Raw genomic sequence first — 56,893 nt, 5'->3', positions numbered from 1 at the left:
GATCAGGTCCGTCCCGCGCGCCTGATTGGTGCGTTCCACTTTTGTCGTGCCGCTAGAACGTGAGGAGGGCATTCAGCGCCCGCGACTCCGGCAATCTGCCGCCGGTCGGGATCCGAGGGCACTGCTCGCTCGAGGCACCGGGAGTGCGGCCGGGGCGGGCTATGCGGGGTCCGGCTCGAACGAACGCGTGAGAGCGTTCGTGGACGACGACGCTGACGCCGGGATCCGACGCTGCGAGAGTGTCGTCGCAACGGTGGGTTCCGTGTCACTCAGCGTGGGTGACTGAGCCGACTCCTGCTCCATGGTTCGGTCAGAACGCGGTCCAGGTCCACGGCTTCGGGACTTCGCCGCGGAGGCAGGCGATGCGGTGGGTAGCCTCGGTCGCTGCGCGCGGATCCGTGGCGGCTTTCTGGGCGACGAAGGCCGTCCAGCGCAGTTCCTGGATGTCGGCCATAGTGCGGAACCAGGGCGTGCGGGTGACGTCGTGGCCGCCATAGGCGCTGACGAACGCGTCGTAGTCCGCGTCGCTGAGCCTTGCGAAGTCGGTGTGGTCGACGGCGATCGGGACCAGGTCCCAGTCGGGGTGTCCGAGCGCGACGTGCTCGAAGTCGAGCAGGACGGGTTCGCCGTCGTCGGGCACGACGACGTTGCCCTGCCAGGCGTCGCCGTGGACGACGGCGGCGCGGGCGGGTATCGCCCCTGCCACCTCTCGTCGGAGCGCGGCGGCGTGGTCGAGGAGCCAGGAACGGTCTGCCGGTGCGATCCCGGTCGTGTCGGCGATGCGGTCGGCGATCTGCGCGAGCGGGTCGAGAGCGGGCAGGCCGAGCGAGTCCGGGACCGGTAGTTCGTGCAGTCGGTGCAGGACCGTTGCGAGCTCGGCCGTGGTGGCATGGCGATGTGGTAACAGGGGCAGCCACCATGTGACGGGCTGGTCGGCGATGATCACCGGTTGCTCGATTCCGGGCGCGGGTGTGTTGACCCGCAGGCCCTGGTCGGCGAGCCATGCGGCGATCTGAACTTCCCGCCGGGCGGTCGTCATGGATCCGGGTCGGCCAACCCGCGCGACGAGGTTCGCGTGCGGCAGGAGGAAGAGTGCGTTGGAGCCATGACGCAGAGGGCGCGCGCCGTTGTCGTTGATCCCGGCCCGGACGGCGGCCCTGTGGCCGATTGCGGCAACATCCTCGGCAGCGTCTGGTACCGGCCGTTCGGCGCGCTGAGTGGGCTCTGGTTGCGTCATTTCTTGGCCAGGATGGTCGAGATGGCTCGGCGCAGCTCGGATGCCTGCGGGCGGGGAAGACCGGCGGTGGCTGAGGCGAGCGTGGCCAGTTCCTCGCGCATGCGCGCCGAGCGCATCGTGGCGGCGTCGGTCATGGCGGCCTGAGCGATCTCGGTGGCAGTGGTGATGTCACCGATCGAACAGTGGAGGGTAGCCAGGCGGACGCGGGAGAAGGTCCGTGATCGGACGTACTGCGGGTCGTGCCGGGCGACTGCGGCGCGGAGCCGGTCGATCGTGTCGTCCACCTCGATGCCGGCGCGCGCGAGGGGGAGGCGCGTCTTGCCGATGGAGCCTTGGTGCTCGGCGTCGTCGTAGTAGCACAGCCACGGCGGGTCGGTGGCGGGGTCGCGTCGGGCGAACCATTCGTCGGCGCGGGAGATCTCCTCACGTGCCTCGTGCGGGCGATCGGTGCGGGCGAGGAGGCGGGCGCGGGAGGCCGCGAGCATCGCGCGGCCGGTCGCGGTCAGGTCTCCGCGGAGCTCCTGGGCGGCCTCGATCATCCTCAGTGCCTCGCCGTGGCGGTCGAGATGCGCGGCCTTGCGCGCCATGTCGGCCAGGACGGTCGCGCGTAGCGCCTGCGAGTGGCCTTCGTCGGCACACCAGAGCGCCAGGTCGTAGCAGCGGTCGGTCAGGCTGTAGTCGGCCATGTCGTAGGCGGCAAATCCGACGACACCCGCGAGGTTGCCGACGGCCTGAGCTGCCGCCCGGCGAACCTCGATGGTTCCCGTGGCATCGAGGACTCCGGTCGCGAGACGCAACTGGGCGATGGCCATCTGGAGCGCGAGACCGCCACCGAACGTATTCTCCGAGGTCGCGATGACCCGGGTGGTCTCCCGGACGAGCTCGACCTCGGTCCACGAGACTCGGCGCGGCGGCGCGGTGTCGGGCAGAGCCTGCAGGAAGGTCTCGGGATCGGCCCCGGCCCACCGTGTTGGCTCGGTGTCGCCAAGCTCGGGCGTGCCTCAAGTGGCCGCAGCGCCGCGGCGGGTGGGCCGGAACCCGAGCTCGGCATCGCTCGCGGCTCCGAGTACGGCCCGTAGCCCGGTGCGGTACGTCTCGCCGGGCCAGCCGACCATGCCGCGCTCGTAGCGGGCGAGTGTCGCCGCATCAAGCGTGCAGTGCTGGCCCGTCGTGGACCAGACGTATTGGTTGACGGCTTCGGCCAGTTCGGCGCGGGTCATGGGGCTCCCCGAGCCTGACGGGGACGGTGCGCTCAGGCGCCAGCGCCGCAGTGCGTCGTTCACCATCCAAACCCCCTGAACCGGTCAGCGCCGAGTCTGGTCGGGATCGGCACCGGTGCGCTGGGCGATGATGTATGCCGAGGGCCCGCGCGGCGGGTTCCGTGTGGTTGCGAGCGTATCGAAGGCGGTCCGCACCTGGAAGCCGTGGCCGGTCAGGGCCGCGGTCAGAGCGTTCAGGTCGTGCACGCGGCGGTGCACGAGGTCGGTCTCGGTGCGCCCGCCAGAGAAGGTCCAGCGGCGCGTCATGGTGGCCACCTGTGCGTCGTCGTCCCAGTGGTTCTGGACAGTGACCTGGACCGGCCCCCGAGCCGTCGCCACACAGCTGGTGCTGGCCGGGCCTGCTGGGGGCGGCGTGATGAGGGTGTTGATGACGACGATCGTGCCGGGACGGGCGTGGCGGCTCATGGTGGCGGTCGCGGCGTCGAGCTCTTCGGGTTCGTGCAGGTAGGCGAGCACGTTGCCGAGGCAGGTGATGACGTCGAACCTACGCCCGAGGTCGAGCGTGCACAGCTCACCGACCTCGAAGTCGCAGCCGGGGTGTTCGTGGCGAGCGTGGGCGATGAGCTGGGGTTGCAGGTCGATGCCGAGGCCGGCCAGGCGGTCGCTCAGCGCGGCGACGAGGGCGCCGGTTCCGCAGCCGGCGTCGAGCAGGCTCTCGGCGTGCGACGCCCAGGTGTCGACGGCGTGGTGGACGACGTCGGTGTCGCGGGTGGCCGCGCCTTGGAGGTAGTCGTGCATTCCGGGGTCGCGGTAGAGGAGGTTCGCTGCAGCGAGGTCGTCTGCGATGGTCGGACTGGTCCTGGTGCTGTTCATTGCAGACTCCTGAGTCCGGTCTCGAGCGCGATTGCGTCGAACAGCCGGGTCTCGTATCTTCCGGTGCGTTCCAGGTCCTCGGTCGCGGTGCGCAGGGCTTGGCCGTCGAGGTAGCCGCCGTCGACCAGGATCGACTCCGACAGCATGCGCTGCAGGTGCGCCACGCCGTACTCGCGCATTCCTCGGTCCATCAGGGACAGGAAGTTCTCGGGCTCTGCCGGGCTCACCAGACGTTCGGGCAGCTTCGCCCGCCGCAGGCGCTCGCGCAGGAGACGCTTGCCTCGCCGATACTCCACGGGGAGTTGTTCCGCGAACCGGACGACGAGGGGGTGCGCGAGTGGCGCGACCGGCCAGATCCCGACGTCGAGGTAGGCCGGGTTGTGCAGGGCGAAGGCGTTCAGCGTGGGAATCGGGACGGCCGAGACCGGTGCAGCATCAGCCGCCAGGTCGTCGCCCGCCACGGCGCGGACCACTGGTCCCGTCCAGTCGGGCAACGTCACGGCGCCCGGCTCACTGGCCGGGTCGGGTGTGCGCTCGTGGGGGTGCAGGGCGCTGATCTCGTCGCCTCCCAGGCCGGTGTAGACGAGGGTGGCCGCGCAGTCGCGGGCGGCGGTGCGCATGGCGTCGAATGCCTCCCGGTAGAACGCGGCCTCCGGATCGTGGGGCTGGAGCCGGCCACGAATGCCGTCGAGCGCGAACGGCGGGTGCCAGGCGGCGGGGATGGCAACGTCCTGGGCACCGAGGTGACGAACCAAGGTCTCGCGGCGCCTGGCCTGGGCGCGGCCGATATCGCCATCGACCACGAGCCCCACGGTCCGGATCGTTCCGTGCCGCGAGGCCGCGGACAGGGCGACGTTGGCCGAGTCCGCGCCGCCGGACAGCTCCGCCACGACTTGGTCAGGGCGTGGCAGGCGACCGATCACGTAGGACAGGACCTCGTCGAACGCCGCAACCACGTCGGCGCCGCGAGTCTCCCGCGCGGCGAGGACATGCTCGGCCGGATCCGGGTAGGAAACCTCGACGCCGCGCGTGTCGAGGTGTGCCATGGCGCGCTCGGTCAACCGCCGTACGCCGTTGAACAGGGTCGTGCTGGAGTACACCGGCGTACGCAGCAGGGCTCGGGTCACGGCGGCCTCGACGAGCTTGCCGGGCTCGAACCGACCGAGCAGATCGGTCACGTTCCAGGAACCAGCCGCCGTCGCGTCGCTGACCGTCAGGTACAGCGGCGCGGTACCGAACACCCCGGCATGGGCGGTGATGCCCTGCGGAGTCAGCTCCAGGGTGACGTGGTCGCCGGGCCACGCCAGTGCGTCCGTGAGCGTGCGAGGCGTAGGGTGCCGGCGGCCGTGAAGGTCGCGCTCCCGGACGATGACGAGGCACGACCGCTCGCCCGTGGCGACCAGGAACGATTCCACCGACGGGTTGGCCAGCGGTTCGATCCGGCTGCCGCCTGAGTTCCATGCGCGCCCGTCCCAGCTCCACGCGGGGTCGGACAGGTCGGACAGGCGGATGGTGAATTTCAGCATCGCAAGAGCCTCCACGCAGGGTGGGAGCTCGCGGGGACCGGGGCTCCGGGCAACTCCCGATCCCCGCGAGCGGTCAGGGGTGGCGGATCAGCTGCACAGGTCGCCCTGCTTGTCCGAGTCGGCGGCTCCCGGCATCTTGCGGCCGGCCTGGTCGCGCAACTGGGGCACGCCCGCCTTGATCGGGCCGGTGAAGAACTCGTCCACGTTCATGTCGGTCCTGCCTTCCTGTCGGTGACGCCGCCGACGTGTTCGACGGCGTGACCACCCTCGCCGCGCGCGGATCGGAGCAGGAGGGCATTCTGCGATCCGGCGCCCGGCAGTCTGGAGACATCGGTCGGCCAGCGGGCAGCTGGCTCGTCCGTGATCGGTAGTCGACCGAATCGCGTCGTCGGGCCGTGCCAGACTGGCGGCCATGTCTTCCCCGAGCGTGATCCGCGACGCCCAGGTTCTGTGGGAGTTCCACCAGTTGCCCGACGAGCACCGTTCCACCGACATTGCGATCGGTCTGGGTGGTCATGACATCGGCGTGGCCGAGCACGTGGCCGACTTGTATCGCCAGGGCTGGTTCCCGTTGGTCGTCTTCACCGGGGCGAACGCCCCCACGACGGTCGACCGCTTCCCGCGGGGAGAAGCGGTGCACTTCGCCGAGCGGGCCGAGGCGCTTGGCGTACCGGCGGACGCGATCCTGGTGGAGACGAAGGCGACCAACACCAGCGAGAACTTCACGTTCACCCGTGAGCTGCTGCTGGGCCGCGGGCTCGATCCGCGGTCGGCGACGATCGTCAGCCGGCCCTATCAGCAGCGCCGTGCGTGGGCCACGGTCCGTAAGCTGTGGCCCCAGCTCGACGTCGTGTGTTCTGCCCGGTGGCTGGCGCTGGAGGACTACATCGCCTCGATCGGAGATGAGCAGCGGGTGCTGAACATGCTGGTGGGGGACACCCAGCGGCTGTGGGTCTACGCGGACGCGGGCTTCGCCGTCCCGGTCAAGGTTCCCGACGACGTGCGTGGCGCGTACGAGCGGCTCGTCAAAGCCGGGTACACCAAGCGGTTGTTGGTCGAGGAGTAGCCGGGGTTCCGACTTCCGTCAGGTAGTGGGGACACCGACAAGGCCGGCCAGGCGCGTCAGTTCCGGACCGGGCTGCCGCGCGACTGCGACGAGCGAGCCCACGACATCCCGGGTGATGCGGTGGTGCCGTACCTGAGAGGGCGCTGCCGCCTCGGCCCGCACGAGCGTGGCGAGCGCGTCCCCGTGATCTCCTGCGGCGAGGCTTGCGCGTGCGACATCGAGATGTAGCCGCACCCGCCGTTCGGCTGGCAGGTGGTCGACCCGGAGTGGTCCGCCGAGGGCCAGGACGGTGTCCATGTCACCGGCCGCGGCGGCGACGTTGGCGCGGTGGATCGTGACGTTGGTGGGGCCGAACGCGGTCCACAGGTCGTTGCGATCGGCATCGGTGACCATGGCCGCGCGCTGGGCTTCGTCGAGGTACGTCGCGGCGGCCGCCTGGTCGCCGGCCCCGGCCAGCAGGACCGCTCCCGTCAGCAGGATCGTGCCGTAGGCCGCAGCCGACGCCGTCGTCCTGGACATGCGGCTCTGGAACTCCCCGACGGCCGTCTCGATCGTAGCCAGCGCGTCGCCTCGATGACCAGCGACCGCCATCGAGAAGGCCGCTGTGCGCAGCAGCGACAGACGCAGGCACGCGTCATTGCTCGCCTCGGCCGCTGCGACACCGCGGTCCGCGGCGATCCACGCGATGTGGGTCCGGCCTGCCTTCGACAGGACGATCGCGGCGACCTGGTACGCCAGCGCGCAGAGCCTGGCATCGGCGCTCTCGCGGCCAGGCTCCGCCGATCGCAGAGCGGCAAGGGCCTTGGACGCCAACAGTGCCGCCGCTTCGAAGTTGCCCGCCTGGTAAGACGCGAAGGCACCGGCGACGTCCGGCCGCGCTCGATTCGCCCGATCGGGTCCGCCAGCAGCAGGAGGGTAGGACAACACGGTGCGGCACAAGAGATCGATCGCCGTGGCTGGGACCTCGGAGTCGGTGCCGGCCAATGCACCCTTACCGGCCCAGGTGGCAACCCACACCCCCACATCCTGCGTCGGTGCCGCGGTCCGACCTCGCCGGGTCGGGTGAAACCCGAGGTCGGCGTCGGACCCCACGCCGAGCACTGCGCGCAGCCCGTTCCGGTAGTCCGCCCCTGGCCAGCGGGGCTGTCCGTTCTCGTAGCGGCGGAGGGTGTCGACGTCGAGGTGGACCTCCCTGCCGGTGGTGCGCCAGATGTACTGGTTCACAGCCTCGGCCAGCTCTCTCCGCGACATCGGCAGGCCACTGCCCGACGGCGACGGTGTCGATTCCCGTCGCAGCCGCAAGTGGTCGTTGGCCATGACGTCCTCCGTCCACCGACGTTCTTGGTCCATCTGAAACAGGCGTGCCGTTCGTCCAGGGTAGTGAGCCCGGTCCCGGTGTGGTGCGACTTCACTCCAGATTGCCGGTCTCTGCCGGACAGAATGCCCTCCCGCACCGGGTGGTGGGCGACCGATGGTGGGCGTGCGCCGCCGGCCCGGTCGGCGCGGATGTCCACGTCCCTGGGGAGGCGCCCGTGCCCGTCACCGTTCCGTTGCTCACCCGCGAGCAGATCGCACGCCTGCCCGAGCGGGCCCGTGAGGTGGTCGAGTACCGCAAGTCCGGCCTGTCGCTGAACCACATCCAGGGCTGCCCGCTGGACTGCGCCTACTGCATCCGGCACACCTACGGCGTGTGGGACATGAACCAGCCGCGCGCGCTGATGGCCGACGACGACGCCGTACGTGAACTCATCTCGCACCCCTACTTCCAGCCCGACAAGACCCCGATCCAGATCTTCAACCGCGCCACCGACCCGTTCCTGCCGCGGGTCAAGGAGCACCTGTTCGCGGTGCTGGAGGCACTGGACGCGCTCGGCCTGACCAATCACGTCCTGGTCATCACCCGCTACCGGATCGATCCCGAAGACTGCGCCCGGCTCAACCGCCTGCGCAGCCTGAAGCTGACTCTCCTGATCACCTACTCGGGGATCACCGACGAGCGGATCGAACCGGTCAAGTCCTCCATCGCGGAGGCATCGCTGAGGACGGCGTTCGAGCACGCGGACCGCTACCGGGTCATCCTGTACTGGCGCCCGCTGGTACCCGGCCTCAACGACTCCCCAGAGCACCTGGCCAAGGCCGTCGAACTCTCCCACCATGCGCACGCGACGGTGTTCACCGGCCTGTTCTACCGCGGCGAGATCGCCGACTACTACAAGGCCAACAAGCTGCCCGAGCCCTACAGCGACACGGCCCGGCGCAAGATCGTGCCCGAGACCCTCGAACGCCGCGTCCTGGAGGCGTTCGCCGACGGCGGCGGGCCGTTGTTCCGCAAGACGTCCTGCTCGGTCTCCTTCGCCCACCAGGTCGCGGACTACAACGGGCACTACGGCATCCGGGAACTGTGCGACATCTGCCCGGCCAAGCAGCTCGCGATCTGCTCGGGCGCCCACCAAGTGCCGGGGATCGAGGACATCCGCGCGCTCGCGCAGCGCCTGCCGGACCGGAAGGATGTCGAGGTCGTGGAGATCACCGAGCGAGCCGCGATCGTGGCCGGCCTGGACGAGCAGCCCCGCTACTTCCTGCAGCACGGCCTCGGCTTCCAGATCCACGATCAGCGCCACCCGCACAAGCGCCGCCTGCACGGCCGCGCCGACCTCGGTTGGGACCCTGTCACGCCGTCGGACACGGAGGACCCGTCATGAGCACCGGCCGCTGGAACGACCTCGATTACGTCGTCGTCGACGTCGAAGGAAACGGCCACCGGCCACCCGACCTCGTCGAACTCGCCATCGTCCCGATCATCGGCGGGCAGATCGGCGAACCACGCTCGTGGCTGGTGCGCCCGCCCCACCCGATCCAGTGGCACGCCCGCAACATCCACGGGATCAGCAACGACGACGTCGCCCACGCGCCCACGATCGCCGAGGTGGCCGACGACGTCCTGGCGGCTCTCGCCGCCGGCGCCCCGGTCGGGCACAACGTCCACGTCGACCTCGGCGTTCTGACCCGCTCCCTGGCCGGCTGGCAGCCTGCCGAGGCGTTCGACACTCTCAAGCTCGCGCGCCACGCTTGGAACCTGACTAGCTACCGGCTCGGTGCCCTCGTGCGGCACCGGCGACTCGACGCCGACATCCCCGACGGCCTGCGACCCCACCGCGCGGGATACGACGCCCTGGTCACGGCCAGGCTGTTCGTGGACCTCGTCGCCGACAGCGCCGCGGGCGAGGGCCTCGGGCTCGACGAACTGCGCCAGTACGGCCTTGTCGCAGGGCTGGGTACAGCTTCCACGGCCGCCGGCCGCCGCCCCGCAGCGTCCGACCCGACCCTGTTCGACCTGCCATGACCATCACGTCTCCTGTCGGCGGCGGGATGTTCATCGCGGTCGACGGGCCCTCCGGCGTCGGGAAGTCAACCCTGACCCGCGCGCTCACCATCCTCCTGGGCCAGGACGGGCACACGGTCCACCGGACCGCAGAACCCTCGGACGGGCCGATCGGAACGCTGGCGCGCGGGATGACGAACACCGCCGACGGCCTCACGCTCGCGTGCCTGTACGCCGCCGACCGGTACCACCACCTCGCGCACGAGATAGAACCACGCCTCGCCGCGGGTGCGATCGTGATCACGGACCGATACATCGCCTCCGGCCTGGTCATGCAGCGTCTCGACGGCGTCGACCCCGAACTGCTGTGGGCGCTGAACAAGCAGGCCCGCACGCCCGACCTGCTCCTAAGCCTGACCGCGGACGACGACGTCATCCGCCGCCGCCTGACCCGCCGCGGAACGCACAACCGCTACCAGGATCAGCACACCTCCAGCCGCGACGAAGCCACCTGGCACAAGGAAGCGGCCGAGCACCTGGCGGCCACCGGCGCCGTCGTCCACGCCATCGACACCACCCACCTCAGCGCCAACGCCGTCACCGCGCTGGCGCACCGGCACGTTCATGACGCCCTCGGCGCGCAGGAAGAAGGTACGGCGGCATGACCGCTACCACGCTCGACGCCGCCAGCCCCGCAGCGGCCTCCGGCATCTTCCTCCTCGGCGGGGACCTGCCCGTGCACCGGATCGGGTACGGCACCATGCAACTCACCGGGCCCGGGCACTGGTACCACCCCGCCGACATGCACGCAGCGAAGGCAGTGCTGCGCCGCGCCGTCGACCTGGGCGTCAACCATCTCGACACCGCCGATGCGTACGGACCCGAGACCGTCGAACACCTCATCCGCAAGGCCCTGCACCCCTACCCCGACCACCTGGTCATCGCCACCAAAGGCGGCATGACACGACAAGGACCCAACAGGTGGGCGCCCGTGGGCCGGCCGGAGTACCTGCGCCAGTGCGTGGAGATGAGCCTGCGACGCCTCGCAGTCGACCGGATCGACCTGCACTACCTCCACCGGGTCGATCCCAAGGTGCCGCTCGAGGACCAGGTCGGCGAACTCGCCGTGCTCCGCGCCGAGGGCAAGATCCGGCACATCGGCCTGTCCAAGGTCACTACCACTCAGATCGAGGCAGCACGCCGAATCGCACCGATCGCAGCGGTTCAGAACAAGTTCAACCGCCACGAACAGGACTGGGCCGTACTCAACCACTGCACTGAGAACGAGACCGCCTTCGTCCCCTACGCGCCGCTCGCCGCCGGAGCACTGGCCGATGGACCAGGCGCAGCCCAGCGGGAACTCTCCTGGCTTCTCGGACTGTCCCCGGTCGTCCTGCCGATACCCGGCTCAACATCGATCCAGCACCTCCAACAGAACGTCCACCCGATCCCATAGGCATCGCGTTTGCGCGATGTCGATGCGACCCATCCCGTCACCTTGCGAAGGAGTTCCCGCCTTGACCGTAACCGCCACGAGCATCCCCGAGCGCGCCGCCCGCTTGCGCGCCGATCTGGTCGACGGCCTGCGTGCAGGGGCCAGGCACCGCGCCATCGACCTGTCCCCGGCCGTCGAGGACGCGTTGCGGACCGTGCCACGACACCTGTTCTGCCCACCGGGCACCGACCTGGAGGCCGCCTACGCGGACGACATCGTGCGCACCCAGATCGACGAGACCACCGGGAGGACGACGTCATCGATCTCCGCGCCGTGGCTACAGGCACGGATGCTGGAACAGGCGCGCATCGAACCTGGCATGCGGGTCCTGGAGATCGGGTCATCCGGCTACAACGCCGCCCTGGCCGCAGAGCTCGTCGGCGCCTGCGGTCAGGTCGTCACCGTTGACATCGACCCGGCGGTCATCGCCGCGGCGCAGGCCGCGCTCGAGGCCACCGGATATGCGGACAGGGTCACGGCGGTCTGCGCCGACGCGGCACAGCACCTGGGCCAGGGCGTGTTCGACCGGATCATCGTCACCATGGGCGTGTGGGACTTTCCCGGACCATGGCTGGAGCAGTTGGCCGAGGACGGGATCCTCGTCGCTCCACTCCGGGTGCGCCATCCGAACGAGTGCTGGTCAACCGCCTACCGGCGCCGCGGAGACCTGCTGGTCGGGTCGGACGATCTGGTGTGCGGGTTCGTCGACGTCCAGGGCATCGCGGCCGTGCACCCCGCCACCACGACCGTCACGGTCGGCGACGACGCCGTCACCCTCACCGCCTGGGACCCTGCCACGAGCCTGGCCCGGGTACCCGATGCGTTCGGCCCGGACTCCTCGGTATGGGCCAGCTCCGGTGCCGTGCTGACGGGGCAGGGAATGTTCGTCGGGATGCGCACCCACCTGGCCTGCACGCTTCCCGGCCTGGCCGAAGCCACCGCGCCCCATCGCCGCCTCGCGCACAAGGCCAGGGACGGCGAGACATGGACCACGTTCGCGCACGTCGACGGCGAGTCCGCCGCGATCGCCGCCTGGCGAACCATCGACGACGGCCACGAACTGGGGGCGCGCGGTTTCGGTCCCGACGCCCACCGGGTCGCCGAGACGCTCGCCAGCCACATCGCCGACTGGGACCGCCTCGGCCGCCCGCAACGCGCCGCTCACGTCTACCGCGTCCCGCGCGGCACCACGCCGCTGGACGGCGCCGTGATACGCCTGCCCGGTGGCGGGGACCTGGCGATCACGCTCCACCACGACGCCGACGACATCTGATCCCGGCACGTGGATGCCGAGGCTACGGCTAGGTCATCGTCGGTGTGGGGCACCCGCGAACGCATGAGCCGCGACGTAGAAATCATGGAGCAGGCAATCGTCCCGCCGAACCCACGCAGCACGTGGTCGCGGTGACGATGCGGGAGGCCGAGCCCGGCGTGCGGGACGTCGTCCAGCGGGTGCAGCAGCGGCTCGATGACGCCTCCGCACGTGAGCACGACACCGCCAGCGAGGTCAGGTAAGCCACGGCTGGATCCGGCCGGGATCAAGAGCGTGGTCGATCCGCAGGCGGTTCGTGGGGTGGATCGCCAGCTCATCGAGCTGACCGACCGGCTGCCAGACCACCTCGGACGACTCCGACGACGTGCGCGCCTGGCCGCCGGTGACGGTGGCGGTCACGCAGATCGAGAACTGGGAACGGACCTCGCCGTCGCTGTAGGCGATCACGTGACGCGGATCGGTGTAGACGCCGACCAGCCCGGTGACATCGACGTCGTACCCCGTCTCCTCCCTCGTCTCACGGACCGCAGCCTGACGGACGGACTCACCCGGTTCCATGGCGCCGCCCGGAATCGACCAGAGATCGTTGTCCGTGCGGTGGATCAGCAGAACCCGACCCGACTCGTCACGGGCAATGACGCTGACGGCCGGGACGATCGAGTTCGGCTCGGGAGCCTGGGGATCGTCGAAGTAGTCGGTGCGGGCCATGGCGCTACCCTCTCATCCCGTCTCCGACGCGACGGAAGCCGCGGCAGTCCTCAACAAGGCCGCCCTCCTACTCTCGGACGCCGGGCACGCCGACCTGGCCCACGACCTGTGCCGGCGTCAGCTCGCCGTCTTCCAGAACGCCGGCCAAGCCGGCAGCCCGCCGCCTCCCCTTCTGGTCCGACGTCGTCGACGGAGCCAGCACCGTCCAGTTCTGGTGACATCCGGTAGCCTGCTGTCGCGACGACGGATCCATCGTCCGGCCATAGCACGCTCCCACTCGAACTCGTCGGCAGCCGACGTGCAGCATTCATCCAATCTGAATACGAGCGTCCGCCAGCAACGGCGCCGTTGCATCCAACGTTCCTGTCGACGACGCACGCTTGGCTACCGCAAGCAGAGGCGGCTTGCGAGCCGTTGCCTTTAGTCGTCCGGCAACGGCTCCGCTAGGGTTTCGCGCATGGTCGGTCGGCGCACTTCGCGGGAAGTTGACGGGCAGACCATCTCCGGGGTGACTCGGATCGCGTTCATCAGGAACGGCGGGACCTACTTCGTCACCGATCTCGTGATCTATGCCGACGGGATAATCGATTGCTGGGGCCTGGTTGATCTGGAGGAGTTCGAGCGCAAGGTCGCCTCGGGCTGGGTCGCGACGACGCTTGAGGAAGGTGCTCACGCCTCGGCACACCATGTCGGCTCGTGGACGTTCGCACAGCCACGGTCCTGGGTCACACCTGAGGGGCTCATCGGTGAGGTCCGTGATCAGGTCGACTCGCTCGCCGGCCGGCCAGACTCCACCAGCCGCTGCCGGGCCGCGATCGGTGCGTTCCTCGACGATCCCACCACGGCCCGACGTCGTGCTCTGCTGGATGCGTACCTCGCGGTGCCTGAGCACCTGCGGGTCTACATGCTCGGCGACATGGACAACAAGGATTGGCCGGTCCAGGCTCTTGCCGTCGGTGTCGGGAAGAAGCGCCCTCGCGACGGCGCCCGCGTCACCAAGGAGTTGTACGAGCACGCTCTGCGCTATTTCGAGAGGCGGAGCGAGTACGCCCCTGAATGGTTGCGGCCCAAGGCCACGAGGATCAAGACCAGCGAGTTGGTGACTCCGGTGCAGGTGCCGGCTGCTGTCTACCCACAGGGTGTCGAGACCGCTCCGGCGATCCATCGGTTGCGCAACTCCTTCCCCTGTGAAATCCGCGCGGCGGGCCACGTGTTCGACAACGTGGAGACCGCCTGGCACGCGCTATCGGTCGCCGACGACGAGGCGCGTGCCCGGATCGCCGCAGCGCCAAGCCCGTACGACGCCAAGAAGCTCGCCGGCGCGCTCGACAAGCGCGATGGCTGGGATGAGGCGCGAGAGGCTGTCATGCACTCTCTCCTGAGCGCCAAGTTCATGCGGCATCCGGATCTCGCGGACATCCTGCTGAGCACCGGGACTGCTCCGATCCATTACGACGACTTCGATAGGCACTGGAGCACCGGCGGGCGGAACTGGATCGGTCGACTCCTGGAGCTGGTCCGTAGCGAGTTGCGGGCTCAAGCTGCTGGGCTGACGGACCTTGTCGACCACGCATCCTGAGTTGGCACGCCCCCGGACGCTGCTCCTGCCACCACGCCTGACCGGGTCGGTCGAGGCTGTCCGCGCCGCCACGGAGGCGCGCGGCCTGACCACGGTGCAGTTGCCGGCCTTCGACCTCCCTGAGGGGATCGCGGCCGAGCACTTGCACGCCGGCCCGACGTTCGCCGACGCCGTCGCGCCGAGTCTCGGCATCGCGTGCCTCGAAGCACCGCCGACCTGGCTTGCGGACCTGCCGCGCGAAGTCGTCGGCCGGACGATCACTGCGATGCCGATTCGCGACGCCTGGACCCTGCGATACCCGGCGTTCATCAAGGCGCCGAACGACAAGTCCCTGCGTGCCATGGTCTACACCGACGGCACCCGCCTGCCCGGCGCGGACGCCGTTGACCTGGACACACTCGTCCTGGTCGCCGAGATCGTCTCCTTCACCGCGGAGTTTCGCCTCTATGCCCTGGACGGGACGATCCACACCTCCAGCCAGTACTCCGCCCACGGTGGCAGGTGCCTGGCACCGCTGCCCGACGACGTCGCGTCCGCTGCCGCCGCGTTGATCCGCGACCTGGCCGAGACGTTGCCGTCGGCGATCGTTGTAGACGTCGGACTGCTCGACGACCGACTCGTGGTGATCGAGGCCAACGCCGCCTGGGCATCAGGCACCTACGCATGCGACGTCGACCGGGCCCTCGATGTCATCCTTCGCGCCGCCGGCCCAGTAGCGGGCCTGTTGCGTCGCGACGAGGCGTTCACCCGACCGGTTCCCGGCCAGCCCTCGTCGCAAGGAACGCGCAGGACCATCAGTGAACCCGCGCGCGCCGCTACCGTTGCGCATCGTGAACCACCACCATCCGAAGCTCGTCCCGCCCGTCGATGAGCTCGACCTGTCGGGCGTACTGATCCGGACCGACTACTCCAACGACGCCCGCTTCGCGCAGGTGCTGGAGAACGCCAGGCGACAGGTCGGCTCAAGTCCGACCGATCGCGCAAGGCTGCTCGTCGTCGACGACCCGCACCTCGCACGCATCGAACCCGGCCGGGTGGCGGACCTCGTCGAGGTCGAATCGTTCGCGTTCGTGGCCGACGCCCGCTCGATGGCCGACAGGACCCTCCTGGTCGTGGACCTGTACGAGGACTCCGACACCTACCTGGAGACCTTCCGCGTCGCGCCAGAAGCTGTCTTCACCGTCGAGGCGAACCTCGCGATCGCCAACCTGGACTTCGACGACTTCGCATCACAGGTCGACAACGACGGCGTCTACCGCGAAGCCATCGACAACGGAGACGTCAGGTAAGCCTGTTCAAGCCTGTCGGCGATGATCGGACAGATTCACGAACAGACGCGCAACCATGACGTAGATCGGATCTCGCGCTCACAACACTTGAGCACTCCGGCGTCGAACTCGGCCCGGGCCTCACATCACACAGAAGGCCGCGGGATCGAGGCCACCTACAGCTTCGGGTTATAGGCCCGCCTCGCAGCCCGCGCCGGGTGGGTCTGCTGCACGAGCCGGTGACAGTTTCGGTTACGCAGCGCGAGGATCAAGCCTCACCGGCATGATGAGCGCGACGGTGTCGGGCGCGTGCCTGGCGGCGAGACGGAGCGTGTTGCGTTCGCCGAAGGTCAGCTGGAGGTCGGTGTCGCCGAAGGAGCGGATTGCTTCGGTGAGGTACTCGCGGTCGAAGGCGACGGAGCGGGGTGCGTCGCCGATGCGGACCCCGGTCTGGTCGAGCCCGATCAGGATCAGGCGGTCGCGTGACCCGGCGTGCGCTCCGGGCCCGGCCTCGCGCCGGGTGACCTGGGTCAGCAGGTTGGGTGCTGTCGCTGTGGCGCAGTCGGTATCTGGCAAGGAGTCAGGTGTACTCATGTCCCAGGTCTTGGGCTGGTGCGCAGCGAGGAGCGCATGGTAGTCGGGGTAGAGCGCGTCGATGGGCGTGCCGTCCAGGTTGCCGAGCGTGACGCGCTGCGCGGCCAGGGATACGCCGACTTGCGCCGTGACCGCGTGGCCGAGGAATGCGTCCACGATCGCGATCGGCACGATGACTTGTGCCGGCGGGCCGACGACGCCTTCCAGCGGCACGCCGGTGGCGGCCAGCCTGTGGCGGTCGGTGGCGACGAGCCGGAGGACGGCTCGGTCAACGTCGAACAGCACGCCATGCAGCGCCGGCCAGGCGGGGTTATCGGCCACGGCGTGCCGGACGGAACGGAGTGCGGCACGCAGCGCGGTGTCGTTCACCGTGAGGGTGGTGGTCGCCGCCAGGAGGTCCCGTGCGTCGTCGAGGTGAGTGGTCGCTTCGACGAGCTCGGTCTCGAGGTGTCGCTGGTGGGCATCGACGATCCGGCGGGCAGTCACGGGATCGGCGGTGATGGCTCGGCAGATGTCGGCCACCGGCATGCCCGTCCGGCGCAGCCCGGCAACGATCCGGGCCCGGACTACCTGGTCTCGCGCGTACCAGCGGTAGCCGGTGACCGCGTCCACGTGCGCCGGCCGGAGCACGCCCGCGGCGTCGTAGTAGCGCAGGGCGCTGACGGGCAGGCCGGAAGCGCGCGAGAACGCGCCGACGGTCAACATCCGGTCCTGGTGCACCGGAACAGCATGGACCCTCGACTGGGTCGAGGGTCCAGCCGGTCACGCCGACGCAGCTGCCGGTACCGCTGTACGGAGCCGGACCGCCGCCAGGGCACACATCCCGAGCATGGCGGCGCAGCAGAGTAGGGCGGCGCTCGGGGAGAGCCACGCGGCGGTGGCACCGAGCAGGTTGTTGGACACCACGACCGGGGCGAGCTGTGCCAGCGAGGTCCAGGCCTGGACCCGGGCCAGGTGGGTACGGGGTGCGCTGCCCAGCACGAACGGCGCCAGGTGCGCGACGGCGATACCTGTCCCGGCCCCGACGACGACGGCCGCGCCGACAACCAGTGTCACCGCATCTCCACTCCCGGAGGCGACCAGTGCGACGCCTGCCGCCGCCGCGGTCAGCCCCAGGCCCACGGCCCGTCCGGTCCGCGACGTCGTACCGGTCCGGGCGACGACGAGCGCCGCGACGATCGACCCCGCCGCCTGAGCCCCGACGACGACCCCGGTTGCCCCGGCACCCCACCCCGACTCCCGTCCGAGCAGAGGCACCAGCAGTGACGACACCGGCAGCACGGCGGCGGCCATCGCGCCGGTCAGCAGGAGTGCCCTCGCCAATCCTGGGGTGCCGACGACGACCCGGGCACCGTCGGACAGAGAACGCCACAGCGGCCCGGTGGACGGGTCGGCGTGGTGCCGGGGCCGGATGACCGCCAGGACGACGAGGACTGCGGCGAAGCAGACGGCGTCGGCGATCGCGATCGCGGGCAGCCCCACGGTGGCGACCAGGACACCGCCGAGCGGTGCACCCGCAAGCAGCACGGCCTGGCTGAGTCCCTGGCGCAGGGCCAGCGCGCGGGGTAGCACGGCGTCGTCCACCAGGCGTCGAGGCATCGAGCCCATGGCCGGCAAGGAGAACGCCGAGACGACGCCGGACGCCAGGCTCGCGGCGGCCAGGAGCCACGGCTGCGGACCGGTGGCGTGCAGACCGCCGGCCAGAGCAAGACACACCACGAACATGACGGCCTCGGAACACAGCAGCAGCCGCCGGGCACCGACACGGTCGGCGACGGAGCCACCTACCAGCACGAGGAGCAGCCGGGGAAGGCCGGACGCGGTCAGGACGAGCGCCGCGACCTGGCCGCCGTGCGCAGCGGCGGCCCAGCCCAAGGCGAACCAGAGGACGGAATTACCGAGCTGACTGAGCGTGCTCGCAGCGAGGAACGCGACCCAGGCCCGGGGAAACGAGAGGAACATGCGCGCGACTCTGAGGGCTCGACCTGGTCGAGAGTCAAACTCGCGCGCCCACCGCACCGGCAGTCGGCTCCGACGCACCGAAATCGGCCTTGCGGTCATGAGCCCGACTCGCGGCAGGGTCACGCGCCCCACCGTGCCGCCACGAACCCGCGTGGGAATCGCGGCCGCTGCGGGCCCTACGATCGAGCGTGTGCGATTGTTCGAGAACCTGACTGCCACGCAGCGACCTGCCTGGCCGGAGCTGGAGCGGCTCGTCGGCGAGGCTTCGGTCACCGTCGAGATCCTCGCCCCTGACGCGGCGATCAGCCGTCGCACGCTCGAACAACTCCAGGTCACGACCGGCTCATACCTCGGCGCCGTCGTCGTCCATACCGGCGGGCTCCTGATCGACCACGGCTGGCTGCGCGTCTACGGAAGCCCGTCACCGAACGGCCCTGGCCACCTGCCGGGCTTGGCCGCGATGAACGACTTCCCGCCGGCGCCCGATGCCGCCTGGTCCCCGCCCTATGGGCTCGTCGTCGCCCACGACGTCCTCGGCGGTACCTACGTCCTCAACGGACACGACCCCGACGCCGCCGGAAGACCAGGGAACCCCGGCGAGATGATCTACCTCGCGCCCGACACTCTGCAATGGGAACGACTCGAGGCCGGCCACGCCGCCTGGCTCTCGTGGGTACTCGACGGCGGCTTGAGCGACTTCACGAGCGGACTGCGTTGGAACGGCTGGGAATCCGAGACCCGCAGCCTCAGCGGTGACCGTGGCCTGAACTTCTTCCCGCCCCTGTGGTCCAAGCAAGCCCACGAAGATCTCAGCGCCACCAGCCGCGCCATCGTACCCATGGCCGAACTCGTCGGAGTCGCTCGATCCACCGCCGCGCAGATCGACGGCGTCGACCTCGGACCACTCGGGACGTTCGACGGCCACCCATCCGATTCGGCCGGATGAGAAGCGGGGTGCAACGTCTGAGAGCCCCGACCCTGATCAGTCGCCCGGCAAGTATTGACGGTTCGGCGTCCTCACCTACCCCGCGAAGGGGTGGGGCCGGTGACGATGTCGATCCACAAGGTGTCCGCCGGGCACGGGTACGCCTACCTGTTGCGGTCGGTGGTCCAGGGCGATGGCGATCATGCCGCGCCCGACAAGGTGACGCGCTACTACCTGGAAGCCGGTACACCCCCGGGCATGTGGCTCGGCTCGGCCGTCGCGGACTTCGCCGGCAGCACCGCACGGCTCCGGCCCGGCGACGCCGTCACGCCGGTGCAGCTCAAGCGCCTGATCGGCGCGGGCCGCAACCCGCTGACCGGTGGCCCGCTGGGGCGTGACTTCGCCGAGTACAAGCCCGTGGCCGAACGGATCGCGCACCGAGTGGCTCGGCTGGACGAGGCGCTGACCGGCGCCGAGCGCGAGCAGGCGGTGGCGCGGATCGAGGCCGAGGAGCATCGTGCCGGGGACAAGCACGCCGTGGCCGGGTTCGACCTGACGTTCTCCGTGCCCAGTCGGTGTCGGTTCTGTGGGCGCTGGCCGACGCCAACACCCAAGCCCGGATCGTCGAGGCCCACCACGCAGCGGTGCGCGAGACGCTCGACCTGCTCGAACGGCAGATCGCGGCCACCCGCCGAGGTGCGCGCGGGATCGAGCAGGCAGACGTCACCGGCGTTGCCGCGGCGGCGTACGACCATTGGGACTCGCGCGCGAACGACCCACAGCTGCACACCCATGTCGTGGTGTCGAACAAGGTCAACACGTCCGACGACGGCGTGTGGCGGACCCTGGGCGCCCGCGGCCTGTACGGGGCCGCCGTGGCGCTGTCCGAGCACTACGACGCCGTGCTACGCGATCGCCTCACCGGCACCTTCGCCCTGGCCTGGGAACGGCGGCCGCGCGGCCGGGACCGGCACCCTCAATGGGAGATCGACGGCATCAGCGAGGACCTGATCGTCGAGTTCTCAAGCCGCACCTCCGCGATCAACTCCGAGACCGAACGCCTCAAGGCCGCCTACGTCGCGACGCACGGTCGCCAGCCGCCAGCCCGCGTCGTCGCGCGGATGCGCGCGCAGGCCACACTCGCCACCCGACCCGCCAAGCAGATCCACTCGCTGCACGACCTAACCGAGTGGTGGCGCCGACGCGCCGAACCTCTCGCGCCCGACGCCGACCCCGTCGGCCTGGCACGCGACCTCACCACTGCCGGCACGGGCCAGGTGTACACCGCAGCCCACGTGCCCAACGAGGTGATCGAGCAGGCTGCCGCCCAGACGCTGGCGGTGGTGTCGGACAAGCGGGCCACCTGGAGACGGTGGAACCTGTGGGCCGAAGCATCCCGGCAGACGATGGGCTGGCGCTTCTCCTCAGCAGCCGAGCGGGAGCAGGTCATCACTCGCGTCGTGGACGCGGCCGAGGCCCACTCGGTCCGGCTCACCCCGGACGAGCTCGCCCCGACCCCGGCAACACTGCAACGAGCCGATGGCTCCAGCCGACTGCGCCCCCAGCATCATGCGATCTACTCCAGCGAACAGGTCCTGGCCGACGAGGAGCGGCTGCTGATCCTGGCCGGAGAGCGAACCGGACCCTTGCTGCCGGACCGCGCCGTGACCGCCGTCGTCCACCGCAATGACGAGGGTCGCCGGCCTTCGGTGGAGCAGGCGAACGCGGTGCAGCAAGTGGCCACATCAGGGCGGGTGGTGGACGTGCTGGTCGGACCGGCCGGAGCAGGCAAGACCACCACCTTGCGCGCACTCGTCCGCGCCTGGACCGCACGCCATGGGCCCGGGTCCGTAGTCGGTCTGGCGCCGTCAGCGACGGCCGCGAAGGTCCTAGCCGATGACGTCGGGCAACCCGCCGAGACCACAGCGAAGTGGCTCACCGAGCACCGACACGGCCGCACTCGGCTGGCCAGAGGCCAGCTGGTGATCGTGGACGAAGCCACCCTCACCGGCACCCACACCCTCGCCCGCCTCGCCGCCCTCGCGGCCGACGTCGGCGCAAAGCTCCTCCTGACCGGCGACCCCGCCCAACTCCAGGCCGTCGACACCGGCGGCGCCTTCGCCATGCTCGTCGGCCGCCTAATGCCAGGATTTCAGCCGGGCCCTTATATGCCCTATCTCAACTCTCCGAACCCCGATTCGACCCCAATCGAAGCCCTCACCAACCCCACAACCGCCAATCCCTAAATTAAGATAGACCCAGGTCACCGGGCATTTCCGCCCGATTGATCCGTCCAACCCGATGCCGGCGAAGGTGTCTTCCAAACTGATTACGCGGGTTCGATTCCCGTCGCCCGCTCCGCGAGATTCCGTCGCCGGTCAAAGCCGACCGGCCGACGCCCGACTCCGCCGCCCGCGCCACCGTTCGTGGCTGCCTGCGGCTCGTCGAGCAGGGATCGGACTATCGGGTCCCAGGCGTCACGTCGACGTCGAACTTGAGGCGTACCGGCCGCCCGTTGGTCATCCCCAGGCATATCGGCCGGCCGCGTGGCACTCGGCCCTGCGCCCAGACGGCGTCGAGCACTTCCTGCTCGACGGTCGGATCGGTCTTCCCGTCGGCGAAGCGGGCCATGATCCGGCGGGCCTCGTCGCGCCCATCGACGGAGATCTCGATCCGAACCAGCGGCATGCCACGACCGTAGCTACTGATCCCTCAGTGGCCGAAGCATTTCCCGGCACCGATCTCCCGGACCGAGCCGTCGCCGCTTCGGAACTTTCAGCTCGCGACGAGCCGCGACGACCCTCGGGCCTCGAGGATCGAGCTTTCGGTTGCACGATTTGTGTGGATCGGTACTGTGTGGCGCAGCCGGGCCAGGCGGGCTGTTGGCCAGCAGGTTTGCTGCGTTCCTGGAATTCGGTGGCTACGCTCCACGTGCACTGCTGAGAGTCCCCCGTCTCCCCCGGATGATGGAACCCGCTGATGCCTGATGCCGTCCCGAGCAACGAAGCATGGACCGCACGACGCAGGATCTTCGAGGAGGCCGCCGATGGCGGCCCCGATGCTGTGGCGCGAGCGCTGAACTCTGTTCGTGAGCGCAAAGGGCTGAGCTACGGCCAGCTGAGCCGGATGGTGGGTTCTGCCGGGAAGACCACGATTCAGAACTGGTTGACGGCCGTGTCCGTACCGCAAGCGGGCAACCGCGAGTCGTTCGACAAGCTCCTGGACGGTCTCGACGTGGTCGATCCGCCTGGTGCTCTCGGGGGCATCGGTCACGACGGCTGGTGGAACGCCCTGCGTCCCGGAAGGAACGGCTGGGCCGGCGGGTCGGGCGTCGAGTCCCCCTATCCGGGCGTGCGGCCGTTCGATCTGGCCACGGCGCGGTTCTTCCCGGGCCGGGCAGAGGCGGTCGATGGGCTACGGGCTCGGATCCGGCGCCGGCTGGACGGTGAGGAACGGCCGCTGCTGCTGGTCACCGGTCGTTCCGGGATCGGGAAGTCGTCTCTGGTCGCTGCCGCGGTGGCGGGTCTGGGCGCCGGCGACCAGGCGCCTGTGATCGTGACACCCTCACCGTCAGCCGTCGCGGCGGTGGCGTCGGTGCGCGCCGCGGAACAGGCCGCGCCGACGGTGCTGGTCCTGGACCAGGCAGAGTCCTTGTGGTCGGCCGATGGCGATGACGAACGCGCCGAGATCCTCCGGGCCGTCGCGGAGATTCAGGAGCACCGTGAGCAGGTCGCGGTGGTGATGGTCTTGAGGTCGGATGCGATCGAGCCGGCGTCGGACAACGCGACGCTGCGCGCTGCCCTGGAACACGCGCACTTCGTGGTCGGGCCGATTTCTCGCGACGACGCACGCCAGATCATCGTGGGCCCCACCGGTGACGGCGGGATCACGGTTGATCCGGGCCTCGTGGACGTGATCTTGAAGGATGCGGGTGCCGACCCGGCACTGTCCGACCGGGCCGCTGTCGATGCCCTGGTGGGGGCGCTCCCGCTGTTGTCGCAGACCATGCGCAGTCTTTGGGAGCAGCGAACAGCAGCCGATCGGATCACGCTGGCCGACTACGCGCGGGTCGGGGGTGTGACGACGTCGATCCAGGCCGCCGGAGACGCGGCCTACGAGAGGCTTTCCGAGGAGGCGAAGAAGGTCTGGTGGCCTGTGCTCCGCGAGATGATCCGTGTCGAGTCGGACGGCGTCGCCCGTCGCACCGCTCCCTACGAACGGTTCACCGACCCCGCCTCGATCGAGGTGATCAGCACCCTGCGTGACGCCCATCTGCTGATGAGTGACGGTGACGGTGTCACGATCGGTCACGAGTACCTCCTGACCGCCTGGCCGCGCCTGGCCGAGCGGCTTGAATCGGTGCAGAACTGGAGCGACGCGCGTCGTCAGCTGGCTCAGTACTCCTCGTTGTGGGAGGAGACCGGACGCCCGGCAGACATGCTCGGCACGGAACCCGCTCTGAACGCCCTTGCCGCCAAGCAGAACGCGACGGACGGCGACGGTCAGGACGAGGGCGACCTGACCGGCAGCGAACGCGAGTTCCTGGCAGCGGTCAAGGAAGCGCGCGACAGGCAACTGCATGAGTCCAGGCGGGAGAACACGCGACTGCGGCGGCAGACGCGGCGGCTCCGCATCTGGACCGTCACCGCGTCCGCTCTCCTGGCGATCGCCATCGTCGCCGCCGCGACGGCGGGTTCGATCATGGCGAGCCTGAACGCGGCGCGAACCGCCGCGACCGTCGCGGACACCGCCGACCAGGCGCGTGACATCGAAGCGACTCTGCCGTCGCAGGCGGCACAGCTCGCGATTGCCGGGTACTCCATGCAGGACACGCCCCAGACGCGCTCGACCCTGCTGTCGCTGACCGCCGCGGCGCATCCGCGTCGCCTCGTCGGCGCAGCTGGGCCGGGCACCCTGGCGGCCGCTGACAACGTGATCGTCGAGGGGGGCACGAACCACACGATCAAGCTCCTCGACCCACAGACCGGCCAGGTGCTGCAGACGATCAAGGCACCGTCGTCGCACACCTATGCTCTCGACGTCGTCGATGCCGGCGGGCAACGCCTGCTCGCGGCCAGTGGCGAAGACGCCTCCGAAGGCTCCGGGCAGGGCTGTGTCTGGGACATCTCCAACATCTCCGAGGAGCCAGGCCTGCTCGGTTGTGTCGAGACGCCCTCGAAGTCCGACTCCGCGACGATCCTTCCCGACGGCAGCGGGGCCCTGTTCGGAGGCGCCGACGGCACGATCCAGCGCCTGGGAATCGACGACGGACGGGCCTCCGATCTCGGTCAGATCCCTGGGCCGCAGCGTGACGACGAGCCGCCCGCCCCGGTCGTAGGCCTGGATGCCGCGGGCAGTACCGTCATCGCCGCCGGGAACGACGGCACGTTGGCCACGCTCACCGATCCCCTCGGACAGGCACGATGGTCGCGCTCCTTGGATGTGTCGCCGGCCCTGTCGGTCAGGGTGTCCGCCGACGGCGAGCGATTCGCCGTTCCGACCACGGAAGGCAGCGTCACCCTGGGCCGCGTCCGCGGAAACGGGCGTCTGACGGTGACGGGGACCGCTACCGGATTCGAGTCCTGGGTCAACCATGTCGAATTCCTCCCGGAGGGAGGCATCGCCGCGGTCAGCTCGGACCAGACCCTGCGGTTCTTCACCTCCGACGGCGGTGCACCCACCCACACCCGCGTGCTGGCCTCCATCCCGACCGCCGTCGTGGTCACGGACACGATCGTGGCGACCTACGAGGTAGGTGGCGTCACCATGTTCTGGCCCCGCGAATCCTTCCCCGACCCCGACGAACGCGGACGCGTCTTCGCCGTCGAGACCGACGCGGCCGGCAGCAGGATCATCGCCACCGTCGGCGCCAAGGACGGACTGCTGCACGTCGATCGCATCGAAGCCGACGGGTCGCGAACCGCACTCGAGGTCCCCGACACGGGTATCGCGACACCCTACGGAGTCGATGTCTCGGCCGACGGCGAGTTCGTCGCCAGCGCGGGAAGCGGCCACCTGCAGATCTGGCGGGTCGACGACACCGCACTCAGCCGGCCCACCAGCATCGAGGTCGCTCCCGGCGACTCGAACATCATCAGCGCGACCTACTCACCCGACGGCACCCGCATCGTCATGTTCGACCTGGCGGAACCCTCCCTGATCGTCTACGACATCACCCCGGATCCCGCCGACGACGGCGCAGGCGTTCGCCTCACCCCGCACTCGAAGATCCCGGTGAACGCCGGCTACGTCGCCTTCACGGACAACGACACGCTCCTCGTCACCGATGAGGACAACGTCGTCACCGACGACGACGAGGTCACCTGGCGGCTGCTGCTGTGGGACCTGTCCGCCGATCGAGAGATCGGATCCATCCCCATGGGGGACCAGCACACCGTCGCACTCGCCGCCCGGCCCCACCATCCAGGGCAGGTGGCGTTCGCGACCGAGAGCCGCGAGGCCGGAATCCTGGACATCACCGACCCCGCCCACCCCCACGAGCTCTCCCGGGTCACCCAGCTCACCGACGCGCCGCGCGACATCGCCTTCGACTCCACCGGAACCCGCATCGTGATCGCCACCGCCAGCAGCGTCGACGTCCGCGCCGCCAGCCGCGACGGGCGCGAGATCTCCGAGACGGAACTGCGCCTCGTCGGGCCCCTTCGAACCCAGATCGCCGACGCCGCCTTCCTCGACAACGACTCCCGCATGGTCGCCTCCACCTACAGCGGCCACCTGTGGTGGTGGGACCTGCACCCCGAACGCGCCATCACCACCATCTGCTCGAGCATCGGCACCCCGCTCACCATCACCGAAGCACAAGCCCTCGCACCCGCCATCCCCGACGGCACCCGCATCTGCTAGGACGCGGCCGTTCGGGATCGTTCGGAACTCGCCAACCCCGCCGATCAGCGCCCTGACCTGGGATAGCGTCCAGATCGTCCACAGGAAGCGCCGAGCCGGCAGGCCGGCTTCCAACCAGCGGAACCCTGTGCGAGAAGGAGAGACCGAGTGCCGACTTCCACGCCCCAGAAGGTTCGCGTCGAGCGCAGCACCCTGTTCGTGGGCGACACGACCTACCCACTGCGAAACGTCGCGCGAACCCAGCTGCGCACCCTGTACGTGCACCCACCGGCCCCGCCCCTGCCCACCTGGCCCGGCATGCTCCAGCGCCTGTCCGCGATCACCGGCGGGATCTCGCTCCTCGTCGCCATTGGCGCGTTCGGCAGCGACAATGCGGGATTCGGCGTCTGGAGTCTTCTCTGGGTCCTCATCTGGGGCGCACTCTTCTACTACGGCTTCAAGGAGTCCAACAAGCCCCAGCCCAAACCCAAGGCCAGGAAGTACCACGCCCTCGACGTCACCACGACGGGCCGGCCGGAGAGCCGCCTCGTCGCTGACGACGAGTCAGATCTCCGAGAGCTTTCCGAGGCCATCACGGACGCGATCCACGACCCCAAGCGTGAGTACGTGAGTGTCATCAACTCCTACACCTTCAACAGCTCCGACACCGTCAACGTCGCCGGCGAGAATGCCGTCGGCAAGATCGACGGCCACGGCAGCGTGAACTTCCGCAGGAGCGCCTCATGACCGGCGATACCTACAACATCTCCGGCAAGAACGTCGTCGGCGTCGCCAAGGACCACGCCACCGTGCACATCGGCGACGGTACGGACTCAAAGGTCATGGCAGCGTTCGCCGAAGTCGTCACCCAGATCCGCGAAGTCCGATCACTCGTTCACGACGATGCCGATGCCGGCACCGCGCTGGACGAAGCCCTTCCGATCCTTGAGAACGCCGGTCCGACGCAGACTCCGAAGGTCACGCGAGCGCTCAACAGGATCAAGGAAATCGCGGTGGCGCTCGGTGCCGTGGGTGCCGCGCTGCTCGACGCCGTGAACAACGTGCTGCAACTGCTCGGGGTGCTGTAGCAGCAGGACCCCGAGTGATCGGGACGGCCCCCAGCGACTGCCCTCTCACAGATCACCCTCCACGAAGGAGAAGACGATGGCCTGCGCCTGCGTCGTAGCGAACAAGATCAAGTGCCAGTGGTGCCTCGAGGCAGAACGTCTCGGCTACCCACCGTCTCGCCACAGCTGCCAGTGGGGCAGCTGCTCGTAGACGACCACCCACCACGTGACAGCGGAAAGGACGTAGAAGCCATGGACGATGGATCGGCTGCCGACGGCTCGGCGGCAACCGCGCTCTTGCTCGGACTGCCGCTACTCCTCGTGCTCCTCTTCGTCGCCGGGAGATGGCAGACCATTCTGGCGAAGCGACCGCACGAGACGATCGTGGACTTCGGTCCCGAGCACGTTCACCAGATCGTCGACAAGACATTTGGCAGATTCCTGTGGGACGACGTCGACGGCCCCGGGGACATCAACAAGCGGCGGCTTTCACTGAATGATCGCCCAGTCGTCATCTCGATCGACGTCACCGAACTGGAAGACGGCCGAACGCACGTTCTCGCCCAGATGACGCGCTGGTCGGAGAACGGCTTCGGAATGATCGGAAGCCGTGGACACCACCTCGCCAAGAAGGTCATCAGAAGACTCGAAAATGCTCAAGGTAAGTGACAGCGCTTTCGTGTTGCCGTCGTCGGGAGTGAGCAGGACGGCGAAGGAGCGCACGAGCTCGGCCAGCACCGTCATCTCGGGGCACGCGGTAACGAGCTCGGCGAGGCGGCTGGCCTGGGTATCGGTGAGGTTCGCGGGCTTGGTCAGCAGCAGCCTCGTGGCGCGGCGCGGTGAGAAGTGCCGGTGGTCGTCCAGGTGCCGGTTCTGTTCAGGTACCGGTAGAGCAGGTCCTGCGAGCCGGTGTACCCCTGCTCGCGGATCTCGGTCAGGAGCTGGGTCACGGTGACGCCGGGCTCAGCCTCACGCCGGGTGTGTAGGTGGTCGCGGTAGGGGTTGACCAACGTGGCACGGTACGTCGGCGGGCGGGCGACCTGCTCGGGCTTGGTCGCGCGGTCGTACCGCTTGACGGTGTTCAACGAGATACCGAGCCGCCGGGCGCAGTCCAGAAGCCCGACACCGGCGGCGCGCAGGTCGTGGACCTGCTGCCACCGCTCGGCCGTGGTCTCGGCGAGGCGGCCCTCGCGCATCCCGGTCGCCGACGCGCCGGCCCAGCATGCCGAGTGGGCGGCGATCTCCTTGCCGACAGGCTTCGGCGAGGTTGTGCCACAGGTGCCACCGGTCGGCGACCTGCACGGCGTCGGGCAGCGCCTCGCGGATCGCCTGGGCGTAGACGGTCGACCCGTCCCGGGTGAAGACCTCGACCCCCGGGATGGTCGAGCAGCCACTGCTTGACCACGTCCGCACCGCGGCACTCGATCACGTCGACGCGGCGCCCGGTGGTCGCGTCGATCATCACCGTGGCGTAGACCTGCCCGCGGCGCAGCGCGAAGTCGTCGATCCCCAGCACCCGCGGCACCTCGACCGCCGGTAGCGGGATCCCGCGCAGGGTCCGCAGCGCCGTGTCCCGCGAGGTCTCGATGCCCAGGGCCGGCAGGACCCGCACCGAGGCGCGGGCCGCGAGCTCGGTCACCACCGTCGCAATCGTCCCGGCGAGCCGGACCATGCGCCGCTGGTAGCGCTCCAGGACCCCGGGGACCTGCTCCCGGAACGTCTTGCGCGCACACCCGGCCGCCTGGCAGACCAGGCGCCGGACCCGCACCCGCAGCTCGACCCGGACCCCAGCGACCGGCAGGTCGGCCGGCGACCGCTCGTGCAACGCGTGGACACACTCCGACAGCACCCCGCAGACCGGGCACCTGACCAGCCCTGCGGCCGTCACGGCGGACACGACCAGCCCGCCGCCACACTGAACCACGTCCTGCACCACCAACCCGTCAAGATCCCGACAAACCGCTCTGACCAGCGCTTCCACATCGCCCACGGCAGATCATGGCAGACGGCCGGGCTTCCTCGGGCCAACCACCGAAAGTGCGACAGAGCCGAAGACTGGACAGACCCGTTCTCGGTGAGGAGGCCAGCAGCCTGCGGCCGAGCTCACGCTGCTGGGTCATCGACCCGATCGACGGGACGCAGCAACTCATTTTCGGTGTTCCCGTGTCCATGGTCTCGATCGCCCTGGTCGTCGACGGCCAACCACAGGTCGCAGTCGCAGCCAATCCGGCCACTGGCGAGACCTACTGGGCCACCGCCGGCGGCGGCGCATACCGGGACGGCACCGCACTTCTGGTGTCTCCTCGCGATGGACGATCGAACGGCGCGATCGTCTGCGGCGGAGGGAGCGTGCCGACACCGGCGAGCCTCAACGCAGATGGCCTCCTCGACCTCACCGCCGACGCACTGACCTCGAGCCGGTTCCCCTGGCCGTCGGTGTTCTCGGGGTGCAAGGTCGCCGAGGGGTCCTGGGATGCCGACCTCTACAGCGGAGCGATGCCGCACGATGTCGCCGCCGTGTGCCTCCTGGTCCGCGAAGCCGGCGGCAAGGTCACTGACCGGCTCGGCCGGGCCCAGCGATACGACCAGGAGGTCAACGGCTGCGTCCTGAGCAACGGGCTCATCCACCACGACCTGGTCACCCAGTGGGCCGAGAGCTATCTACCAAGGACACCGCGACCTTCACCCGCCTGATCCCTGGGCTCGTGTATCGCGGTGCCGCACGGGTCCTTGGCGATGTTGCGCAGCGTCCAGGACGGGTGGCATCTGGATGGGGCTGTCGGCGGGTCCTGGCATGGGGCTTCTCATCGATCTGCCGGCCATTTCTTCCAACCGATTTGTCGCTTTCCTCGCCGGCTGCCAAGTCCTGCGTCTCGTCCGGTCGGGCTCCTGCGAGGTGTGATGGATCGTCTCGGCAGTGCTGGCGTCGATGATCGCTCAGCGCTGGGAGCGCCATTGCTCGACCAGGGCGGGGAGCTGGGTGCGGAGGAACGCGAAGAAGTCCGCCGTCTCGAGCAGGCGTGCCGTGGCGCGTTCGTCGTCGGCGTTGCGGGCGCCCTCGGTCAGGACGACCTCCAGCGCACGCAGGTTGTCGTCCTGGCTGATGGTCGCTTCTACCCACGCGTCCGGGCGGACCTCGTAGACGAGTTGCCGGTCGCTGCGCCGGGTCGTGTCGACCAGGCCCAGGGTGCGCAGCATCTTCGCACCGTTCGATATCGCTGACGGTCCCACACCCAGACGATCCGCGAGGTCGGTGGCAGTGAGGGTTCCGTCGGGTGCGGTCATCAGGCTGGCGAACATCCGCGCGGACATCCGTGGCCAGCCAGAGCGTGCGAGCACGCCGGCGAAGCGCTCGATGAACCTGTCAGCGTGATCGGCCACGAAGACCTCCTCCGGCATGGCCGCGCTCGTGCGCGCGGCATCGGGTTGTTGCGACGGTGCAAGCGTACCCGCAACTTCACGTACTTCACGAATTACGTGTAGTATCGATCGCATGACCTACGTCATCCACCTCGACAAGGTGTCCAAGTCCTTCGGGACGGTCAAAGCCCTCGACGATCTCGATCTGACCGTGCGCCAAGGGCAGGTGCACGGTCTGCTCGGCCCGAACGGGGCGGGCAAGTCCACCACGATCCAGGTGCTGCTGGGCATGCTGCGCGCCGACGGCGGGAGGGCCCGTGTGCTGGGTCGGGACCCCTGGTCCAACATGCCTGACGTGCGTCGCCGGCTGGCCTACGTCCCGGGGGACGTCAGCCTGTGGCCCAACCTGACCGGCGGCGAGGTGATCGACCTGCTCGCCCGCATGCACGGGCACGTGGATCGCGCACGGCGCGACGCGCTGATCGAGCGGTTCGAGCTGGACCCGACGAAAAGGGCTCGGACCTATTCCAAGGGCAATCGGCAGAAGGTGGGGCTGGTCTCGGCGTTCTGCCTCGCCGCCGACCTGCTGATCCTCGACGAGCCGACCTCCGGCCTGGACCCGCTGATGGAGGAGGTCTTCAAGCAGTGCGTCCGTGAGGCCCACGAGCGGGGGGCGACCGTGCTGCTGTCCAGCCACATCCTTTCCGAGGTCGAACAGCTCTGCGACCGGGTCAGTATCGTCCGCGCGGGCAAGGTGGTCGACACCGGTTCGCTGGCCGAGCTGCGCGCGCACGCGGCCACGATCGTGGACGCGACGCTCGCCACATACCCGTCCGATCCTTCCTTCCTGGATGACGTCGGCGGCGTGCAGGATGTGACTCTCGACGGTGCCCGGGTCACCGTGGCAACCACCCGGTACGACGACCTGATGACCCGCCTGACCGCTCACGGCATCGAGTCGCTCACCGTCAACCCACCCACCCTGGAAGACCTGTTCCTGCACTACTACGAGACGAACCAGACCGGAACCACGGCGACGGCCACGACGGAGGCCGCACGATGAGCGCTCTGGTCGGCACCGTGCCGATGCTCGCCCTGACCGCCCGGCGCGAACGCTCGCACATGCCCGCGTGGTACGGCCTGGCCGCACTCCTGCTGGTCGTTGTCGGCGCCGGCATCCTCGGGACCTATCCCACCGAGGCCGCCCGAACCGAACTCGCCCAGACCGTCAACACCGATGCCGGCGAGCTGTTCCTCATCGGCCCGATGCACGGAACCAGCATCGGCAGCCTGATCCTGTGGCGCACCCAGGGCATCGCCACGATCTTCATCGGCCTCGCCTCCATCCTCGTCGTGACGCGCAACACGCGCTCCGCCGAGGAGAACGGCACGAGCGAACTGCTGGGAGCGTCCGCCATCGGCCGCGCCGCACCGCTCGGCGCGGCTCTCGTCGTCGCCGCCACCGGATCGCTCGTGGCCGGCGTGATCATCGCAGGCGGGTTCCTGACCCTGGGCGCCGACGTCGGCGGAAGCCTGCTCGTCGGCGCTCAGGTATTCACCGTCGGACTGCTCTTCGCGGGAGTTGCCGGCATCGTCGGCCAGATCGTGCGCACCGGTCGCGCAGCCACCGGCCTCAGCGTGACGGTCCTGGCCGCACTCTTCCTCACCCGTGGCGCCGTCGATGCCTCCGGAGGATCGCCGTGGCTGTCACCGCTGGGCTGGACAGCAGCCGCGCGGCCCTTCACGGACAACAACGTGCTCACCCTGCTACCCGCCTTGGCGCTGGCCGCTGTGACGATCATCGCGAGCATCCGCATCGCCGCCGGCCGCGACCTCGGCGCCGGGCTCCTGCCCGACCGAGCAGGCCGCGCCCAGGCATCCACCCTGTTGCGCGGCCCGTTCTCCCTCGCGCTGCGGGTCAGCAGGGGTGCCATCATCGGCTGGACCCTTGGCGCGGTCGTGGTTGGTCTCCTCATCGGCTCCGTCGCCTCCACCGTCGACCAGCAGGCAGACCTCGACATCGGCGGGTCGGGTCCCGGACTGGCCAACACCGCGGTCTACCTGGCTCCCGAGGTGATCACGGTGCTCGCACTGGTCACCGTCCTGCGACTGCGCAGCGAAGCGGCCAGCGGGCGGGCAGAGATCCTGCTGGCACGGCCCGTCCGCCGCGGCCACTGGCTGCTGGCGCACGCTGCGACAGCAGCCGTCGCAGCTCTCGTTGCCCTCGCGGGTTTCGGCCTGGGAATCGGCCTCGGCACCGGTGCCGACGTCCTGGCCTGGGTATGGGCCGCGGTCGTCCGTGCACCGGCCGTGTGGATCCTCCTCGCCCTCGTGGCAGCCTTGCTGGCGACCGCCCCAGGTCTCGCCGCGGGGACGGGCTTCACCGTCCTCGCGCTCCTGCTCGCACTCGAGTTCGTCGTCGAACTCCAGATCCTGCCGCCCCAGGCGTACTACGCCTCACCGTTCGCCCTCGTCCCCCAGCTCCCTGACGGCCCAGGACACCCCGGCTACACGGCACTCCTGCTGCTGGTCACCGCAGCGCTGCTCGCTCTCGCTCTACGCAGGATCCGATACCTCGACATCCGCTAACCGCCCCCCCAGCCAAGTCACCGCGACCTCTCCCGATCTGTCTTCGAAAGGAAACCCGTGTCCGAACACCGAGACTTCCGGTTCGGGGCCAACCTCTATGTACCCGGCGACAGGACCAGTTGGGTCACCAAGTGCCGGGAGGCCGAACGGAGCGGCTATGACGTCATCAGCGTCGCTGACCACGTGGGCCTACCGCCGTGCTTTCCGACACTCGTACTCGCCGCAGAGAACACCGAGCGAGTCCGGCTCAACACTCTGGTCCTCAACACCGCGTTCTACTACCCCGGGCTGCTCGCCCGTGAGGCAGCGGGTACCGACCAGCTCATCGGTGGACGCCTCGAGCTAGGGCTCGGCGCCGGGTACGCGAAGTTCGAGTTCGACGACGCCGGGGTGCCCTGGCAGCCGTCCCGTGCACGCGTCGACCATCTTGAGCACAGCGTCACCGAGCTGAAGAGGCACTTCACCGACCACGAGTTCAGCCCTCGCCCCGCACAGCGACCGGGCCCGCCGCTTCTGATCGGTGGGCGCGGCGACCGGGTCCTGACCCTGGCCGCGAAGCATGCCGACATCATCGGGTTCAACGGCGCCGGACCGGTCGCCGACGGCAACATTCCCGCGGTAGAGGACGCAGAGAGCATTGCCAGGCGGGCCGACTTCGTGCGACAGAAACTCGGCGCACGCACGCGGGACGTCGAACTCAACCTCCTCCTGCACTGGGTGGAGATCACCCGCGACCGCGACGCAGCGCTGAACACGGTGCAGCAGGCGATGCCCAACCTGACCCGCAGGCAGATTGCCAACCACCCCACCGTGCTCGTCGGCACCCCCTCCGACCTCGCCGAACAGCTGCGCCAAACCCGCGAACGCTACGGGTTCTCCTACTTCACCGCCCTCGAACGACACTCGGAGGCCTTGTCGAAGGTTATCGAAGCCCTCAGATAATAGGCGCATCCACATCGGCGCATCGGGCCGGCCAGGTGAGTGTCGGCTCAGTGCCCACGTTCGTGCGAGAGCGGCGCCTGAGGTGGTGCTGGTCGGCCGAGCCGGGACTCGAAGCCGTCGAGGATGGCGGCGAGGCCGTATTCGAAGGTGTTGTCGGGAACCGCTGAGTAGCTGGCCCCGTCGAAGGCGGGGAGGCGTTGGCGCAGCCGGGGGAACTGCGCGGCGATCTCGGTTGCCTGTGCCGCGACGTCGGCAAGGTGCTGCTCGGGTTTGCCCTTGTCACGGCTGAGCCGCCTCGTGAGGGAGAACTCAGCGGCTGGACCGAGTGCGCAACCGAGGACAAAGACGAAGACCGTCGCGCTGGCCTGGTCCGCGGCAGCCTCGACGAAGCCGGCCTTTTCAAAAACCGCCAGAGCGTGGTCGTCATATCGAGCCTTGCCACGGCCGTAGACCGGATGGTTGCTCAGGGCCTGCATGAGCCACGGGTGGTGACCAAGCATCGCGTGCATGCCAGCGGCCATCGAGGTGGCGGCGGTTCGCCAGTCGACCTGGTCAAGGTCGGGCAGGTCGACCTCGCCCCACAATTCGTCGGCAGCGAGCCCGACGAGGTTGTCCTTGTCCTCGACGTGCCAGTACACAGCCGTCGCCGCGGACCCGAGTCGATGGCCCAGCCGCCGCATACTCAGCCCGTCGATCCCGTCGGCGTCGAGCAGTTCGATCGCCGCGGAGACGATTTGGTCCCGCGTCAGGGTGTCCCGTGCCACGCGGGCCATCCTAACGCCGTTCTTGCACACTGTTCAATTCAGGCGTACCCTCGCCTCTTGAACGGTGTGCAAGTCTGATTCCGGGAGGTCTCGTGCCCATCGCGGTTGCATTGGTGCAGTACACAACGGCGGTGACGTTCCTCGTCATCGGACTCGCGGCATATCGGCACGGGACGATGGCCCAGCGTGCGGCGGAGGCCGAGGTGACCAGACAGGGCTTGCCGCCCGAGGTCCTGATGCGACACGGGGTGCGGGTGGAGGAGAGCCGAACAGAGCTGATGCTCCCGCTCGGCATCGCCGCGCTTCTCGCCGTGCTCGCGACGGTCAACCTGACGGCTCCCGACGTGGGCCGGACGTCGACCTGGATCGTGCAGCCGACCCTGCTCCTGGCCGGCGGGTTCATCACGGCCAGTCAGGTCTTCACGGCCCGGTTCGTGGCGGCCGCGTTCCGGCGGTCCGAGGATCCGAAGGCGCGGGCTATCGATGCCAAGGCGGTCATCGGCGCGGCGTCGCGCGCGTTCCCGTGGTGGATGCGTCCGCTGATCGTGATTCGCTTCGCGCTCGTGACGATCGGCTCAGCAGCGGTGCTCCTGCTGCTGGCGATCAGTTAGCGCCCGAGCGATGGACCTCACGCCGTACGTCGAAAGCCTTCAGCGTCGGCTCGGCACCGTGGCCGAGGCAGGCGGGGAGGAAGCGCGGCTGTTCGTCGAGCGACTCACTGCCCCGCTGGACGATGCCGTCCGGCTGATCCTGCTCCACTCCCTCTCCACGGCCGCCGCTGAGATCAGCAACGAGCTCGAGCCAGGCTCGGTCGAGGTCCGCCTCCACGCCGGAGAACCCGAGTTCGTGGTCTCGCTGCCCCATCGCGCCCCGGCAGGGGCGGCCCGGGCGGCGTTGACTGCCGAGGGCGGGCCGACGACCCGGGTCACGCTCCGCCTCCCGGGCGGCCTCAAGTCCCGGGTCGAGAGCGCTGCTGCCCGCGACGGCGTCTCGATCAACACCTGGCTCCTGCACGCGGCCGCAGCCGCGCTCGAGCCCGGTCGCATGACGTGAGCTGCAGCGACACCATTCGATCGGAGGCTGCCGACACGCCACGCCGATCCTCAGACAGACCCAGGTCGCCGGGCATTGCCGCCGATTGATCCGTCCAACCAGATATCGGCGAAGATGTCCTTCAAACTGATTATCCAGGTTCGGCTCCCGGCGCCCGCGCGCGCTGCGACGGGCAGGTCAGAGGCTCTTTCTGACCTGCCCGTCGGGTGCCTCGCAAGTTTGCGCAGGGAGTCCGCACTCGGCTGCCGCTCCTGATTATCGGCTCGCGCTTCCGCTACGGAGCCGGCCGTGTCCCCGCACCGGCCCCTCGATCCCGCGGTCGCCTCTCGTCGAACATGGCCTCGTGGTGCTCCGCCAGCTGCTCCTGGCTCAGCTCGTGGTCGTAGATCGCGATCTTGCCGATCGCTCCTTCGAACCAGGAGGCGAAGTCCCGCGTCCCGGCCCGGAACGGCGCGACGCTGCGCCCGGGCTCGATGACCATGCCACGGATGCTGAGGTCGTCCTGGTCTCGGAGTACGCCGTCCCGGTAGATCTTGGTGTATCCGTTGGGGAAGTCCGGGCTGACGTCCACGGTGTTGATCACCAGGGCGTAGTGGATCCAGTCCCCCGCAGCTATCGGGTCCTGGAAGTAGGACCCGGCGCCGAGCCCGCCGGAGAGGTTGAACGAGTAACCCGAGATCCGGTTGGGCCGTGACTCGGTGTTGTCCAGCGAGTACATCCGGCTCACGTACTCGTGCTGCCCCTCCTCGCCCTTCCCCATCCAGTTCACGTAGCCGGAGCTCTGGGAGTTCGTGAACTGGAGCGTGTCCGGACGCATCCAGGCCTCGATGGTGATCTCGCCGGTCGTCGTCGGGCTCAGCTCCGGCGCGTCGGATGCCTCGAAGTACTGCGTCGCACCGTCGAACACGGCCGCGACATCACCGTTGGGGAGCGTCGTGCTGCTCGGACCACCCGTGTAGGTGCCCGTGATGCGCGAACCGCCGATGTCGGCCTCGACGCCCTCGTCGGCACTCGCCATCGTCCAGTACACCTCCGGGTCGTCTCGGAGCACGGCCACGTCGTAGGCCGAGACGTCGTCCGGCAGGCCGGGGCCGTGCCAGAGCAGGGCAGTGAGGAGCGCCGGGACGAGGCCGAGACCCAGCCTCCGGAGGCGTCGGTAGATCCTGCGGTTCATGACGGTTCCTTTCCGTAGAGCGATACTGCTCACCTTTGTCCGGCCGAGGCGTTGTCATGCCCGCCACCGGTCGCGATGCTCGGCCACGAATTCCTCGTCGAGCAGATCGGGGAAGCGCTTCCGGACCTCGGCGATGAGCGCGGCCTGTCCGGGCGAGAGCCGCTCGCGGTCGTCGAGGCATGCGGCCGACGAGATCAGGCCCTGTTGCCGCAGCACTTCGTTGACACCGGCGACGCAACCGCGGAAACCTCCGAGCACGTCGAAGACCGCGGCGTTGACCTCGACGAGGTCGGGCGCGATCGCGAGGGTGTCGGTGCCGACCCGTCCCGAGTCCCGCTCGCGCCGGAGCCTGTCGAGGAGTCCGGCGGCAGCCCGTGCACCGACCGCCCACTGACCGAGCAGCCCGCCTCGCACGTGCAGCGTTCGCCACTCACCTCCGACCAGTCCCGTGATCGGAGTCGTGAGGTCGTGGACGATCGCGTCGTCGTTGCCCGTCAGGAGGGCGACGTCGGCCCATCGGTCGTGTTCGAGGAGCGTGCGCGCGACATCGACGGTGCGATAGCGGTCGAAGGGCGCGCTCTTGACTGCGACCGTGGACGGGAGATCGAGCAAAGCCCTCCAGTAGTGGCGGCTGAGCCGGAGACCGCCGACGTTCTCCTGCAGGTAGAACCCGATGGCCGGCAGCACCTCGCCCACGGCGGCCGCCCGGGCGAGCAACGTGTCCTCCGTCAGGTCCGCCATCCCCCACGGGCTCAGCAGTACGGCGTCGTACCCGAGTTCGGCGGCCAACTCCGCCTCCCGGACCGCCGCCGGGATGTCACCGACCACACCAGCGATGCGAACGGCGTCCCAGTCGGGCACCGTGCCCACGGCCAAGGTGAGCACCTCGCGGAACATGCCCGGGTCCGCGTGCAGTGCGAACTGTGTCGTGTGCACGCCCACGGCGAAACCGTCGACCCCCGCGTCCGCGTAGTACCGCGTCAGGGCGCGCTGCGCGGCCAGGTCGAGGCGTTTTCCCTCGTCCAGCGCCAGCGGGTGTGCGGGAATCGCGACGCCCTGCCGCAGACGGGCCCCCAGGTCCGCGACCATCAGTACTGTCCCACCCGCTGCTGGAACTTCGTCGCCTTCCCGAGCTGGCGCCCGCCGCTGCCGACCCACTCGGCCACCCAGTCGATCAACGTGCCCAGGGGGACGGTCGGGTATCCGTATCGCTCGAACGTCGCACCCGCGTCGCTGAGGAGCGCGTCCGCCGCCTCGGTTCCGGTGAGCTCGAGGGCCGTTCCCATGCGTTCGGCGAGGCGGTCGGCGATCGTCCGCACAGACACCGTCTCCGGTCCCGTGGCGTTGAGGACGGCGGGTGGCGTGGAAGCGAGTTCGATGCTGCGTAGCGCCCAGGAACTGATGTCTCCCTGCCAGGCGACGTTGACTGCGGGCATGGTGACGTCCACTGCCCTGCCGGTCATGATCGTCTGCGCGATGTCGGCGATGACGCCGTAGCGGAGCTCGCAGGCGTAGTTGAGCCGAAAAACCGTGGTGGGGGTGCCCCACTCGTGTGCCGCCGCGCTGAAGACACGCTCCCGTCCAAGACAGGACTGCGCGTACTCACCCGCGGGCGAGGGCGGATCACTCTCCTTGCTGCCGCCCCCGCTCACCGGGGAGAGCCCGTACACGTTCCCGGTCGAGTAGACCATCGTCGGCGTACCCCGCCAGCGGTCGGCCACGAATGCCGGGATCGCGGTGTTCGTCCACCAGGTGCGGTGCTCGTTCCCTACCGTGCCGAACTTCATGGCCGTGAGGAAGAACAGTCCGGCGGCGTCCGGAAGGTTCCCGTACGAGGCAGGGTCCGCGAGATCCGCGGCAACGGTGCGGACTCCGTGGGACTCGAGTTCCGCACGAACCTCCGGGTCGCTCCACCGCGACACTGCCAGCACGTCCGCGCGGGACCCGACGGCGTCGAGCGCGCGGCGCGCCATGCGCGCCATGGTCGGCCCGATCTTGCCACCGGCGCCGAGGATCAGCACGTCCCCGTCGAGCCGGTCGAGCGCGTCGCCTACGCCCTCACCTGGCCGGGAGAGGAGGTCATCGAGTTCGGCCTCGTCGCGAGGCGGTCGAAGGTGGGTCATCAAAGGTCTCCTTTGCGGAATGTCCTACGAGGTCAGGAGCTGACGTGGCGGGTGGACGGCGGGGCGATCGAGTCGCGCCGGACGGTCTCGGCATGAATCGCCATCGATTCCGTGCGCTCCACTTCGCCGTCGGGGTCGAGCAGCCGCTCTGCGGCGAGCCGCCCGACCCGCTCGGCCTGCGCCCGGACGGTGGCCAGTCCGGGCCGCGTGAGTTCGGCGAGGACATCGTCGTGGCCGACGACGCTGACGTCGCCGGGCACCGTGAGGCCCGCCCGACGAAGCCCTTCCATGAGCCCTGACGCGAGCACGTCGTCGAACGCGAGCACGGCCGTCACTCCGGCGTCGGCCACCGCCGAGGCGGCACCGATACCGTCCTCGTACGTCGCCGCGGTCGGTTCCAGGACGACGAGTTCGGCACCGTGTCTGGCGGCACGTTGACCGATGGCCTGCTGACGCTGCCGGTTGGCCCATGAGCGCGTGGGGCCCGGAAGGTACGCGAACCGGCGATGGCCGAGACCGACCAGTTCGTCGACGAACTCGCGCAGCGCCTGCCGGGAGTCCGTGTACACGGCCGGGACTCCGTCGACCACCCGGTTGATGATGACGAGGGGCACCATGCTCGCGAGATCCCGGATATGTGATGCGCTCATGCGCGGCGCACAGAGGATGAGTCCTCGGGCCTGCCGCGCCAGCTGCTCCGCGACCTGGCGCTCGATCTCCGCGCTGTCATCGGTGTCCGCGACGAGCAGGCCCACGTTCGAGGCGCGTGACCTACCCTGCGCGGCCTTGAGCAGTCGCGTCATGTACGGGTTCGTGATGTCGGGCACCACGAGCCCGATGTTCGCGGCGACGCCGGTGATGAGCGCACGCGCCACCACGTTCGGCGCGTAGCGCAGGCGCTGAGCCACCTCGCGCACGTGTTGCACGGTCGCCGGCGAGAGGCGCTCCGGGTTGGAGAAGACACGCGACACCGTGGAGATGCTCACTCCGGCGGCCTCGGCAACGTCCTTGAGCTTGGCGGGCCCGTTCCGCTCGGTCATTCGATCGCTCCTGAGGTGATTCGCATCCGTGCAGCGTAGGTCGGGGCATTCATGTCGCCGTCCGCCGCGGGCCTCTCGCCCACGGGGTCGCCTGCCTCCGGGTGCTCACCCGGGAGCCGGCCGGAGCGGACGGCATCGCGGATCGCGCGCGCGATCCCGGGCAGGCAGGTCTGCGGGTCCTCCCCGCCGTCGACCCTTCCCCGGAGTCGTACCGGACGTGGGAACAGGCGGACCGTGGCGGCCACCACGGTGACGAAGGGTCGTACGCCGGCGAGGTCGGCGACGGGATCCGCGACGCCGTGCGGATCAGTCACTGCTCGCTCGAGCGCCGGGGTACCGGGCACGCCGTGGATCTCCACCTCTCGCCCTGCCCGGTTCACACGGACTCGCAGGTCGCGGTGCCGGACGGTGACGGTCCCGAACTCGCCCACGAGTGCGATCGAGGGTTCGATCACCCGGTCGGCAGCCGTTGTGCCGATCGCGGTGACGGTCGGCCCCGCTGATGTCGACACGCGCAGCGCCGCGAAGTCGTCCGCCTCGATGTCCCGGACGGAGGCGAGCATCGTGTCGATGCGCTCGGCGCGCCACGCCGGGTCTTCCTGGCGAGCCAGGACAAGGGCGGCATGAAGGACATGCGCGAGCGGATTGAACAGTGAGCCGTCGAACACGGGAGCGTCGCCGAGCCAGTGCCGGCCCGCCCACGGGGCGCGGGCGTAGTAGGAGTCCGGACGGCGTAGCGCGCCGAACGCCGTCACGCGACGCAGGCGGCCGACGGGATGCCCTTCCAGCGTCGCACCCACGACGTCCACGACGTCGCGGGTCTGCTGGAACCCCACCTCCAGGCGCCGCCCGCCGACCAGGCGATCGAGGTCGTCCAGTTGTTCCGGGAGCGGCACCGGCGGCTTCTCCAGGTACACCGAGGCGCCGGCTCGCAGCGCCGCACTCGCCAGCGCGTGATGCGTGTGCGGCGGGGTGGCGATCACGACCGTGTCCGGCACCGACCGGCCGAGGAGCCGGGTCAGGTCACCGGCGCGTTCAGGGGCGGCACCTGCGTGCTGCAGCAGCGGGTCGATCTCGGGTGGGTACGACGGGTCGGCGATCCCCACGAGTGCTACCCGGCCGGCAGCGTGCAGCCGAAGCAGCGTCTGCAGATGCCGCCTCCCGTACCCGGAGACACCAGCCAGGGCGACTGTCGGAACATCACTCATCCCTTCAGCGCTCCTTCCGCGAGCCCGGTGAACACTTGCCGCTGCATGAGGAAGTAGACGAGGAGGGGCGGAACGACGACGATCAGCGCGGCCGCACTGATCACCCGCTGGTCGGCGGAGAACGCCCCGGAGAGGAACTGCACGCCCACGTTCACCGGATAGTTCGCCGGGTCGCTGAGGATGACCAGTGGCCACAGGAACTGGTCCCAGGTGTCGAGGAACCCCAGCACCGCGACGACGGCGAGGGAGCCGCGGACCGAGGGCAGCATGACCGACCAGAAGACACGCAGCGGACCGGCGCCGTCGACCACCGCCGCTTCCTCGATCTCGTCGGGGACGTTGATGAACGCCTGCCGCATGACGAAGATCGAGACGATGGACACCGCTTGCGGCAGCACGACACCGAGCAGCGTGTCCTGGAGGCCGAGACCCCGGGTCACGAGCAGCGTCGAGACGAGGATCACCTCGAACGGCAACGCCGCCGTCGCGAGCAGGATCGCCACGTAGAGGGCTCGGCCCCGGAAGGCGACACGGGCGAGCGCGTACCCGGTAAGCGTCGCCAGGACCAGGTTCGTCGTGACGCCGAGGGTCGAGATCGCCGCGGAGTTCAACAGGTAGCGACCCAGCGGGATCGCCGTGAAGGCGGTCACGAAGTTGTCGAGCGTCGGGTCGACGGGAACGAGGTTCCCCGGGAATCCGGCGGTCGACTCGCCCGCCCCTTTCAGCGCGGTGCTGAGCTGCCACACGAGGGGTCCCAGCACGAGCGCCATGGCGACCGCCATGAGACTCCAGCGCACGGCGCGCTCGACCACGCCGACGGACTCACGCCGGTACGGACGGCCCCGTGCCGCACGCGGCCGCGCCGGGCGGGCCTGCGCCGGGGCACTCATCGTTCGCTCCTTCTCGAGATCGACCAGCCCAGAGCCGACACGAGCAGGACGGCAGCAAAGAGAACCAGGCTGACGGCGGAGGCGAATCCGGCCTGGGTGCCGGGCGAGATACCCCGGGAGAAGAGGTACAGCACGACCGTCGTCGACGACGTGCCCGGCCCGCCGCCCGTGAGCACGAAGGGTTCGGTGAAGACCCGCAGGGCCGCGATGGCCGAGAGGATCGCCACGAGCACCACGGTGCCGCGGATCTGCGGAATGGTGACGCTCCAGGTCCGCCGCGACCACGACGCGCCGTCGAGTTCGGCCGCCTCGTCGAGTTCCCGCGAGACGTTCTGCAGCGCTGCGAGAAGGATCAGGGTGTAGAGGCCGCAGCTCTTCCAGATCGTGACGAGGATGGCGCTGAGCAACGCCAGACGGGAGCTGGTGAGGAAGGGGACGGGCTCGGCCACGATGCTGAGCCCCCGCAGTACCTGGTTGACGAGTCCGTCGGAGCTCAGCACGTACTGGAACATGAGCGCGACGACGGCCATCGGCATGACGAGCGGCGAGAACAGGATCGGCCGCACGACCCCCGTGCCGCGCATCCTGGTGTTCACCAGGATCGCCAGGAACAGCGAGAGGCAGACGATCGCGGGCACGGCGAGGAGGACGTACAGGCCGGTGTGACCGGCCGCCTCCCAGAACACCGGCGAGGAGAAGATCTCGACGAAGTTGTCGAGGCCGGTGAACGAGCCTCCGCCGATCGTGCTCGCGTTCGTGAACGCCAGCACGAAGGTGTTGCCGAGGGGCAGGAACAGAAACGTGATCTGGAGCGCCAGGACGGGCCCCACGAATACCAGGGCTACCCACCAGCGCGGGCGACGGACCGCAGCTCCCACGGGGCGACGCGCTCTGGCGCACCGTCCCGCAGGGGCGACGACGGCAGTGGCCGTCACTGCGCGCGGCCTTGCAGAAGCTCGGTGAGCTGCGCCTCCGCCGCGGCGAGGGCTTCCTCGGCGTCCGTCTCACCGGTGATGGCGGTCTGCACCGACGACCAGAGCAACGAGGCGTACTCGGCGTCGACGGCCGGGGGTTTCGCCATCGTGCCGCCCTCGAACAAGCTGCGTGCGACGATTCCGCGCGCTTCGGTGGCCGGGCCGGTCGGCTCGGCGGCGAAGAACGGGTCCTCGAGCGAGACGGTCGTACTCGGGAAGACCGCCGACTGCTGGGCCAGGGTGAGCTGGTTCTCGGGTGACGTCATGAACTCGGCGAACGCGAGCGCCGTGGCCGCGTTCTCGCTCGTCGCCGAAACAGCGATCCCGTGCGCGACCACCCAGGTCGTGCCGTCGGCCGCGCCCAGCGGCGGCGCGATGTCGATGTCCTCGAAGATCGCGGGTGCGTTCTCCTCGATGATCGCGAGCCTGGAAGGGCCGGTCTCCAGATAGGCGATGTCGCCCTGCGAGAACGTGTCGATCTCGCTGCGCTGCGCCGCCGTGACCGAGTCGGCCGGGATGGCGCCGAGGTCGTGCAGTTCTGCCAGCCTCTCGAGGAACGCCACCGCTTCGGGAGTGTTGACGATCGCCTCGGTGGAACTCTCGTTCACCAAGGGCACTCCGAGGCTCAGGAGGTAGTTGGGGAATCCGATCGAGGTGGGCTGGAACCCGGCCTCACCGGTGGTGCGCGTGATCTGCTCGGCCGCGTCGAGCAGATCCGTGTAGCTGGTCGGCGGCGCGGGTGAACCTGCCGCCTCCACGATGTCCCCGTTGACGATCAGCACGGGAGAGTTGAGGTACCACGGCAGCGCGGCCACCTCCGTCGCACCGTAGTCGAAGCTGCTCCACGCAGAGGGCACGTAGAGTTCTCGAAGCCGTTCACCGTGCTCGGCCATGTCCAGCACCCGCCCGTCCCGGCCGAGCGGCGCGAGCGTTGCCGTGTCGAGGTCCATGACGTCAGGGAGGCTTCCCGCGGCGGAGTCGGCCGCGACCTTGCGTGCCGCCTGGTCGCTGGGGATGTCCACCCACTCGACCTCCGCCCCGGGGTGCTCTCGCTCGAACGCGTCGATGACGCCGTTGATGTACTCGTCGAACGTCGGCGAGAGCTGCATGGTCTGGAACGTGATGGTCCCTTCGACGGGGCCGCTGACGTCCGCGTCACCGCTCGGTGCGGACGACAGGCCGCAGCCGCTCAGCGCGACAGCGGCGGCGATTGCGATCGCGAACGTTCCGGGTTTGAGAATCTGAAGCATGTTTCACCCCTGGTGGGTAGGTGACAGATCGACTGACCCCTCACATCATTGTGCAAACGTTTGATAGAACGTACCCATGACATCGACGAAGCGTCAAGGATCAATCTCCGGCGCCGAGGCCGGCCTCGCCGACCTCGGGCCGGAGCAGCGGATCGCCCAGTGCCTCCTCGTCATGCCCGGCGTCGACGATCGCGGGCGTCCGGACGCCGCCACGCTCGCGGCGGTGCGTGCGGGGGTCGGCACCCTCCACAGCGTGGTCGGCATGCCCGCGAGCCACGCGTCCGAGTACTACGACGAGATCCGGGAGGTCGCTCTCGACGCGGGAGTCCTTCCGCCGCTGATCAGCGGAAATCTCGAGTCGGGGATCGGCTACAGCCTCGGGCGGACCGGTACCGACCTGCCCTACCCGCGAGGCCTGGGGATCGCCGACGACGAGGAGCTCGCCTACCGGGCCGCCCTCCTGGCCGCTCGGGAGGCACGTGCGGTGGGCTACCACTGGACCTTCAGCCCGTGCGTCGACGTGCTGACGACCTCCGAGGATCCGATCCTCGGGGTCCGCGCGTTCGGCGTCGGGACCGATCGCACCGCAGCCCTTGCCGCGGCGCAGATCCGCGGGTTCCGGGACGGTGGCGTGGCGTCGACGGCGAAGCACTTTCCCGGCCACGGGGACAGCTCGGTGGACAGCCATCTCGGCCTGCCCGTCATCGACCGGACAGCCGAGGCGCACTCCCGGGTTCACCTGCCCCCGTTCGCTGCGGCCGTCGCGTCCGGCGTCCCGAGCATCATGGTGGGTCACGTCGTGCTCCCCGGGCACGGCGTCGACGTGCCCGCGAGCCTGTCGCCGGTCGTGAACCGCGACTGGCTGCGCGGAGGCCTGGGCTATGACGGAGTCATCATCACCGACTCACTACGCATGTCGGCCGTCAGCGCCCGGTGGAGCGCAGCGGAGTCCGCGGTTCTGGCCCTCTCGGCGGGGGCGGACGTGGCGAACGCGAAATGCGCCGCCGAGGAACTGCCCGGCCTGGTGGCCGCGGTCCACGCCGCCCTGACCGACGGGGTCCTCGACCCTCGCGAGCTCGACGCCTCGGTACTGCGGCTCCTACGGATGCGCGACGAGATCGCGGTGGACGAGGCACCGGAACCCGCCGTCGCCCTCGACTCGCCTCGGGAGTGGCTCGACTCCGGCCGAGCAGTGACCGTCGAGCAGGCAGGGCAGGTCTCGATCGGCGGTCGGGACATCGTCTTCGTCGGGGCTTCCCCGTTGGCCGAGCGCCTGGCGGCAGCTGCTCGGCGTCGAGGGGCACCGGCCCGGCACGAGCCACCGAACGCCGACACTGCCGTGTCCCCGGCCCCGGGCACCCTCGTCGCGGCCGTCGTCGTGCCGGACACCGCCGTGGGACCGGAGGACCGCCGTCGCATCGACCAGCTCGCGCGATACGCCGAGCTGCTCGTGGTCAACGGCGTCATGCCGGCCGAATCGCTGCGCCGAGACCGGGCCTGCGTGATCGTCGCCCCTGCCGTGGACGCCTTCGGCATCGTCACCGAGGCGGCCGTCGACGCGGTGCTCGACCGGCTGGATCCTCAGGTAGGGGACTGACCCGACGCGGCGGCCTCGATCCGCTCGACGAGCCTCACCGGGGCGCACAACCGGTCCGCCCAGGCCGAGTCCAAGCGGACGTCGGCACAGGACGCGAGAAACCGGTCGACCAGACGCTCCAGGTAGTCCGCGGGCGGGTCGAGGGCGTGCACGACCCCGCCGATCGAGACCGCGAAGGCGCTGCCCGGATCGAAACACAGTCGCACCTGATGCTGCCCGGCCGTCAGTGCCGCGGTGACGACCGGACCCGAGCGCGCGACGCGCAGGCGCGGAGACGGCGGCAGGCCGATCAGCTCATGCAGGATCTGGGCGTGGTGGATCCCGTAGAAGGCCAGCCCGCCCGACGGCGAGCCGAGATCGGCGGGGCCGGAGATCTCCACCGACGTGGCGCCCGCCGTGCGCATCCACGGTTCGACGGCCCCACGGTATCCGGAGTCGGCAGCGAGCGCGCTGTGTCCCCGGCGCGCCGCGGCCACGAGCGCTTCGGCGTCCACGGCGCGGCGGGCGAGCGGCTTGTCGGCGAGCACGTGGACGCCCGACTCCAGCAAGGCGGTGAGCCGGGCACGCCGCTCCCCCGCGCGCCGGCCCACGTCGATCACGGCGTCCACCCGGCCCAGCAGTTCGTTCGCCTGCTCGACCAGCTCCGCCTCCGGCGCGAGAGTCCGGAGCTCGACCGGCGGCGCGGCACCTTCGGTGGCGATCGCGACGAGCCGGTGCGGCGCGCCCGCGGCGGCAACCTGCCCGAGATACGTCACGACCCGGACGGGTCGCGAGCTGTCCACGCCGAGAAGCCCGATCCTCATGCGCTCCCCCTTCCCTCTGTACGCGACTTGCCTGTGCAAACGTTTGACAATATTCTACGACGACCCACCGCCAACTCCAGGAGGACACTCGTGCCCACGGTCGCCGAGTACGCACCGGCAGTCACGACCCACCCCACGCGCGCGGCTCTGGGAGCCGCAGCCGCCGAGCACGCGGCCGACGTGTTGCGGACCCGTTTGGACCGTCCAGGGATCGCGCGTGTCATGCTGGCCGCCGCGCCGAGCCAGCAGGAGACCCTCTCCGCACTCGCGCGTGCGAAAGGAATCGACTGGAGCCGCGTGGTCGCGTTCCACATGGACGACTACCTCGGCCTCCCTGACGATGCGCCGCAGGGCTTCGGCAACTGGCTGGAGCGGCATTTCGCGACACGAGTCCGCGGGATCCGCTTCGAACGTCTCCGCACCGCAGGTGATCCGGAGGCGGAGGCGCACCGCTACGCTGCGCTCATGGGCAGGGAGCCCTTCGATCTCGTGCTGCTGGGCCTCGGCGTGAACGGCCATCTGGCGTTCAACGACCCGCCCGCCGACCTCGACGACCCGCGGGCCGCGCGTGTCGTCGAACTCGACGACGTCAGCCGCCGGCAACAGGTCGACGAGGGGCACTTCCCCTCGATCGGAGACGTGCCGCGGCGCGCCATCACCATCACCATCCCTCGCCTGCTCCACGCCACGGAGATCATCGCGTCGGTGCCCGGGACGGAGAAGCGCCGCGCCGTCGCGGACACGCTCGGGTCGGAGATCCACGGAGATCGGCCAGGTACCGCACTACGAACGCACCCGCGGGTCGCGATCTACCTCGACACGGAATCCGCACCCGAGAACGACGGCTCATGACCTGGAACACGATCGGAGGCGCCATCTTTCCCTCGTCCGGACCGGAGGCGCGGACCGGCGGCCGGGACCGCGAGAGAAGGTCGCGACCGGGCCACACCGCTCAGGAGCACCTGGCAGCGGGTGCGGGATGAAGATCCTCGGCTGCTCCCCCGACGGCCGTCATGCGGTCGAGGTCGAGGCCGAGGCCGGAGTGATCACTCAGGTCAGCAGGCTCTCGACGGCGTCCGGACCGCGCGATCTACCGGTCCTGGCCCCGGGACTCGTCGACGCACAGGTCAACGGGTACGCCGGCCATGACGTCAACGGCGAGGACGTCGAGCCGGGCACGATCATCGCCATCACCCACGCTCTCGCGCGGGCCGGAACCACGTCGTGGGTACCGACAATCATCACCGGACCACGCGAGCGCATCATGCACGCCCTCGACTGTGTCCGACGTGCGCGCGACGCGGACCCCGTCGTCCGAGCGGCAATCCCGTGCGCGCACGTCGAGGGCCCGTTCATCTCGCCCGATGACGGCGCCCGCGGCGTCCATGACCCGCGCCACATCCGGCCGATCGACGCCGACGAGGTCACGGCCTGGAAGTCGGCGGGCCCGGTGGGCATCGTCACGGTCTCGGGCGCGGGAGCCGAGGCACCCGCCCACATCCGCCGTATCCGGCAGCTGGGGATCGCCGTGTCGATCGGACACACCTCCGCCGCCAGCGCGGAGATCTCCCGCGCGGTAGCCGCTGGGGCTCACCTGGCAACCCACCTCGGCAACGGGATCCCGACGATGGTCCCGCGCCACCCGAACCCCATGTGGACCCTGCTGGCCGACGATCGCGTGCGCGTCGGCCTGATCGCCGACGGACACCATCTTCCTGCCGAGACCCTCATCGCGATGATCCGGGCGAAACAGCCGCGCGGTGCCTACCTCGTGTCGGACCTGACCGCCGTCGGTGGCTGCTCGCCAGGGCGCTACACGACCGCCGTGGGTGGCGAGGTCGAACTGAGCGACAACCTACGCCTGTCGCACCTGGGCAGTGACATGCTCGCCGGAGCTGCCGCGACCCTGCTCGACGGTGTCCGCTTCCTGACGCGCGCGACGCCGTTCACCCTGACCGAGGCGCTCGACCTCGCCTCCCGTCTCCCGGCCCTGGCCACTCCTGGGTCCAGGCGGGCCCTCGGCCGCATCCGACCGGGCGCTCCCGCAGACGTCCTGCTGCTGGATCCCGACACGGTCCAGGTGGAAACGGTGATCGTCGGCGGCAACCACCGCTGAGCCGAGTGCCTGCCGTGGCGCAGCCCGAGCTGACGCACCACGCCCAGCGCCCGCGCGACGGATCGGCCGGCGCGGGAATCACGTGGTGGCCCGCGGGGACGAGGCCGCGTACGGCGTGGACGGTCGCGCACGGGAGCGGCTGCCCGGTCCGGAGGATCGTGCCGTCGATGCCCAGCGCGACCATCACCGGTGCCCCTGCCGTCCCACGGAGAAGTTGCGGCATCACGGGGGCTCGTCGATCAGCTCGGCGCGATCGGAGGTGCGCCGAGCAGGAGCTTTCGCCTCGCTCCGGACGGCATCGTGACATGCACGAGATGCGAGGAACCGGTCACCGGCTCCGCCACCACGTGCGGGTCACGATCGAGGGCCAGGCTCTTCGCCGCCCCGGAGAGGCCGACGAGTACCGCGATGACGCTCGGCTCCGCCCGGCGCGGGGCGATCACGGTGGGAACGCACGCGAACGGTCCCAGCGCGTTACCGCCGGCCACGTGTTCGGCAGAGGGTTCGCCCGGCTGCCCCCGGACGGGTACCAGCATGCTGACCACACCGTCTCGGCCAACTACCCGCAGCCGGCGTCCCTCCCGCTCGACACGGGGCGGAACGTCGTCCGCAACGGCCCAACCCGAGTCGAGGACCGGCAGGCCCTCGCCGTCCTCGACTCGGTGGACACGGAGTTCCCAGGGGCCCTCCAGGATGCTGACCGTCTCGATACGCGCACCGGTGACGTCGACCACGACGTCGTCGTCGACCCAGGTCGGGACATGCCAGGAACCGGCGAGATCGTCACCGATCACCGTGCGGTGGATACGTCCGCGCCGTGATATCCGCCCAGCAGAGACCAGGCCGACATGATTGTCCGGCACTACGGCCGCCATCTCGCCGAGGACGGGTGCCGTCGCGGTGGAGTACGCGAACCGTGAGTAGAGCGCGTCGTCCGGGAGCCCGGCGCGGTGGTTGTCCGTACCGTGGTTCGCCACACGCACGATGCCGTCCTCTGCCGTGGACGACACCACGAGCCCCGGTGCGGGCAGTGTCGAGGTGCGCCCCTCCCTGGCCGCGGGCAACGGCTCCTCCGTGGCCGTCCAGAAGGGGTCGCCCGCGTCGATCAGAAGGCAGACGAACGCCTTGGAGAGCCAGAACGGCGACCCGGGGGCCGAGTACCCCTGCACCATGGGCAGATACGGCCCGAACCAGCCCAGGTTCGGCATTCCGTCGGCGTCGATCGCGCCTCCTTGCAGGAAGTACCGGAGCATCGCGCTCGCAAGGTGTCTGGCGACTCCGGGCGCTGGACGTGGAGCGCCGTCGAGCGCGCCCACGAGTGGGGCCGCGGCGGCGGCCCAGCGATAGATGAGCGACCGCCCCAGGAACAGCGGGGCGCCGTTCCCCCCGACAAGGTGCTCGTAGTCCTCAAGAAATTCGATCAGCCGTGCCCGGTGAACTGCCCTCAGCCCCGCCGACGCCCTGCTGGTCGGTGATGTCGCGTCGAGATCCGCGCACATACGGTGCCACAGGACGGGGTAGAAGTGCATCGCCCAGCCGGCGTAGTGATCGAATCGGTCGCCCTCGCCCGCCCCGTCGCGATACCACCCGTTGCCGACGTAGAAGCCCTCGATCCGCGCGAGGTCCGCGGCGACGACGTCGTACTGGTCGTCGCTGAGTCGATGTCCCGTCGTCTCGACGAACGTCGCGACGACGACCCGGAACCAGTGCCAGTTGTTGTCGGGTACCTCCAGGGTGAAGGCACCGAGCAGCCAGTCGATGACAGCGTGTCGGTGCCCGGGCGCGAGACGGTTCCAGATCCACGGCCGGGTCTCGTGCAGAGCGAGTGCCACGGACGCGGACTCGACAAGCGCCTGCTTGCAGTCCGGCGAGATCCTCGGCCACGCCTCTGGATGCCGGGCGTCGGTACCGGCGACGAGTCCGCGGGTGTACGTGTCGAGGAGTCCGGGAGGGGCTACGCCCGTACCCGACAACCGCCAGCCGAGGAGGAGGAATGTGCGCGCGAATCCCTCCAGGGCGTCGGAGGCCGCTCCGTTCCATGAGGGCCGGCCGTCCAGCACGATCCCGGCACTGCTCTCCGTGGCATGGCGTGATGCCGACCGGAGCAGACCGTCGGCCGCCGCGATCCAGTGCTCTCGGGTGAACCCCGTCAGCGGGCTCGTGCCGAAGTCCTCCGAGGGTGCGGATCCCCAGTTCCTCGGCCAGATCCCGCGTTCGGTTGGGAGTGTTTCGGCTGAAGGCCGGCTGGACTCGGTCATGAGGCGATCGTGCCGTCGTCGCTCAGAGGAGTCCAGCATGGTGATCACTTGCGATCAGTTCTCGGTGGGTACGGCAGGCGAGACATCCTCGAGCCCGGCGTCCATCGCGCGAACGACCACTGGAGAGTGATCGATTACGATCGGTACCGCAACACGGTCGACGCCTTCAGGCGCTTGTTCCGCCGGGCGGCTGCCGAGCAAAGGACCCTCATGAATGCCTCTGAACGGGATCTCGCCGCCCGCCGACGCGCGGCCATCCTGACGGAACTCGGGCTGCACGGCTCCGTACGGGTACCGGAGATCGCTGCCCGGTTCGGTGTCTCGCTGGTCACCGCCCGTCGCGATGTCGCGGCTCTCGCGAAACAGGGCAAGCTCCAGCGTGTTCACGGTGGCGGAGTCCTGATCCCCCACGAAGGGGACGACGGGACACGCCATGGAGTCATCGGCATGGTCATCCCATCAGGGCACGGGTACTTCCAGGAGATCCTCGCCGGCGCACGTCATGGCGCCCGCGAGTCGGGTGTCCGGCTGGTGCTCGCCACGTCCTACTACGACGAGGCCGAGGAACTCCGGATCGTCGAGCGGCTGCGGCGCGCGCGGGTGGACGCTCTGGTGATCGCCACGGCCAACCCCACCGACGAGCGACTACCGACCTGGATGGATGCCATGGACAAGCCGGTCGTTCTCGTGGAGCGTCAGTGCGGCGCCCGATCGATCGACTACGTGCGGTCCGAGCACGAAGTCGGTGTGGAGGTGGCGCTGGATCACCTGGTCCGGCAGGGGCATACGCGTATCGGCCTTGCGGTGCGGGAGACGACGCCCACATCGGTCCGCCTCGTCGAGGGGTTCGAAACCGTGGTCAGCCGTCGGAAAGGGATTGACATCCCGTTCCCGCCCTTCCGCTTCGCCTCCGCCGACGACGCGCCGGCACAACGGAACTCGGACCTGGAGTCGGTTCTGGACGAGTGCGAGTCCACGGGCACGACCGCCGTCATCGTCCACGCGGACCATGACGCCGTCGCATTCCTCGAGCTGGCCCTGGACCGAGGGCTCCGGGTACCCGACGATCTGTCGATCGTCGCCTACGACGACGCCATCGCCTCACTCGGGTCCGTGGCACTGACCGCCGTCGCACCGCCCAAGTTCGACGTAGGTCGCCTGGCGGTATCGATCGCCGCCCGTCGAGCCGGTAGCGGCAAACGTGACGCGACACAGCGCATCCGGCTCGTGCCGCGGCTCGTCCGGAGGCGCTCGACCGGGCCGCCTCCGGCCGTGCGTGCCTCCCGGTCTTCATCGGCATGATCGGTTTTGATCGCCTTCCGGAAGCGATCATGCTCCGCCCGGCGTCGCGACGACATCATGACCGGATGAACGTCGACGACCAGGTGCTGCCGAACTCACGGTCCGTTCCGTGGACGATCTCCTTCGCCATGCGCCCAGATCTCAGGTCACGCCTGTTCGACGAGGCCGCCATGCACCGGCTCGCCGCGCTGGGCAGCGTACGCGCGGAAGCCATCGACGACTTCACCTCCCCGACGGCACGCGAGGCGTTGCGCACGAGCGACGTTCTGGTAACGGGATGGGGCTGCCCGGCGCTCGAACCGGACGTCGTGGCGGGGAGCCGGCTCCAGGCGGTCGTGCATGCCGCCGGGACGGTGAAGAACCATGTGCCCGACGCCTTCTGGAGCTTGGGCATCGCGGTCAGCTCAGCCGCCGATGCCAACGCCATCCCGGTCGCCGAGTACACGATCGCCCAGGTCCTGCTGGCGAACAAGGAGATCGGCGCCATACGGAGTGCCTACCGGAGTGAGCGTGCCGGCGCGGACTGGAACGCCCGCTTCCCCCACGCGGGGAACTACCGGCGCACCGTGGGGGTCGTCGGCGCGTCGAAGATCGGTCGCCGCGTGTTGCAGTTCCTCGCTGCCTTCGACCTGGACCTCCTGCTCCACGACCCGTACGTCGACTCGGACACGACCCGCCGCCTCGGAGCACGTCAGGCCGGCCTGGACGAGATCTTCCGCACGAGCGACGTCGTCACACTGCATGCCCCGGACCTCCCGGAGACCCGGCACCTCGCCGACGCGCGCCGCCTTGCCCTCATGCGCCCCGGCGCCGTTCTCGTGAACACCGCGCGAGGTGGTCTCGTCGACACGACGGCGCTCACCGACGCGGTGCTGTCCAACAGAATCCGCGCCGTTCTCGATGTCACCGAACCGGAGATCCTCCCGGTGGATTCTCCGCTGTACGACCATCCCGGGGTCGTCCTCACACCGCACGTGGCCGGATCGGTCGGGGGCGAGCTCCGCCGACTCGGTGATACCGCGGTGAGCGAGGTCGAATCCTGGGTTCGTACCGGGGCGTTCCGTACCCCGGTACGCCCGGAGACTCTCGCAATCACAGCCTGAGCCTCAACCCTCCGTTGCCCGTGCCGGGCGACGACGAGCCCGTCAAAGACGAACGGGTGGAAACCGAATAGTGGGAGGACAACGTGGTCCTGACCAGACGGCGCATCGTCGCGCCGCTCCTCGTGATGGCCCTGTCCGCCGGGTCTGCACCCGCCATGGGCGCAGTACCGGACGGCCAGGAAGAACTACTGGTCAACGGCACGTTCGACACCGGGAGCGATCCCTGGTGGACGAACGCCGGGATGACACCGGACACCGCGACCGGTGAACTGTGCGTGGACGTGCCCGACGTCGCCAACCCCTGGGGGGCGATCATCGGGCAGAACGACATCGCACTGCAACCAGGGTCGGAGTACGTGCTGACCTTCACGGCGCGGGCAGCCCGTGCTGTCACGATCCGCCCGATCGTGCAGCCGGCAGAGTACGCTCCAGGCGATCCGTACCTCTCCTCCGACGCCCAGCTCGGCACCGACCCGGTGACGGCCACCTACACGTTCGTCACCCCGGACCAAGAGCTTCCGGTCGCCAACCAGGTGCAGTTCCAGCTCGGTGGAGAAGGGGCCTACGAGGTCTGCTTCGACGACATCAGCCTCGTCGGGCCGCCGTACGTCCACGTGCCGGAGACAGGACCGTCGGTCAAGGTGAACCAGCTCGGCTACCTGCCGGACGGCCCGAAGAACGCGACGGTGGTCACCGAGGCGACGACGGCCCAGCCGTGGACCCTGGTGTCGGACTCGGGCTGGGTCCTCGCCGGCGGCGACACGGCACCACAGGGAGTCGACCCCTCGTCCGGGGAGGCCGTCCACACCATCGACTTCTCGTCCTACGCGGGAGAGGCGCACGGTGTCCGCCTCACGGTGGGCGACGAGACGAGTCACCCGTTCGACATCGACGCGCAGCTCTACCAGGAGCTGCGAACGGACGCGATGCGGTTCTTCTACACGAACCGGTCCGGCACGGCGATCGACGGCTCGATCGCCGGGACCGAGTACGCACGCGACGCCGGCCACGTGGGGGTGCTGCCCAACCAGGGCGACAACGCCGTCCCGTGTCAGGAACCCAAGGAATGGATGGACGGCTGGACCTGCGACTACCAGCTGGACGTGACCGGCGGGTGGTACGACGCGGGTGACCACGGCAAATATGTGGTCAACGGGGGTATCGCAACCTACCAGCTGCTGTCCACCTATGAGCGGACACTGCACGCCGACGTCGTCGACCCAGGTGCGCTCGCGGACTCGACGCTGCAGGTACCCGAACGTGGTAACGGTGTGCCGGACATTCTCGACGAGGCGCGCTGGAATCTGGAGTTCCTGCTCAAGATGCAGGTGCCGGACGGTGAACCCCTTGCGGACATGGTGCATCACAAGGTGCACGACGTGGAGTGGACGGGCCTGCCCCTGCTCCCGTCGGAAGATCCGAAACCCCGCGCCCTCCACCGGCCGTCCACAGCAGCGACGCTCAACCTCTCCGCCGTCGCCGCGACGGGGGCCCGTCTGTGGGAAGAGATCGACCCGGAGTTCGCGGGCGATCTGCTTCACGCGTCCCGCACGGCGTACGCCGCGGCACACGAGCACCCCGATCTGTTCGCCCCACGCGCGGACGGTCAGGATGGGGGCGGCGCCTACGCCGACGACGAGGTGCAGGACGAGTTCTACTGGGCCGCGGCGGAGCTCTTCCTCACGACCGGCGAGGCTCGCTACGAACGCGACCTGACGGCGAATCCCCTGCACAAGTCCGACGTGTTCTCGGAAGGCTTCTACTGGGGCTCCGTCGCGGCACTCGGCCGCATGGACCTGGCCACCGTGCCGTCCCGCTTGTCCGACCGCCACCGCGTCCGGCGCTCCGTCATCGAGGGAGCCGACCACCTCGTCGCTCTCCAGGCCGACGAGGCTTTCGGCCAGACCTATACGCCGGCCGACGGCCGGTACCCGTGGGGATCCAACAGCTCGATGCTCAACAATCAGGTCGTGATCGCCACCGCGTTCGACCTGACGGGGAACCCGGCGTACGCGAGATCGGTCCTCGAGGGTTTCGACTATCTCCTGGGCCGAAACGTGCTGGGCAAGTCCTATGTCACCGGGTACGGCACCGACGACGCACGGAACCAGCACAGCCGGTGGTACGCCCGCAGTCTCGATCCCTCGCTGCCGAACCCGCCCCGGGGATCCGTGTCCGGCGGGCCGAACTCGAGCATCCAGGACCCGATCTCCAGCGCATGGCTCGAGGGCTGTCTGCCGCAGTGGTGCTACGTCGACGACATCCGCGCGTGGGCCGTCAACGAGATCACCATCAACTGGAACTCGGCCCTGGCGTGGGTCGCGTCCTTCGTCGCGGACGTGTCCGCACGGCGTGCCCTCGCGGAGCACTGCTGAGACAGTCGGCAAACTGAACGATGAAGCGATGAGCACCACGGCGCAGCACCCTGAGTGACGGGGCGTTGTCATCGCCGCTCCTGGGCCCGCGGCGGCAAGCCGCGGGCCCCAGAGTTGGGGTCGTGCCGCTCGTGCAAGGAGACCCGTCGACGCCGCGACCGGTGTCGGCGAACTTGCCGACACCGGTCGCGTTTGTTCGGTCTCTCCTGTCGGAAGTTATCCCTTGACGGCGCCTTGCATGATGCCCGCCACGAGCTGGCGGCCGACGAACGCGAAGACGATCAGCAGCGGCAGCGTGACCAGGAAGACACCGGCCATGATCAGCGAGTAGTCGTCGTGGTAGCCGGCGGTGAGGTTCTGCACCGCGACCGGTAGCGTGGGATTCTGGGAACCCAGGACGATCGAGGGCCAGAAGAACATGGTCCACTGCATCACGAAGATGAACAGGCCCAGCATGGAGGCCGCCGGTAGTGCGGCGGGCATGGCGATGCTCCAGAAGGTGCGGATCATGGACGCGCCGTCCACCCGGGCCGCCTCGATCAGCTCGTACGGCAGCGCCGAGTCAAGGTACTGCGTCATCCAGAACACGCCGAACGCGGACACCAGGGCCGGCACGATCACCGCCTGGATCTTGCCGATCCAGTCGAGCTCGGACATGAGGATGTACATCGGGATGACCCCGAGCTGGGTGGGCACGGCCATGGTCGCGATGACGAACACCAGCAGCGCGTTACGGCCCGGGTAGCGCAGCTTCGCGAACGAGAACCCCGCCAGGGTCGAGGTCAGCACGGTCGCCACCGACACGACCACGGAGATGATCACCGAGTTGGTCAGCGCCAGCCAGAAGTTGATCTGGCTGGAGGACATCACGTTCGCGAACCCCGCGAAGATGCTCGCGTCCGGCCACAGCTGCGGCAGCGCACGCTGCGAGATCGACACCTGGTCGGACGAGCCCAGCAGCAGCGTGTAGTACAGCGGGAACGCCGAGACCACCAGCACGACCGCCAGGATCGT

53 protein-coding genes and 2 pseudogenes are annotated in these 56,893 nt (G+C 69.4%); 29 read left to right on the top strand and 26 right to left on the bottom strand.

Going from position 1 to position 56,893, the window contains the following annotated elements:
* Positions 1 to 310: 310 nt before the first annotated feature.
* The 6 genes from IIE03_RS12965 to IIE03_RS26380 form a co-directional block, all read right to left on the bottom strand.
* Positions 311 to 1,237 (bottom strand): phosphotransferase family protein, encoded by a 927-nt coding sequence (locus IIE03_RS12965; protein WP_225997706.1) that lies wholly within the window; start codon positions 1,235 to 1,237, stop codon positions 311 to 313.
* Positions 1,234 to 2,049 carry a hypothetical protein gene (locus tag IIE03_RS12960; RefSeq protein ID WP_192863186.1) on the bottom strand — a complete coding sequence of 272 codons (816 nt, stop codon included), beginning with the start codon at positions 2,047 to 2,049 and terminating at the stop codon, positions 1,234 to 1,236. Before IIE03_RS12960 ends, IIE03_RS12965 begins: the two co-directional genes overlap by 4 nt.
* Positions 2,050 to 2,238: 189 nt before the next feature.
* Complete coding sequence (locus tag IIE03_RS12955) at positions 2,239 to 2,523, bottom strand: hypothetical protein (protein WP_192863185.1); 285 nt, start codon at positions 2,521 to 2,523, stop codon at positions 2,239 to 2,241.
* Between the two features lie 18 nt (positions 2,524 to 2,541).
* Complete coding sequence (locus tag IIE03_RS12950) at positions 2,542 to 3,330, bottom strand: class I SAM-dependent methyltransferase (protein ID WP_192863184.1); 789 nt, start codon at positions 3,328 to 3,330, stop codon at positions 2,542 to 2,544.
* Complete coding sequence (locus tag IIE03_RS12945; RefSeq protein ID WP_192863183.1) at positions 3,327 to 4,856, bottom strand: asparagine synthase; 1,530 nt, start codon at positions 4,854 to 4,856, stop codon at positions 3,327 to 3,329. The genes IIE03_RS12950 and IIE03_RS12945 overlap by 4 nt, the downstream gene beginning before the upstream one ends.
* 87 nt (positions 4,857 to 4,943) lie before the next feature.
* Positions 4,944 to 5,066: a hypothetical protein gene (locus IIE03_RS26380; RefSeq protein WP_264158589.1), complete on the bottom strand. Its 123-nt coding sequence runs from the start codon at positions 5,064 to 5,066 to the stop codon at positions 4,944 to 4,946.
* A 202-nt stretch (positions 5,067 to 5,268) separates the two neighbouring features.
* Between IIE03_RS26380 and IIE03_RS12940 the strand changes: the two genes are divergently transcribed.
* Entirely contained in the window at positions 5,269 to 5,922 is a 654-nt protein-coding gene (locus tag IIE03_RS12940; RefSeq protein WP_192863182.1) for a YdcF family protein, read from the top strand.
* 18 nt (positions 5,923 to 5,940) lie between these two features.
* On the opposite strand, the gene IIE03_RS12935 is transcribed toward IIE03_RS12940, so the two are convergent.
* Positions 5,941 to 6,939, bottom strand: coding sequence for a hypothetical protein (locus IIE03_RS12935; protein WP_192863181.1), 999 nt, complete (start codon positions 6,937 to 6,939; stop codon positions 5,941 to 5,943).
* Between the two features lie 515 nt (positions 6,940 to 7,454).
* On the opposite strand from IIE03_RS12935, the gene IIE03_RS12930 reads away from it, so the two are divergent.
* The 5 genes from IIE03_RS12930 (at position 7,455) to IIE03_RS12910 (ending at position 12,012) form a co-directional block, all read left to right on the top strand.
* Positions 7,455 to 8,624 carry a radical SAM family protein gene (locus IIE03_RS12930; protein ID WP_225997705.1) on the top strand — a complete coding sequence of 390 codons (1,170 nt, stop codon included), beginning with the start codon at positions 7,455 to 7,457 and terminating at the stop codon, positions 8,622 to 8,624.
* The gene (locus tag IIE03_RS12925; protein WP_192863180.1) at positions 8,621 to 9,265 is read left to right on the top strand and encodes a 3'-5' exonuclease; all 645 of its coding nucleotides are present in this window, start codon (positions 8,621 to 8,623) and stop codon (positions 9,263 to 9,265) included. Before IIE03_RS12930 ends, IIE03_RS12925 begins: the two co-directional genes overlap by 4 nt.
* On the top strand, positions 9,262 to 9,909 hold the full coding sequence (gene tmk / locus IIE03_RS12920) for a dTMP kinase (RefSeq protein ID WP_192863179.1): 648 nt from the start codon (positions 9,262 to 9,264) through the stop codon (positions 9,907 to 9,909). Before IIE03_RS12925 ends, tmk begins: the two co-directional genes overlap by 4 nt.
* Positions 9,906 to 10,700: an aldo/keto reductase gene (locus IIE03_RS12915; protein ID WP_192863178.1), complete on the top strand. Its 795-nt coding sequence runs from the start codon at positions 9,906 to 9,908 to the stop codon at positions 10,698 to 10,700. The genes tmk and IIE03_RS12915 overlap by 4 nt, the downstream gene beginning before the upstream one ends.
* Before the next feature lie 61 nt (positions 10,701 to 10,761).
* Entirely contained in the window at positions 10,762 to 12,012 is a 1,251-nt protein-coding gene (locus tag IIE03_RS12910) for a methyltransferase domain-containing protein (RefSeq protein WP_192863177.1), read from the top strand.
* Positions 12,013 to 12,246: 234 nt separating this feature from the next.
* Here IIE03_RS12910 and IIE03_RS12905 read toward each other — a convergent pair whose 3' ends face one another.
* The gene (locus IIE03_RS12905; protein ID WP_192863176.1) at positions 12,247 to 12,720 is read right to left on the bottom strand and encodes an NUDIX hydrolase; all 474 of its coding nucleotides are present in this window, start codon (positions 12,718 to 12,720) and stop codon (positions 12,247 to 12,249) included.
* Positions 12,721 to 13,177: 457 nt separating this feature from the next.
* Between IIE03_RS12905 and IIE03_RS12900 the strand changes: the two genes are divergently transcribed.
* From IIE03_RS12900 to IIE03_RS12890, 3 genes are all read left to right on the top strand, one after another.
* Entirely contained in the window at positions 13,178 to 14,299 is a 1,122-nt protein-coding gene (locus tag IIE03_RS12900) for an NADAR family protein (protein ID WP_192863175.1), read from the top strand.
* Between the two features lie 94 nt (positions 14,300 to 14,393).
* The gene (locus tag IIE03_RS12895; protein ID WP_318842962.1) at positions 14,394 to 15,170 is read left to right on the top strand and encodes an ATP-grasp domain-containing protein; all 777 of its coding nucleotides are present in this window, start codon (positions 14,394 to 14,396) and stop codon (positions 15,168 to 15,170) included.
* A complete protein-coding gene (locus IIE03_RS12890) occupies positions 15,130 to 15,588 on the top strand; it encodes a DUF6924 domain-containing protein (RefSeq protein WP_192863173.1) in 459 nt (152 codons plus the stop codon). The genes IIE03_RS12895 and IIE03_RS12890 overlap by 41 nt, the downstream gene beginning before the upstream one ends.
* A gap of 231 nt (positions 15,589 to 15,819) precedes the next feature.
* Here the strand turns inward: IIE03_RS12890 and IIE03_RS12885 are convergent, their stop codons facing one another.
* On the bottom strand, positions 15,820 to 16,881 hold the full coding sequence (locus IIE03_RS12885; protein WP_192863172.1) for a DNA polymerase III subunit beta family protein: 1,062 nt from the start codon (positions 16,879 to 16,881) through the stop codon (positions 15,820 to 15,822).
* 42 nt (positions 16,882 to 16,923) lie between these two features.
* Positions 16,924 to 18,123 carry an MFS transporter gene (locus IIE03_RS12880; RefSeq protein WP_192863171.1) on the bottom strand — a complete coding sequence of 400 codons (1,200 nt, stop codon included), beginning with the start codon at positions 18,121 to 18,123 and terminating at the stop codon, positions 16,924 to 16,926.
* Between the two features lie 190 nt (positions 18,124 to 18,313).
* On the opposite strand from IIE03_RS12880, the gene IIE03_RS12875 reads away from it, so the two are divergent.
* From IIE03_RS12875 to IIE03_RS25865, 3 genes and pseudogenes are all read left to right on the top strand, one after another.
* Complete coding sequence (locus IIE03_RS12875; protein WP_318842961.1) at positions 18,314 to 19,069, top strand: DUF2625 family protein; 756 nt, start codon at positions 18,314 to 18,316, stop codon at positions 19,067 to 19,069.
* A 105-nt stretch (positions 19,070 to 19,174) separates the two neighbouring features.
* A pseudogene (gene mobF / locus IIE03_RS25870) lies at positions 19,175 to 20,247 on the top strand (MobF family relaxase); the annotation flags it as partial.
* Between the two features lie 207 nt (positions 20,248 to 20,454).
* Positions 20,455 to 21,294, top strand: coding sequence for an AAA family ATPase (locus tag IIE03_RS25865; protein ID WP_225997715.1), 840 nt, complete (start codon positions 20,455 to 20,457; stop codon positions 21,292 to 21,294).
* Between the two features lie 214 nt (positions 21,295 to 21,508).
* Here IIE03_RS25865 and IIE03_RS12865 read toward each other — a convergent pair whose 3' ends face one another.
* Entirely contained in the window at positions 21,509 to 21,736 is a 228-nt protein-coding gene (locus IIE03_RS12865; protein ID WP_192863168.1) for a hypothetical protein, read from the bottom strand.
* Between the two features lie 291 nt (positions 21,737 to 22,027).
* Here IIE03_RS12865 and IIE03_RS12860 point away from each other — a divergent pair, with 291 nt between their 5' ends.
* The 4 genes from IIE03_RS12860 (at position 22,028) to IIE03_RS12845 (ending at position 27,627) form a co-directional block, all read left to right on the top strand.
* Positions 22,028 to 25,912 carry a WD40 repeat domain-containing protein gene (locus IIE03_RS12860; protein WP_192863167.1) on the top strand — a complete coding sequence of 1,295 codons (3,885 nt, stop codon included), beginning with the start codon at positions 22,028 to 22,030 and terminating at the stop codon, positions 25,910 to 25,912.
* Between the two features lie 147 nt (positions 25,913 to 26,059).
* Positions 26,060 to 26,638, top strand: a complete 579-nt coding sequence (locus IIE03_RS12855; protein ID WP_192863166.1) for a DUF6232 family protein — start codon at positions 26,060 to 26,062, stop codon at positions 26,636 to 26,638.
* Positions 26,635 to 26,979, top strand: a complete 345-nt coding sequence (locus IIE03_RS12850) for a hypothetical protein (RefSeq protein ID WP_192863165.1) — start codon at positions 26,635 to 26,637, stop codon at positions 26,977 to 26,979. Before IIE03_RS12855 ends, IIE03_RS12850 begins: the two co-directional genes overlap by 4 nt.
* Before the next feature lie 231 nt (positions 26,980 to 27,210).
* A complete protein-coding gene (locus IIE03_RS12845; RefSeq protein WP_192863164.1) occupies positions 27,211 to 27,627 on the top strand; it encodes a hypothetical protein in 417 nt (138 codons plus the stop codon).
* Positions 27,628 to 27,770: 143 nt separating this feature from the next.
* Here the strand turns inward: IIE03_RS12845 and IIE03_RS26740 are convergent, their stop codons facing one another.
* The gene (locus IIE03_RS26740) at positions 27,771 to 28,154 is read right to left on the bottom strand and encodes a hypothetical protein (protein WP_192863258.1); all 384 of its coding nucleotides are present in this window, start codon (positions 28,152 to 28,154) and stop codon (positions 27,771 to 27,773) included.
* Positions 28,155 to 28,315: 161 nt separating this feature from the next.
* Here IIE03_RS26740 and IIE03_RS25855 point away from each other — a divergent pair, with 161 nt between their 5' ends.
* Positions 28,316 to 28,498 (top strand): hypothetical protein, encoded by a 183-nt coding sequence (locus tag IIE03_RS25855; protein WP_225997724.1) that lies wholly within the window; start codon positions 28,316 to 28,318, stop codon positions 28,496 to 28,498.
* 210 nt (positions 28,499 to 28,708) lie between these two features.
* Here the strand turns inward: IIE03_RS25855 and IIE03_RS27020 are convergent.
* Positions 28,709 to 28,846, bottom strand: a pseudogene (locus IIE03_RS27020) (transposase family protein); the annotation flags it as partial.
* Positions 28,847 to 28,956: 110 nt separating this feature from the next.
* Between IIE03_RS27020 and IIE03_RS12830 the strand changes: the two are divergent.
* Positions 28,957 to 29,652, top strand: a complete 696-nt coding sequence (locus IIE03_RS12830) for an inositol monophosphatase family protein (RefSeq protein ID WP_192863162.1) — start codon at positions 28,957 to 28,959, stop codon at positions 29,650 to 29,652.
* Between the two features lie 243 nt (positions 29,653 to 29,895).
* Here IIE03_RS12830 and IIE03_RS12825 read toward each other — a convergent pair whose 3' ends face one another.
* Positions 29,896 to 30,339 carry a GbsR/MarR family transcriptional regulator gene (locus tag IIE03_RS12825; RefSeq protein WP_192863161.1) on the bottom strand — a complete coding sequence of 148 codons (444 nt, stop codon included), beginning with the start codon at positions 30,337 to 30,339 and terminating at the stop codon, positions 29,896 to 29,898.
* Between the two features lie 112 nt (positions 30,340 to 30,451).
* Between IIE03_RS12825 and IIE03_RS12820 the strand changes: the two genes are divergently transcribed.
* From IIE03_RS12820 to IIE03_RS12810, 3 genes are read left to right on the top strand one after another with little or no spacing between them, the layout of a single operon-like run.
* Positions 30,452 to 31,381 carry an ABC transporter ATP-binding protein gene (locus IIE03_RS12820; RefSeq protein WP_192863160.1) on the top strand — a complete coding sequence of 310 codons (930 nt, stop codon included), beginning with the start codon at positions 30,452 to 30,454 and terminating at the stop codon, positions 31,379 to 31,381.
* Positions 31,378 to 32,907, top strand: coding sequence for an ABC transporter permease (locus IIE03_RS12815; protein WP_192863159.1), 1,530 nt, complete (start codon positions 31,378 to 31,380; stop codon positions 32,905 to 32,907). Before IIE03_RS12820 ends, IIE03_RS12815 begins: the two co-directional genes overlap by 4 nt.
* 57 nt (positions 32,908 to 32,964) lie before the next feature.
* Complete coding sequence (locus IIE03_RS12810; RefSeq protein ID WP_192863158.1) at positions 32,965 to 33,849, top strand: TIGR03621 family F420-dependent LLM class oxidoreductase; 885 nt, start codon at positions 32,965 to 32,967, stop codon at positions 33,847 to 33,849.
* A gap of 47 nt (positions 33,850 to 33,896) precedes the next feature.
* Here IIE03_RS12810 and IIE03_RS12805 read toward each other — a convergent pair whose 3' ends face one another.
* Positions 33,897 to 34,613 (bottom strand): TetR/AcrR family transcriptional regulator, encoded by a 717-nt coding sequence (locus tag IIE03_RS12805; RefSeq protein WP_192863157.1) that lies wholly within the window; start codon positions 34,611 to 34,613, stop codon positions 33,897 to 33,899.
* A gap of 113 nt (positions 34,614 to 34,726) precedes the next feature.
* On the opposite strand from IIE03_RS12805, the gene IIE03_RS12800 reads away from it, so the two are divergent.
* Complete coding sequence (locus IIE03_RS12800; RefSeq protein WP_192863156.1) at positions 34,727 to 35,224, top strand: hypothetical protein; 498 nt, start codon at positions 34,727 to 34,729, stop codon at positions 35,222 to 35,224.
* A gap of 10 nt (positions 35,225 to 35,234) precedes the next feature.
* Positions 35,235 to 35,666, top strand: coding sequence for a histidine kinase (locus tag IIE03_RS12795; protein ID WP_192863155.1), 432 nt, complete (start codon positions 35,235 to 35,237; stop codon positions 35,664 to 35,666).
* A 274-nt stretch (positions 35,667 to 35,940) separates the two neighbouring features.
* On the opposite strand, the gene IIE03_RS12790 is transcribed toward IIE03_RS12795, so the two are convergent.
* From IIE03_RS12790 to IIE03_RS12755, 8 genes are all read right to left on the bottom strand, one after another.
* Positions 35,941 to 36,840 (bottom strand): LamG-like jellyroll fold domain-containing protein, encoded by a 900-nt coding sequence (locus tag IIE03_RS12790; protein ID WP_192863154.1) that lies wholly within the window; start codon positions 36,838 to 36,840, stop codon positions 35,941 to 35,943.
* Between the two features lie 54 nt (positions 36,841 to 36,894).
* Complete coding sequence (locus IIE03_RS12785; protein WP_192863153.1) at positions 36,895 to 37,929, bottom strand: dihydrodipicolinate synthase family protein; 1,035 nt, start codon at positions 37,927 to 37,929, stop codon at positions 36,895 to 36,897.
* Complete coding sequence (locus IIE03_RS12780) at positions 37,929 to 38,963, bottom strand: NAD-dependent epimerase/dehydratase family protein (protein ID WP_192863152.1); 1,035 nt, start codon at positions 38,961 to 38,963, stop codon at positions 37,929 to 37,931. The genes IIE03_RS12785 and IIE03_RS12780 overlap by 1 nt, the downstream gene beginning before the upstream one ends.
* Before the next feature lie 32 nt (positions 38,964 to 38,995).
* Entirely contained in the window at positions 38,996 to 40,003 is a 1,008-nt protein-coding gene (locus IIE03_RS12775) for a LacI family DNA-binding transcriptional regulator (protein ID WP_192863151.1), read from the bottom strand.
* Complete coding sequence (locus IIE03_RS12770) at positions 40,000 to 41,211, bottom strand: Gfo/Idh/MocA family protein (RefSeq protein WP_192863150.1); 1,212 nt, start codon at positions 41,209 to 41,211, stop codon at positions 40,000 to 40,002. Before IIE03_RS12770 ends, IIE03_RS12775 begins: the two co-directional genes overlap by 4 nt.
* Positions 41,208 to 42,101 carry a carbohydrate ABC transporter permease gene (locus tag IIE03_RS12765; RefSeq protein WP_192863149.1) on the bottom strand — a complete coding sequence of 298 codons (894 nt, stop codon included), beginning with the start codon at positions 42,099 to 42,101 and terminating at the stop codon, positions 41,208 to 41,210. Before IIE03_RS12765 ends, IIE03_RS12770 begins: the two co-directional genes overlap by 4 nt.
* Positions 42,098 to 42,931 (bottom strand): carbohydrate ABC transporter permease, encoded by an 834-nt coding sequence (locus IIE03_RS12760; RefSeq protein ID WP_192863148.1) that lies wholly within the window; start codon positions 42,929 to 42,931, stop codon positions 42,098 to 42,100. The genes IIE03_RS12765 and IIE03_RS12760 overlap by 4 nt, the downstream gene beginning before the upstream one ends.
* A 101-nt stretch (positions 42,932 to 43,032) precedes the next feature.
* A complete protein-coding gene (locus IIE03_RS12755; RefSeq protein WP_192863147.1) occupies positions 43,033 to 44,325 on the bottom strand; it encodes an ABC transporter substrate-binding protein in 1,293 nt (430 codons plus the stop codon).
* Positions 44,326 to 44,401: 76 nt separating this feature from the next.
* On the opposite strand from IIE03_RS12755, the gene IIE03_RS12750 reads away from it, so the two are divergent.
* Positions 44,402 to 45,922 carry a glycoside hydrolase family 3 N-terminal domain-containing protein gene (locus IIE03_RS12750; RefSeq protein WP_192863146.1) on the top strand — a complete coding sequence of 507 codons (1,521 nt, stop codon included), beginning with the start codon at positions 44,402 to 44,404 and terminating at the stop codon, positions 45,920 to 45,922.
* On the opposite strand, the gene IIE03_RS25845 is transcribed toward IIE03_RS12750, so the two are convergent.
* Complete coding sequence (locus tag IIE03_RS25845; RefSeq protein WP_225997702.1) at positions 45,907 to 46,725, bottom strand: Gfo/Idh/MocA family oxidoreductase; 819 nt, start codon at positions 46,723 to 46,725, stop codon at positions 45,907 to 45,909. The two genes, IIE03_RS12750 and IIE03_RS25845, sit on opposite strands and share 16 nt — an antisense overlap.
* 90 nt (positions 46,726 to 46,815) lie before the next feature.
* On the opposite strand from IIE03_RS25845, the gene IIE03_RS12740 reads away from it, so the two are divergent.
* Positions 46,816 to 47,577, top strand: a complete 762-nt coding sequence (locus IIE03_RS12740) for a 6-phosphogluconolactonase (RefSeq protein WP_192863145.1) — start codon at positions 46,816 to 46,818, stop codon at positions 47,575 to 47,577.
* Between the two features lie 127 nt (positions 47,578 to 47,704).
* Positions 47,705 to 48,841: an N-acetylglucosamine-6-phosphate deacetylase gene (locus IIE03_RS12735; RefSeq protein WP_192863144.1), complete on the top strand. Its 1,137-nt coding sequence runs from the start codon at positions 47,705 to 47,707 to the stop codon at positions 48,839 to 48,841.
* Between the two features lie 239 nt (positions 48,842 to 49,080).
* Here IIE03_RS12735 and IIE03_RS12730 read toward each other — a convergent pair whose 3' ends face one another.
* Entirely contained in the window at positions 49,081 to 51,099 is a 2,019-nt protein-coding gene (locus IIE03_RS12730; RefSeq protein ID WP_192863143.1) for a DUF2264 domain-containing protein, read from the bottom strand.
* A 9-nt stretch (positions 51,100 to 51,108) separates the two neighbouring features.
* Here IIE03_RS12730 and IIE03_RS12725 point away from each other — a divergent pair, with 9 nt between their 5' ends.
* The 3 genes from IIE03_RS12725 to IIE03_RS12715 all read left to right on the top strand — a co-directional run bounded on the left by IIE03_RS12725 (position 51,109) and on the right by IIE03_RS12715 (position 55,879).
* Positions 51,109 to 52,401, top strand: a complete 1,293-nt coding sequence (locus tag IIE03_RS12725) for a substrate-binding domain-containing protein (RefSeq protein WP_192863142.1) — start codon at positions 51,109 to 51,111, stop codon at positions 52,399 to 52,401.
* 65 nt (positions 52,402 to 52,466) lie between these two features.
* The gene (locus IIE03_RS12720) at positions 52,467 to 53,504 is read left to right on the top strand and encodes a hydroxyacid dehydrogenase (RefSeq protein WP_225997700.1); all 1,038 of its coding nucleotides are present in this window, start codon (positions 52,467 to 52,469) and stop codon (positions 53,502 to 53,504) included.
* Positions 53,505 to 53,587: 83 nt separating this feature from the next.
* A complete protein-coding gene (locus IIE03_RS12715) occupies positions 53,588 to 55,879 on the top strand; it encodes a glycoside hydrolase family 9 protein (RefSeq protein ID WP_318842960.1) in 2,292 nt (763 codons plus the stop codon).
* A gap of 216 nt (positions 55,880 to 56,095) precedes the next feature.
* On the opposite strand, the gene IIE03_RS12710 is transcribed toward IIE03_RS12715, so the two are convergent.
* The coding region (locus IIE03_RS12710; protein WP_192863141.1) for a carbohydrate ABC transporter permease at positions 56,096 to 56,893 on the bottom strand (798 nt) is incomplete at its 5' end.

The sequence above is a fragment of the Myceligenerans pegani genome, from assembly GCF_014892515.1.
In the GTDB taxonomy this organism is placed as follows: Bacteria; Actinomycetota; Actinomycetes; order Actinomycetales; family Cellulomonadaceae; genus Myceligenerans; species Myceligenerans pegani.
The sequence above is the reverse complement of the archived record's forward strand: the minus strand, read 5'-3'. Positions and strand labels throughout refer to the sequence as shown.

Bases quoted from the DNA above. Each gene is read 5' to 3' on its own strand.
- IIE03_RS12965 (WP_225997706.1), bottom strand. From the start codon at position 1,237: ATGACGCAACCAGAGCCCACTCAGCGCGCCGAACGGCCGGTACCAGAC.
- IIE03_RS12960 (WP_192863186.1), bottom strand. From the start codon at position 2,049: ATGGCCATCGCCCAGTTGCGTCTCGCGACCGGAGTCCTCGATGCCACG.
- IIE03_RS12955 (WP_192863185.1), bottom strand. From the start codon at position 2,523: ATGGTGAACGACGCACTGCGGCGCTGGCGCCTGAGCGCACCGTCCCCG.
- IIE03_RS12950 (WP_192863184.1), bottom strand. From the start codon at position 3,330: ATGAACAGCACCAGGACCAGTCCGACCATCGCAGACGACCTCGCTGCA.
- IIE03_RS12945 (WP_192863183.1), bottom strand. From the start codon at position 4,856: ATGCTGAAATTCACCATCCGCCTGTCCGACCTGTCCGACCCCGCGTGG.
- IIE03_RS26380 (WP_264158589.1), bottom strand. From the start codon at position 5,066: ATGAACGTGGACGAGTTCTTCACCGGCCCGATCAAGGCGGGCGTGCCC.
- IIE03_RS12940 (WP_192863182.1), top strand. From the start codon at position 5,269: ATGTCTTCCCCGAGCGTGATCCGCGACGCCCAGGTTCTGTGGGAGTTC.
- IIE03_RS12925 (WP_192863180.1), top strand. From the start codon at position 8,621: ATGAGCACCGGCCGCTGGAACGACCTCGATTACGTCGTCGTCGACGTC.
- tmk (WP_192863179.1), top strand. From the start codon at position 9,262: ATGACCATCACGTCTCCTGTCGGCGGCGGGATGTTCATCGCGGTCGAC.
- IIE03_RS12915 (WP_192863178.1), top strand. From the start codon at position 9,906: ATGACCGCTACCACGCTCGACGCCGCCAGCCCCGCAGCGGCCTCCGGC.
- IIE03_RS12905 (WP_192863176.1), bottom strand. From the start codon at position 12,720: ATGGCCCGCACCGACTACTTCGACGATCCCCAGGCTCCCGAGCCGAAC.
- IIE03_RS12900 (WP_192863175.1), top strand. From the start codon at position 13,178: ATGGTCGGTCGGCGCACTTCGCGGGAAGTTGACGGGCAGACCATCTCC.
- IIE03_RS12880 (WP_192863171.1), bottom strand. From the start codon at position 18,123: ATGTTCCTCTCGTTTCCCCGGGCCTGGGTCGCGTTCCTCGCTGCGAGC.
- IIE03_RS25865 (WP_225997715.1), top strand. From the start codon at position 20,455: ATGGGCTGGCGCTTCTCCTCAGCAGCCGAGCGGGAGCAGGTCATCACT.
- IIE03_RS12865 (WP_192863168.1), bottom strand. From the start codon at position 21,736: ATGCCGCTGGTTCGGATCGAGATCTCCGTCGATGGGCGCGACGAGGCC.
- IIE03_RS12860 (WP_192863167.1), top strand. From the start codon at position 22,028: ATGCCTGATGCCGTCCCGAGCAACGAAGCATGGACCGCACGACGCAGG.
- IIE03_RS12850 (WP_192863165.1), top strand. From the start codon at position 26,635: ATGACCGGCGATACCTACAACATCTCCGGCAAGAACGTCGTCGGCGTC.
- IIE03_RS12845 (WP_192863164.1), top strand. From the start codon at position 27,211: ATGGACGATGGATCGGCTGCCGACGGCTCGGCGGCAACCGCGCTCTTG.
- IIE03_RS26740 (WP_192863258.1), bottom strand. From the start codon at position 28,154: ATGCGCGAGGGCCGCCTCGCCGAGACCACGGCCGAGCGGTGGCAGCAG.
- IIE03_RS12830 (WP_192863162.1), top strand. From the start codon at position 28,957: ATGGCAGACGGCCGGGCTTCCTCGGGCCAACCACCGAAAGTGCGACAG.
- IIE03_RS12820 (WP_192863160.1), top strand. From the start codon at position 30,452: ATGACCTACGTCATCCACCTCGACAAGGTGTCCAAGTCCTTCGGGACG.
- IIE03_RS12815 (WP_192863159.1), top strand. From the start codon at position 31,378: ATGAGCGCTCTGGTCGGCACCGTGCCGATGCTCGCCCTGACCGCCCGG.
- IIE03_RS12795 (WP_192863155.1), top strand. From the start codon at position 35,235: ATGGACCTCACGCCGTACGTCGAAAGCCTTCAGCGTCGGCTCGGCACC.
- IIE03_RS12790 (WP_192863154.1), bottom strand. From the start codon at position 36,840: ATGAACCGCAGGATCTACCGACGCCTCCGGAGGCTGGGTCTCGGCCTC.
- IIE03_RS12785 (WP_192863153.1), bottom strand. From the start codon at position 37,929: ATGGTCGCGGACCTGGGGGCCCGTCTGCGGCAGGGCGTCGCGATTCCC.
- IIE03_RS12780 (WP_192863152.1), bottom strand. From the start codon at position 38,963: ATGACCCACCTTCGACCGCCTCGCGACGAGGCCGAACTCGATGACCTC.
- IIE03_RS12775 (WP_192863151.1), bottom strand. From the start codon at position 40,003: ATGACCGAGCGGAACGGGCCCGCCAAGCTCAAGGACGTTGCCGAGGCC.
- IIE03_RS12770 (WP_192863150.1), bottom strand. From the start codon at position 41,211: ATGAGTGATGTTCCGACAGTCGCCCTGGCTGGTGTCTCCGGGTACGGG.
- IIE03_RS12765 (WP_192863149.1), bottom strand. From the start codon at position 42,101: ATGAGTGCCCCGGCGCAGGCCCGCCCGGCGCGGCCGCGTGCGGCACGG.
- IIE03_RS12755 (WP_192863147.1), bottom strand. From the start codon at position 44,325: ATGCTTCAGATTCTCAAACCCGGAACGTTCGCGATCGCAATCGCCGCC.
- IIE03_RS12750 (WP_192863146.1), top strand. From the start codon at position 44,402: ATGACATCGACGAAGCGTCAAGGATCAATCTCCGGCGCCGAGGCCGGC.
- IIE03_RS25845 (WP_225997702.1), bottom strand. From the start codon at position 46,725: ATGAGGATCGGGCTTCTCGGCGTGGACAGCTCGCGACCCGTCCGGGTC.
- IIE03_RS12735 (WP_192863144.1), top strand. From the start codon at position 47,705: ATGAAGATCCTCGGCTGCTCCCCCGACGGCCGTCATGCGGTCGAGGTC.
- IIE03_RS12730 (WP_192863143.1), bottom strand. From the start codon at position 51,099: ATGACCGAGTCCAGCCGGCCTTCAGCCGAAACACTCCCAACCGAACGC.
- IIE03_RS12720 (WP_225997700.1), top strand. From the start codon at position 52,467: ATGAACGTCGACGACCAGGTGCTGCCGAACTCACGGTCCGTTCCGTGG.